General features: G+C 46.1%; 59 protein-coding genes and 1 pseudogene (2 of these 60 only partly in view). 49 read left to right on the top strand and 11 right to left on the bottom strand.

Annotation, left to right across the window (positions count from 1 at the left end; genetic code table 11):
* The 3 genes from AC6RGY_RS09070 to AC6RGY_RS09060 form a co-directional block, all read left to right on the top strand.
* On the top strand, positions 1-851 hold the 3' portion of the coding sequence (locus AC6RGY_RS09070; protein ID WP_499862096.1) for a lipoate--protein ligase family protein. It extends 28 nt beyond the left edge of the window; 851 of the gene's 879 nt are visible here — the last part of the coding sequence; the start codon falls outside the window, past its left edge; its stop codon occupies positions 849-851.
* A gap of 363 nt (positions 852-1,214) precedes the next feature.
* The gene (locus AC6RGY_RS09065; RefSeq protein ID WP_499862091.1) at positions 1,215-2,972 is read left to right on the top strand and encodes an ABC transporter ATP-binding protein; all 1,758 of its coding nucleotides are present in this window, start codon (positions 1,215-1,217) and stop codon (positions 2,970-2,972) included.
* A 5-nt stretch (positions 2,973-2,977) separates the two neighbouring features.
* Positions 2,978-4,804: an ABC transporter ATP-binding protein gene (locus tag AC6RGY_RS09060; protein WP_499862087.1), complete on the top strand. Its 1,827-nt coding sequence runs from the start codon at positions 2,978-2,980 to the stop codon at positions 4,802-4,804.
* Between the two features lie 198 nt (positions 4,805-5,002).
* Here the strand turns inward: AC6RGY_RS09060 and ung are convergent, their stop codons facing one another.
* Together ung and AC6RGY_RS09050 are read right to left on the bottom strand one after the other, a co-directional pair.
* Entirely contained in the window at positions 5,003-5,662 is a 660-nt protein-coding gene (gene ung, locus AC6RGY_RS09055) for a uracil-DNA glycosylase (RefSeq protein WP_499862083.1), read from the bottom strand.
* A 266-nt stretch (positions 5,663-5,928) separates the two neighbouring features.
* Positions 5,929-6,327 (bottom strand): acyl-CoA thioesterase, encoded by a 399-nt coding sequence (locus AC6RGY_RS09050; protein ID WP_499862079.1) that lies wholly within the window; start codon positions 6,325-6,327, stop codon positions 5,929-5,931.
* A 259-nt stretch (positions 6,328-6,586) separates the two neighbouring features.
* On the opposite strand from AC6RGY_RS09050, the gene rpoE reads away from it, so the two are divergent.
* The 15 genes from rpoE (at position 6,587) to AC6RGY_RS08975 (ending at position 19,364) form a co-directional block, all read left to right on the top strand.
* The gene (gene rpoE, locus AC6RGY_RS09045; protein WP_499862074.1) at positions 6,587-7,051 is read left to right on the top strand and encodes a DNA-directed RNA polymerase subunit delta; all 465 of its coding nucleotides are present in this window, start codon (positions 6,587-6,589) and stop codon (positions 7,049-7,051) included.
* A gap of 149 nt (positions 7,052-7,200) precedes the next feature.
* On the top strand, positions 7,201-8,802 hold the full coding sequence (gene pyrG / locus AC6RGY_RS09040) for a CTP synthase (RefSeq protein ID WP_499862070.1): 1,602 nt from the start codon (positions 7,201-7,203) through the stop codon (positions 8,800-8,802).
* Positions 8,803-9,236: 434 nt separating this feature from the next.
* Positions 9,237-9,602, top strand: a complete 366-nt coding sequence (locus tag AC6RGY_RS09035; RefSeq protein WP_499862461.1) for a response regulator — start codon at positions 9,237-9,239, stop codon at positions 9,600-9,602.
* Between the two features lie 72 nt (positions 9,603-9,674).
* Positions 9,675-10,067 (top strand): 3-aminobutyryl-CoA ammonia lyase, encoded by a 393-nt coding sequence (kal, locus tag AC6RGY_RS09030; RefSeq protein ID WP_499862065.1) that lies wholly within the window; start codon positions 9,675-9,677, stop codon positions 10,065-10,067.
* A complete protein-coding gene (gene kce, locus AC6RGY_RS09025; protein WP_499862059.1) occupies positions 10,067-10,882 on the top strand; it encodes a 3-keto-5-aminohexanoate cleavage enzyme in 816 nt (271 codons plus the stop codon). Before kal ends, kce begins: the two co-directional genes overlap by 1 nt.
* Positions 10,883-10,951: 69 nt before the next feature.
* Complete coding sequence (locus AC6RGY_RS09020; RefSeq protein WP_499862055.1) at positions 10,952-11,458, top strand: hypothetical protein; 507 nt, start codon at positions 10,952-10,954, stop codon at positions 11,456-11,458.
* A gap of 76 nt (positions 11,459-11,534) precedes the next feature.
* Entirely contained in the window at positions 11,535-12,389 is an 855-nt protein-coding gene (fba, locus tag AC6RGY_RS09015; protein WP_499862052.1) for a class II fructose-1,6-bisphosphate aldolase, read from the top strand.
* Between the two features lie 27 nt (positions 12,390-12,416).
* Positions 12,417-13,061, top strand: coding sequence for a fructose-6-phosphate aldolase (gene fsa, locus AC6RGY_RS09010; RefSeq protein WP_499862050.1), 645 nt, complete (start codon positions 12,417-12,419; stop codon positions 13,059-13,061).
* Between the two features lie 99 nt (positions 13,062-13,160).
* Positions 13,161-14,408: a UDP-N-acetylglucosamine 1-carboxyvinyltransferase gene (gene murA, locus AC6RGY_RS09005; protein WP_499862048.1), complete on the top strand. Its 1,248-nt coding sequence runs from the start codon at positions 13,161-13,163 to the stop codon at positions 14,406-14,408.
* Positions 14,409-14,498: 90 nt separating this feature from the next.
* The gene (glpX, locus tag AC6RGY_RS09000) at positions 14,499-15,464 is read left to right on the top strand and encodes a class II fructose-bisphosphatase (protein WP_499862044.1); all 966 of its coding nucleotides are present in this window, start codon (positions 14,499-14,501) and stop codon (positions 15,462-15,464) included.
* 69 nt (positions 15,465-15,533) lie between these two features.
* Entirely contained in the window at positions 15,534-16,805 is a 1,272-nt protein-coding gene (rho, locus tag AC6RGY_RS08995) for a transcription termination factor Rho (RefSeq protein WP_499862041.1), read from the top strand.
* A gap of 65 nt (positions 16,806-16,870) precedes the next feature.
* The gene (locus tag AC6RGY_RS08990) at positions 16,871-17,857 is read left to right on the top strand and encodes a peptidoglycan DD-metalloendopeptidase family protein (RefSeq protein WP_499862036.1); all 987 of its coding nucleotides are present in this window, start codon (positions 16,871-16,873) and stop codon (positions 17,855-17,857) included.
* Positions 17,858-17,960: 103 nt separating this feature from the next.
* On the top strand, positions 17,961-18,161 hold the full coding sequence (gene rpmE / locus AC6RGY_RS08985) for a 50S ribosomal protein L31 (RefSeq protein WP_499862032.1): 201 nt from the start codon (positions 17,961-17,963) through the stop codon (positions 18,159-18,161).
* 116 nt (positions 18,162-18,277) lie between these two features.
* Positions 18,278-18,862, top strand: coding sequence for a thymidine kinase (locus AC6RGY_RS08980; protein WP_499862459.1), 585 nt, complete (start codon positions 18,278-18,280; stop codon positions 18,860-18,862).
* Between the two features lie 70 nt (positions 18,863-18,932).
* Positions 18,933-19,364 (top strand): hypothetical protein, encoded by a 432-nt coding sequence (locus AC6RGY_RS08975; protein WP_499862030.1) that lies wholly within the window; start codon positions 18,933-18,935, stop codon positions 19,362-19,364.
* 85 nt (positions 19,365-19,449) lie between these two features.
* On the opposite strand, the gene AC6RGY_RS08970 is transcribed toward AC6RGY_RS08975, so the two are convergent.
* A complete protein-coding gene (locus tag AC6RGY_RS08970; protein WP_499862027.1) occupies positions 19,450-20,478 on the bottom strand; it encodes a CPBP family intramembrane glutamic endopeptidase in 1,029 nt (342 codons plus the stop codon).
* A 160-nt stretch (positions 20,479-20,638) separates the two neighbouring features.
* Between AC6RGY_RS08970 and prfA the strand changes: the two genes are divergently transcribed.
* The 11 genes from prfA to glyA all read left to right on the top strand — a co-directional run bounded on the left by prfA (position 20,639) and on the right by glyA (position 29,785).
* A complete protein-coding gene (gene prfA, locus AC6RGY_RS08965) occupies positions 20,639-21,709 on the top strand; it encodes a peptide chain release factor 1 (RefSeq protein WP_499862023.1) in 1,071 nt (356 codons plus the stop codon).
* A gap of 13 nt (positions 21,710-21,722) precedes the next feature.
* On the top strand, positions 21,723-22,598 hold the full coding sequence (gene prmC / locus AC6RGY_RS08960) for a peptide chain release factor N(5)-glutamine methyltransferase (RefSeq protein ID WP_499862020.1): 876 nt from the start codon (positions 21,723-21,725) through the stop codon (positions 22,596-22,598).
* 124 nt (positions 22,599-22,722) lie between these two features.
* The gene (gene spoIIR, locus AC6RGY_RS08955) at positions 22,723-23,409 is read left to right on the top strand and encodes a stage II sporulation protein R (RefSeq protein WP_499862016.1); all 687 of its coding nucleotides are present in this window, start codon (positions 22,723-22,725) and stop codon (positions 23,407-23,409) included.
* A 237-nt stretch (positions 23,410-23,646) separates the two neighbouring features.
* Positions 23,647-24,099 carry a GNAT family N-acetyltransferase gene (locus AC6RGY_RS08950; protein ID WP_499862013.1) on the top strand — a complete coding sequence of 151 codons (453 nt, stop codon included), beginning with the start codon at positions 23,647-23,649 and terminating at the stop codon, positions 24,097-24,099.
* Positions 24,100-24,222: 123 nt separating this feature from the next.
* Positions 24,223-25,305 carry an L-threonylcarbamoyladenylate synthase gene (locus AC6RGY_RS08945; RefSeq protein WP_499862011.1) on the top strand — a complete coding sequence of 361 codons (1,083 nt, stop codon included), beginning with the start codon at positions 24,223-24,225 and terminating at the stop codon, positions 25,303-25,305.
* Positions 25,306-25,369: 64 nt separating this feature from the next.
* Positions 25,370-25,933 (top strand): manganese efflux pump MntP, encoded by a 564-nt coding sequence (locus AC6RGY_RS08940; protein WP_499862009.1) that lies wholly within the window; start codon positions 25,370-25,372, stop codon positions 25,931-25,933.
* 13 nt (positions 25,934-25,946) lie between these two features.
* Positions 25,947-26,675 carry a ZIP family metal transporter gene (locus tag AC6RGY_RS08935; RefSeq protein ID WP_499862006.1) on the top strand — a complete coding sequence of 243 codons (729 nt, stop codon included), beginning with the start codon at positions 25,947-25,949 and terminating at the stop codon, positions 26,673-26,675.
* Positions 26,676-26,714: 39 nt separating this feature from the next.
* Entirely contained in the window at positions 26,715-27,356 is a 642-nt protein-coding gene (locus AC6RGY_RS08930; protein ID WP_499862003.1) for a low molecular weight protein arginine phosphatase, read from the top strand.
* Positions 27,357-27,393: 37 nt separating this feature from the next.
* A complete protein-coding gene (gene rpiB, locus AC6RGY_RS08925; RefSeq protein WP_499862001.1) occupies positions 27,394-27,831 on the top strand; it encodes a ribose 5-phosphate isomerase B in 438 nt (145 codons plus the stop codon).
* 4 nt (positions 27,832-27,835) lie between these two features.
* A complete protein-coding gene (locus AC6RGY_RS08920) occupies positions 27,836-28,396 on the top strand; it encodes a TIGR01440 family protein (RefSeq protein WP_499861998.1) in 561 nt (186 codons plus the stop codon).
* A gap of 144 nt (positions 28,397-28,540) precedes the next feature.
* A complete protein-coding gene (gene glyA, locus AC6RGY_RS08915) occupies positions 28,541-29,785 on the top strand; it encodes a serine hydroxymethyltransferase (RefSeq protein WP_499861996.1) in 1,245 nt (414 codons plus the stop codon).
* Between the two features lie 69 nt (positions 29,786-29,854).
* Here glyA and AC6RGY_RS08910 read toward each other — a convergent pair whose 3' ends face one another.
* The 7 genes from AC6RGY_RS08910 to AC6RGY_RS08880 form a co-directional block, all read right to left on the bottom strand.
* Positions 29,855-31,009 carry an AAA family ATPase gene (locus AC6RGY_RS08910; protein WP_499861994.1) on the bottom strand — a complete coding sequence of 385 codons (1,155 nt, stop codon included), beginning with the start codon at positions 31,007-31,009 and terminating at the stop codon, positions 29,855-29,857.
* Entirely contained in the window at positions 31,006-31,791 is a 786-nt protein-coding gene (locus AC6RGY_RS08905; RefSeq protein WP_499861992.1) for an RNA ligase family protein, read from the bottom strand. Before AC6RGY_RS08905 ends, AC6RGY_RS08910 begins: the two co-directional genes overlap by 4 nt.
* A 168-nt stretch (positions 31,792-31,959) precedes the next feature.
* Positions 31,960-32,985, bottom strand: a complete 1,026-nt coding sequence (gene galE, locus AC6RGY_RS08900) for a UDP-glucose 4-epimerase GalE (protein ID WP_499861990.1) — start codon at positions 32,983-32,985, stop codon at positions 31,960-31,962.
* 76 nt (positions 32,986-33,061) lie between these two features.
* Entirely contained in the window at positions 33,062-33,943 is an 882-nt protein-coding gene (gene galU, locus AC6RGY_RS08895; protein WP_499861987.1) for a UTP--glucose-1-phosphate uridylyltransferase GalU, read from the bottom strand.
* A complete protein-coding gene (locus AC6RGY_RS08890) occupies positions 33,940-34,377 on the bottom strand; it encodes a GtrA family protein (RefSeq protein WP_499861985.1) in 438 nt (145 codons plus the stop codon). The genes galU and AC6RGY_RS08890 overlap by 4 nt, the downstream gene beginning before the upstream one ends.
* Positions 34,331-35,335 (bottom strand): glycosyltransferase family 2 protein, encoded by a 1,005-nt coding sequence (locus AC6RGY_RS08885; protein ID WP_499861982.1) that lies wholly within the window; start codon positions 35,333-35,335, stop codon positions 34,331-34,333. Before AC6RGY_RS08885 ends, AC6RGY_RS08890 begins: the two co-directional genes overlap by 47 nt.
* Positions 35,336-35,517: 182 nt before the next feature.
* Positions 35,518-37,743, bottom strand: coding sequence for a glycosyltransferase family 39 protein (locus AC6RGY_RS08880; RefSeq protein WP_499861980.1), 2,226 nt, complete (start codon positions 37,741-37,743; stop codon positions 35,518-35,520).
* 127 nt (positions 37,744-37,870) lie between these two features.
* On the opposite strand from AC6RGY_RS08880, the pseudogene AC6RGY_RS08875 reads away from it, so the two are divergent.
* A pseudogene (locus AC6RGY_RS08875) lies at positions 37,871-38,359 on the top strand (superoxide dismutase); the annotation flags it as partial.
* Positions 38,360-38,513: 154 nt separating this feature from the next.
* Here AC6RGY_RS08875 and AC6RGY_RS08870 read toward each other — a convergent pair.
* Positions 38,514-39,794: a hypothetical protein gene (locus AC6RGY_RS08870; RefSeq protein WP_499861977.1), complete on the bottom strand. Its 1,281-nt coding sequence runs from the start codon at positions 39,792-39,794 to the stop codon at positions 38,514-38,516.
* Positions 39,795-39,967: 173 nt separating this feature from the next.
* On the opposite strand from AC6RGY_RS08870, the gene AC6RGY_RS08865 reads away from it, so the two are divergent.
* The 19 genes from AC6RGY_RS08865 to ndhC form a co-directional block, all read left to right on the top strand.
* Positions 39,968-41,395 carry an RtcB family protein gene (locus AC6RGY_RS08865; RefSeq protein ID WP_499861975.1) on the top strand — a complete coding sequence of 476 codons (1,428 nt, stop codon included), beginning with the start codon at positions 39,968-39,970 and terminating at the stop codon, positions 41,393-41,395.
* A gap of 60 nt (positions 41,396-41,455) precedes the next feature.
* The gene (gene upp / locus AC6RGY_RS08860; RefSeq protein WP_499861972.1) at positions 41,456-42,082 is read left to right on the top strand and encodes a uracil phosphoribosyltransferase; all 627 of its coding nucleotides are present in this window, start codon (positions 41,456-41,458) and stop codon (positions 42,080-42,082) included.
* 8 nt (positions 42,083-42,090) lie between these two features.
* Complete coding sequence (locus tag AC6RGY_RS08855; protein ID WP_499861968.1) at positions 42,091-42,708, top strand: hypothetical protein; 618 nt, start codon at positions 42,091-42,093, stop codon at positions 42,706-42,708.
* A 534-nt stretch (positions 42,709-43,242) separates the two neighbouring features.
* Complete coding sequence (locus AC6RGY_RS08850) at positions 43,243-44,085, top strand: arylamine N-acetyltransferase (protein ID WP_499861965.1); 843 nt, start codon at positions 43,243-43,245, stop codon at positions 44,083-44,085.
* A 247-nt stretch (positions 44,086-44,332) separates the two neighbouring features.
* The gene (gene ybiA, locus AC6RGY_RS08845; RefSeq protein WP_499861962.1) at positions 44,333-44,785 is read left to right on the top strand and encodes a riboflavin biosynthesis intermediates N-glycosidase; all 453 of its coding nucleotides are present in this window, start codon (positions 44,333-44,335) and stop codon (positions 44,783-44,785) included.
* Positions 44,786-45,052: 267 nt separating this feature from the next.
* The gene (locus tag AC6RGY_RS08840; RefSeq protein ID WP_499861959.1) at positions 45,053-45,460 is read left to right on the top strand and encodes a GNAT family N-acetyltransferase; all 408 of its coding nucleotides are present in this window, start codon (positions 45,053-45,055) and stop codon (positions 45,458-45,460) included.
* A 402-nt stretch (positions 45,461-45,862) separates the two neighbouring features.
* Positions 45,863-46,081 carry an AtpZ/AtpI family protein gene (locus tag AC6RGY_RS08835; RefSeq protein ID WP_499861957.1) on the top strand — a complete coding sequence of 73 codons (219 nt, stop codon included), beginning with the start codon at positions 45,863-45,865 and terminating at the stop codon, positions 46,079-46,081.
* Positions 46,082-46,086: 5 nt separating this feature from the next.
* Positions 46,087-46,527 carry an ATP synthase subunit I gene (locus AC6RGY_RS08830; RefSeq protein ID WP_499861955.1) on the top strand — a complete coding sequence of 147 codons (441 nt, stop codon included), beginning with the start codon at positions 46,087-46,089 and terminating at the stop codon, positions 46,525-46,527.
* Positions 46,484-47,227 (top strand): F0F1 ATP synthase subunit A, encoded by a 744-nt coding sequence (gene atpB, locus AC6RGY_RS08825; protein ID WP_499861953.1) that lies wholly within the window; start codon positions 46,484-46,486, stop codon positions 47,225-47,227. The genes AC6RGY_RS08830 and atpB overlap by 44 nt, the downstream gene beginning before the upstream one ends.
* Positions 47,228-47,263: 36 nt before the next feature.
* Positions 47,264-47,482: a F0F1 ATP synthase subunit C gene (gene atpE, locus AC6RGY_RS08820; protein WP_499861951.1), complete on the top strand. Its 219-nt coding sequence runs from the start codon at positions 47,264-47,266 to the stop codon at positions 47,480-47,482.
* A gap of 91 nt (positions 47,483-47,573) precedes the next feature.
* On the top strand, positions 47,574-48,059 hold the full coding sequence (gene atpF / locus AC6RGY_RS08815; RefSeq protein WP_499861948.1) for a F0F1 ATP synthase subunit B: 486 nt from the start codon (positions 47,574-47,576) through the stop codon (positions 48,057-48,059).
* Positions 48,056-48,601 (top strand): F0F1 ATP synthase subunit delta, encoded by a 546-nt coding sequence (locus AC6RGY_RS08810; RefSeq protein WP_499861946.1) that lies wholly within the window; start codon positions 48,056-48,058, stop codon positions 48,599-48,601. Before atpF ends, AC6RGY_RS08810 begins: the two co-directional genes overlap by 4 nt.
* A 27-nt stretch (positions 48,602-48,628) precedes the next feature.
* Positions 48,629-50,143, top strand: coding sequence for a F0F1 ATP synthase subunit alpha (atpA, locus tag AC6RGY_RS08805; RefSeq protein ID WP_499861944.1), 1,515 nt, complete (start codon positions 48,629-48,631; stop codon positions 50,141-50,143).
* Between the two features lie 104 nt (positions 50,144-50,247).
* A complete protein-coding gene (gene atpG / locus AC6RGY_RS08800) occupies positions 50,248-51,120 on the top strand; it encodes an ATP synthase F1 subunit gamma (RefSeq protein WP_499861942.1) in 873 nt (290 codons plus the stop codon).
* 40 nt (positions 51,121-51,160) lie between these two features.
* A complete protein-coding gene (gene atpD / locus AC6RGY_RS08795) occupies positions 51,161-52,570 on the top strand; it encodes a F0F1 ATP synthase subunit beta (protein WP_499861939.1) in 1,410 nt (469 codons plus the stop codon).
* 25 nt (positions 52,571-52,595) lie between these two features.
* Positions 52,596-52,994, top strand: a complete 399-nt coding sequence (locus AC6RGY_RS08790) for a F0F1 ATP synthase subunit epsilon (RefSeq protein ID WP_499861937.1) — start codon at positions 52,596-52,598, stop codon at positions 52,992-52,994.
* Between the two features lie 762 nt (positions 52,995-53,756).
* A complete protein-coding gene (locus AC6RGY_RS08785) occupies positions 53,757-54,986 on the top strand; it encodes an MFS transporter (RefSeq protein WP_499861933.1) in 1,230 nt (409 codons plus the stop codon).
* A 475-nt stretch (positions 54,987-55,461) separates the two neighbouring features.
* On the top strand, positions 55,462-57,237 hold the full coding sequence (locus tag AC6RGY_RS08780; protein ID WP_499861929.1) for an ABC transporter ATP-binding protein: 1,776 nt from the start codon (positions 55,462-55,464) through the stop codon (positions 57,235-57,237).
* 241 nt (positions 57,238-57,478) lie between these two features.
* Positions 57,479-57,671, top strand: the 5' portion of a protein-coding gene (gene ndhC / locus AC6RGY_RS08775; RefSeq protein WP_499862457.1) for an NADH-quinone oxidoreductase subunit A. 158 nt of this gene lie beyond the right edge of the window; 193 of the gene's 351 nt are visible here — the first part of the coding sequence; the start codon lies at positions 57,479-57,481; its stop codon lies beyond the right edge, outside the window.

Below are 57,671 nucleotides of genomic sequence, written 5' to 3'. Positions count from 1 at the left end.
AGAAAATATATGAAGAAATTGAGCGCTGGCGATTAGTGGCACAGCCCATCCCATCAGGTTCTCCTACAATACACTATGCTCTTGAAGAAGCGATTGGAGAGCAGGTAGCACACGGCAAAGCTCCAGCAACGATTCGCGTGTGGAGAGCGGAGCAAGCGGTGGTTGTTTCTAAGAAAGATATACGAAACGAGCGTGCACAGGAGGCAGCTCAGATGCTCAAACAAGTGGGTTGGCCGGTGTATGTGCGTCAGAGCGGGGGAACTGCCGTACCGCATGGACCGGGTACCATCAATCTCTCGCTATTTTTGCCACGTTCTCCGCAACTTCGGTTTAGTATTGATCAGGTATACCGGGCACTTGGATGGCCGTTTATTCAGCTTTTCCAATCACAATTTGACTTGGAAACTACTTTTGGAGCTGTCCCTGGTTCTTTTTGTGACGGAGATCATAACTTGGTGATCGCGGGACAGAAGGTAGCAGGAACTGCCCAGGTGTGGAAAGGCGGACCCGCGGGGATCTCAACCTCCCATCCAGGATATATATTGGCCCACGTGACGCTTTTGACGCATATCGATCGTGAAGTGGCGATGTCCACGCTTAATGCCTTTTATGAGATGGCCACAGGAGAAAAGCCAGTGAAAATAGAGACCGTGGCTCGGATGGAAGACTTTATTGATATGCCGAAAGAGGCTTTAGATGAAAGTATCTGGGGAGGGTTACTCAACACTTTGACCAATATACTGAAGGTACAAGAAGTGACGGAGCCACGTAAAGAAGAGTGGGAGAGAGCAAAAGAATTGGCGGAAAGAAGTGAACCGGCGTATTATCGGAAGGAAATGGTGAGGGAGTAGGAGGGACTTCGATGTCCCTTAGTACAATATTTTATTTCGACTTCCTAACTATTTCGATGTATAATGATAAGACTTCATTCTAGTTGGAGTATCTTACATTAATGTTAAATATGTAAGTTGAAAATGGTTTTTCAATGGGAATATGAGTGATGTGATCTGGTACTTTCGTTGGATGGAATCTCCTACGAAAAGTGGAGAAGTAGATTGGAACCAGTCGCCGATGGCGGTACATTCTCGATCAGTTAAACTTAAATGGAAAGCGGAAGTAATACCCAATTGGAATCAAGAGAGAACGAGGCAACGAAAAGGGTCATTTGACCTATTCGTGCTGATTTAAATGAGAGGTTACTGGAGGTGGAGGAATTGGACACATTTAAGCGACTGAAATCTTTTTATTGGCCTTATACGCGCTATTTTATCTGGTCCATCGTGGCTCTGGTCGGGGTGACAGCGATCACCATGATGTACCCTTTGCTTCTCAAAGTAACCATTGACGAAGTAATCGGTCAGGGGAAGATGGAATGGGTTCCTTATTTGGCGATTGGGTTTGTGGTGGTAATGACGTTGAAGGGAGCACTATCCTTTGTGCAACAGTACTTTGGTGATCTCTTCGGCATTCGAGCCGTGTATGAATTGCGCAATGCGCTCTATGAAAAGTTGACGGTATTACCCTTTCGTTTTTACGACAATGCGAAAACAGGAGATTTGATGTCGCGTTTGACAGCAGATGTAGAGGCGTTCCGTTTCTTCCTTTCCTTTGGTTTTGCGCAGTTTATCAACTTTTTGCTATTACTGTTGTTTGGTTTAGGCGTTATGGTCTATCTTAATGCTTCATTGGCTATCGTTACTTTGCTAGCGATGCCCTTCTTGGCTGTGGCGGTCTATCGTTTTGATAAAAGGGTTCACCCTGCGTTTAAAAAAATCCGTTCTTCTTTTGCCCAATTAACCACACGGGTGCAAGAGAACGTAAGTGGGATGAACACGGTGAAAGCCTTATCGCGAGAAGATTTTGAGATGAACCGATTTGATGAGAAGAATGAAGGGTACAAAGAGACCAACATCGAGACAGCCAACATCTGGGCGACGTACTTTCCCTTGATGGAGCTGATCGGCAATATTAGTGTTGTTGCTCTTCTTGCTTATGGAGGCTGGCTCGTTATAGCAGGCGAACTCTTGCTCGGAGAATTGGTGGCTTTCTTTAGTTTGATCTGGTATATCATTGGACCTTTAATGTTTCTTGGTTTTATTTTAAATACGTATTCGCAATCAAAGGCAGCAGGCGAACGCCTCTTGGAAATTTTGGATGAAGATGAAGAGATCAAAAGTGAAAGCGATGCGATTGAAAGGGAACGCCTATCGGGTCATGTTACGTTTGACAAGGTTTGGCATCGGTATACGCCTGAAGACGATTGGGCGTTGAAAGACTTCTCATTGGATGCTCCTCCTGGGAAAGTGATTGGCTTCATTGGTGCCACGGGTTCGGGAAAGACGACGATTACACAACTGATCTCTCGTTTTTATCAAGTGGAGCACGGCCAAATCCAGATTGATGGCATTCCGGTCGAAAGCTATGATGTGCGCAGTTTACGTCGCAATATGGGTGTGGTATTCCAAGAATCCTTCCTCTTCTCTTCGACCATTCGGGACAATATTGCTTATGGCAATCCCCGTGTGTCGATGGAGGAAATCGTGGCAGCGGCCAAACGGGCTCAGGCGCATGACTTTATTCAATCTTTGCCGGAACAATATGAGACGATGTTGGGTGAAAGAGGTTTGGGCTTATCAGGTGGACAAAAGCAACGTCTTGCCATTGCCCGTGCCTTGGTAATGGACCCGAGTATCCTCATCTTAGATGATGCGACCAGTGCGGTGGATATGGAGACGGAGCGCAAGATTCAAGAAGCTTTTCGTCAATTGATGGCGGGGCGCACTACATTTATTATTGCTCACCGGATATCTTCTGTGAAAGATGCAGATGAAATTATTGTATTAGAGCAAGGGAGCATTCTAGAGCGCGGAACCCATGAAGAATTACTCCAAATGAATGGTGCCTATCGCCGGATTTACGATATTCAGTTCCAAGATCAAGAGACGGTTGTACCCGCAACCCCACGGAGGTGAAGAAGATGGCAGGTGAAAAAAAGGAAAAACAAGGGGAGAAGAGGCGAGAGCGATTTACGTATTCACAGGATCAAGTGATCGATCAACCCTTTAACTGGTCTCTGATGGCAAGGCTTCTCTCGTACGTAAAGCCCTATGCCAAATCGCTACTGCTTTTTACCTTTTTGGCCCTGATGGTGACTACAGGAGTACGGCTGTTTGCTCCGTATGTGATTAAGTTAGCGATTGATCAAGCATTGGTTAATCAGGATGGAGCGCTGTTGCTCATCTTTGTGCTATCGCTTATCGGTATGTATTTGATCAATTGGCTCGCAAACAACTTGCGTATTCGGTCGATGCAACGATTGGGCCAGTCCGTGATTTATGATGTGCGGAAACAATTGTTTGATCATATTCAGCGCTTATCTCACGGCTTCTTCGATCAGCGATCAGCAGGCTCTATTCTTGTACGGATTACCAATGATATTAATTCTCTACAAGAATTATTGACGAGCGGAATTGTGAATGTGATCATGGATGCGATTCTGCTTATCGGGATTGTCATCATGATGGCGATTATCAGCCCCAGCTTGACGCTAGCGATTCTGATTGTGGTGCCTGTAATGTTTTTTCTTTCGGTGGGACTGCGTCGCCTTATTCGTCGTTCGTGGCAAAATGTACGCTTAAAGCAGTCGATTATTAACTCTCACCTGAATGAAAGTATTCAAGGAATGCGAGTGACACAGTCATTTACACAAGAAGAGGAAAATCGACACTATTTTACACGCTTAAACCAGCAAAATTATCGTGCTTGGCAAGATGCTTCGAAGAAAAGTGCTTCCTTTCGACCTTTGGTCGAGCTTACTGGAGCGATTGGAACGGCGATTCTCATCGTGTATGGATCTTATCTGTTTCAACAAGGAGCGCTTACGATTGGTGAATTTGTCTTGTTTGCTATTTACCTCGGTAATTTCTGGGAGCCTATTTCCCGTATGGGTCAGGTGTACAATCAATTGCTCATGGCGATGGCGTCTACAGAGCGGATCTTTGAGTTTCTCGATGAAGAGCCCAATGTTTCAGAACGGAAAGATGCCACAGCTATGGGTGAGATCGAAGGTCATATTCATTTTGATCGTGTCTCTTTTTCCTACGATGGGAAGCGTCCTGCTTTACAAGGAATCGATTTAGATATTCAGCCAGGAGAGACAGTGGCTTTGGTTGGTCATACGGGCTCGGGGAAAACGTCAATCGTTAATCTGATCTGCCGCTTTTACGATACGACGGAAGGTACGGTTACCATAGACGGTCACGACCTGCGCGATGTTGCTTTGGCTGATTTGCGCAGCCAAGTAAGCATCGTTTTACAAGATACATTTATTTTCTCCGGTACGATTATGGAGAACATCCGCTTCGGACGTCCAGATGCGACGGAGGAAGAAGCGAAGAAGGCGGCAGAAGCGGTAGGAGCCCATATCTTTATCGAGCGACTTCCCAAAGGTTATGAGACGGAAGTGGAAGAGCGGGGCAATATTTTATCCATGGGTGAACGGCAATTGCTCTCCTTTGCCCGTACTTTGCTGGCAAATCCACGCATTATCATCTTGGATGAGGCAACGGCCAGTATTGATACGGAAACAGAACTTAAGATCCAACAAGCATTAAAAACCTTATTAGCTGGACGAACCTCTATCCTGGTTGCTCATCGCCTCTCTACCATCCGTGATGCAGATAAGATTTTCGTGCTTGAGAACGGGAAGATTATTGAAGAAGGAGATCACGATCAGTTGATGAAACAGCAAGGGGAATATTATGACCTGGTGAGTGCTCAGTTTCAAGTGGTTGAAGCGGGATAAGGTTTCTATGAATCTCTATGTGATTGATGCAACTCATTTCTACTGATGCGAAATCGGCTGTTGAAGATAGGGGTGAAAGCTCCTCCTTAAGATAATGGAGAGAACTTAAAACTCCCGCGCAGTCTGATTTGATTCCTCTTAAAGAACCGGATAGGAGTACCCTATCCGGTTCTTTATTGCTTTTTTCAGCAAAGGATTTCATAACTGCCAATCCATCTCCTGCTGTCCACTGTTACGCAATGCTTCATTAATTTTTGAAAAGGGCCGACTGCCAAAAAAGCCTCGTCTGGCTGAGAGAGGAGAGGGATGAGGCGCTTCAATGATGGTATGCCGTTCATCATGAATAAGTGCTCGTTTTTTTTGTGCATGATTGCCCCATAGTACAAAGACGACAGGTGTCTCTTTCTCAGCGACCCGCTGAATGATCGTATCGGTAAACTTCTCCCAACCTTGATTCTTATGAGAATGGGCTTCATGGGCACGTACGGTTAGGACGGTATTAAGTAATAAGACCCCTTGCTGTGCCCAAGGAATGAGAGAGCCCGTTACGGGTGCTTCCACCTCTAAATCGGTTGCCAATTCTTTGAAGATATTGCGTAACGAGGGAGGGAGTTTTACTCCTTCGGGAACAGAAAAAGCCAACCCATGAGCTTGTCCATGATTGTGATAGGGATCTTGCCCAACGATCAGCACTTTGACCTTCTCATAAGGAGTGAGCTGGAGCGCGGTAAATGTCTTTTCCTCTGGAGGAAAAACGGTCGATTCTTGGCGCTCTCTTTCGACAAAGGAATGCAAATTTTTATAGTAAGGCTGATCTTGCTCGTCACGCAAAAGATCCCATCCAACAGGAAGTTGCATGATAAGATCCCTCCTTTTATCGTATTGATAAAGGTGAAAGCTCACCCGCAGAATGGTTGGAAGAGGGGTGAGCGGTTTCTCCTTGAGAACTCTGAGTCGTGGCTCAGGCAACGACAGGCGCTGCCCATTACCCACGCTCCGAGAGAACATACTTCTCTCAAGCTGATTGCTTTCATCTGAGAGAGCGTAGAATAAATCATGGGGTTTCCTATAAAAACCTTCATCTGCTGAGAGAGCAAATGGGTCAGCGGTTGTTTTTCGCCAATCTATTCAACCAAAAGCGACTCTAAGGTACTACGCATCTCCGATGTGAGTGGCGCACTTTTCTGCTCTTGGTAATCAAAATGAATGAGCACTGCTGTTCCTTGAGCAATCAGCTGTCCAGAATCACGATCCGTGATGCGGTGAATCACGGTAAAGCTACTGCTTCCAATCCGCTCTACCTCGGTGGAGATGGTTAGCCACTGGGCAAAGTGTGCCTGCGCTTTGTATTCACAGCTAGTAGAAGCAAGGATGAGCTTCCATTGGTTCACGTCTAGTTCGGGGTCTAACTTTTGAAAGAGCTCCATACGAGCAGTTTCCATATAAGTGTAATAAACAGCATTATTTACGTGACCCAATCCATCACATTCATTAAAACGAACTTGTAGATCTGCTGTTAGCATCCATACTACCTCCTGAGTACTCTATTAGCCTAAATGTCATCAAAACCTGAAGTCTAGAAACCAGTCCTCCAAAATTCTAACACAAATGCTCTTTCTTCCGCTCCAAATGACTTTTACTTCTCTCCAACTTTGTTCATAATGGGGATAGCACAATCTGGTGTTGACTTCCTTGTTCAATGGGATACAATAGACGGAGCAAATGAACACAAATAACGGAGTTAATTGTTTTATTTACCATATAAAGGGTGAGGCTTTGATGATGGCGGAGAACAAGACTTTTGATTTAACGAAGGAACAAATTTATGAAGCGGCCATGGTGGAACTGGCTTATCTTCTCCTAAAGGAAAAGGGAGAACCCATGCTCTACCGCGATATCTTAAATGAAGTGGCGCAGATTAAAGAGATGAGTCAAGCAGAGAAAGATCATTTTATCTCACAGCTATATACAGAAATCACCATTGATGGTCGGTTTATCTGTGTGGGACGTAGCTTGTGGGGTTTAAAGCATTGGTATTCACTTGACCAAGCTACGGACTCCGCAGTCGCGGCCAATGTGAAAGAAGATGATTTCGCCAATGAGGAGTTGGAAGAACTTGAAGAAGATTCTCTGGATGGGGATGATGACATTCAGGAATCCGAAGAAGAGGATTTCTCTGACTATGAAGACGGTGAAGATTACGACACCGACATGGATAGTGAAGATGACTTAGAGGAATCTTCTTGACAACGGTAGGCTCCAGGGATAAAATGATGCTTGGGCTACAGTAGAACGGTTAACATAAGAAGAAGACAGAGCGTCCCCCATTTCATGGGTGGGCGCTCTTTTCTATTTTGTAGAATTGGGACAAACTAGGCTGAGGAGGCATATAATCGATGACTAAATTTATCTTTGTGACAGGCGGAGTGGTCTCTTCTTTGGGAAAAGGAATCACGGCAGCTTCGCTGGGTCGCTTATTAAAAAACAGAGGACTATCCGTAACGATTCAAAAATTTGACCCCTATATCAATGTGGATCCGGGTACGATGAGTCCTTATCAGCACGGTGAGGTCTTTGTTACGGATGATGGTGCAGAAACCGACTTGGATCTGGGGCACTATGAGCGTTTTATCGACATTAATTTAAGTAAGTATAGCAATGTAACCACCGGAAAGATTTATTCCTCTGTTATCAACAAAGAACGGAGAGGCGATTATTTAGGAGGAACCGTTCAGGTTATTCCTCATATCACCAACGAGATCAAAGACCGTGTTTATCGTGCCGCCCGTGAAACCCATCCCGATGTGGTGATTACGGAGATTGGCGGGACGGTGGGCGATATTGAGAGCCTTCCCTTCTTGGAAGCGATCCGTCAGATGAAGGGTGAAGTTGGCCGGAACAATGTGATGTATATTCACTGTACGCTCATTCCCATGATGAGAGCGGCTGGAGAGTTAAAAACAAAGCCCACCCAACACAGCGTCAAAGAATTGCGTAGTATTGGTATCCAACCTCATTTGATCGTCTGTCGCACCGAGCATGCTCTATCGGAAGACCTCAGAAGCAAGATTGCCCTTTTTTGTGATATCGATCAGGATGCTGTCATTGAGGCGCGGGATGCGGAAACATTGTATGAGGTTCCCTTGATGCTTCAAGCGCAAAAGATGGATCAGATTGTGATCAATCACTTAGGATTAAGTTGTGATGAGCCAGAGATGGCCGAATGGACTTCACTTGTACAGAAAGTAAAAAGCCTGCAGAGGAGAACGACAATTGCGATTGTCGGGAAGTATGTGGCTCTACCTGATGCCTACCTGTCCGTAGTCGAGGCGTTAAAACATGCAGGTATTGCAAATGACAGCGACATTGATATTCGTTGGGTGGACTCAGAAAACTTAACCCGTGAAGAAGCAAAAAAAGTATTGGACGGTGTGGCTGGGATCTTGGTACCAGGTGGATTTGGAGATCGTGGGATTGAAGGGAAAATCTACGCTATCCAATATGCTCGTGAACAAAAAGTTCCTTTCCTCGGGATATGCTTAGGCATGCAGATGGCCTGTATTGAAGGGGCTCGCCACCTCTTGGGATTAAAGAATGCCAATAGCTCGGAGTTTGACCTAGAAACATCGCATCCCATTATCGACCTTTTACCAGAGCAAAAAGAAATTGAAGATATGGGAGGTACGATGCGCTTAGGATTGGAACCGTGTAAGCTGAAACCGGGTACACTCGCTCAAAAGGCATATGGTAATGGCTTGGTCTATGAGCGCCATCGTCATCGTTATGAATTTAACAATGAGTACCGCGAGTCATTGGAACAGGTGGGCTATGTCTTCTCGGGTACATCGCCTAATGGCCGTCTGGTGGAGATCGTCGAATTAAAGGACCATCCATGGTTTGTTGGCAGTCAGTTCCATCCGGAGTTCACCTCACGACCCAACCGACCGCAACCGTTGTTTGAACAGTTTATTGCAGCGGCAGTGCCAGGGAATCAATAGCTCTGATCAAAAACGTACATTTAAGGCTCGTTAATGGAAAGTGTACGTAATCATATGCTTATATAGGGATAAAAGAAAAGGAGGGAAGAGCAAGTTATGAGCTCGGACCTCCTTTCTTTCTCCATGGATTTTAATGTAGTGAAACGGTAAAATAGGAGACCTATTCATCGGCCGTCTGTCTGCGAAGCTAGATGTATACAATCAGAAATAAAGGGGTATTTTTGTTGATTTTCCTTTCATTAAATGAATGGATAACCAATTATCGCTATTAAGACACATTATTTGCTGATATTTATGTGAAAGATCGTTTTTTTTTAGGTCAAACAAGAAGGATATTATTGTCGTTACACGAACTATAAAAAATAAGGAAATCGTTGCCTTGTCTCGCTTTTCTGGATAATCTTTTCTTGATGGGAGGGAGAAATAACATGTCCATGAGAAATAAGAAAGTATTAATTGTGGATGATCAATATGGAATACGAATACTATTAAAGGAAGTATTATCTAAGGAGGAATTCGCCATTTTTCAAGCGGATAATGGAAATGCCGCTTTAGAGATTATTGCAGAGCAGGATCCTGATTTGATTTTATTGGATATGAAGATGCCGGGTATGGACGGAATTGAGATGCTTCGGAGATTAAGAAAGAAGCGTCCGCATACGAAAGTGATTATGATGACGGCTTATGGAGAACTGGATCTGATGGAAGAAGCAACGAAATTGGGGGCACTTGCTCATTTTACTAAGCCATTTGATATTGATGAGTTACGTCTGGAAGTCGTGAAGCAGTTAGTTTCTTAAGAGGGAAGAGGAGAATCACATAGGGAAATCGGACAACAAACAAAAAGTTAAAGCGAAAAGGGGGATGAAGACGTGCAGGCCAACTTACGTATGCGTATGAGCCAAGCAGATGCGCATTATGGTGGAGATTTGGTGGATGGGGCACGGATGTTGGGGCTTTTTGGTGATGTTGCGACCGAGTTGCTGATTCGAAACGATGGAGATGAAGGGCTTTTTGTTGCGTATGATTTAGTTGAATTTACAGCACCCGTCTATGCTGGCGACTTTATTGAAGCGACAGGGCGAATAGAGAAGATAGGGAATACCTCACGCAAAATGAGCTTTGTCGCCTATAAGGTGATCGCGGGTAGCCGGGATGACAAAGCTCCCTCTAAAGCGAAAGTATTAGTGGAACCACAGGTGGTAGCACGCGCTTCAGGTACATGTGTTGTCCCGTTAGCAAAGCAACAGAAGGAGGATACTTGATGGAGAAGTTGATTATCACGGCAGCGCTTGTGGGTGCGGAAAGTGGTCCACAAGATACACCTCACCTTCCCATCACGCCCACCGAAATTGGAGAAGCAGCAGAATCAGCTTGGCGCGCAGGGGCTGCGATCGCCCATATTCATGTGCGTGATCAAGAGGGAAATCCCAGCCAAGATGTTCGTCTTTATCGAGAAACCATGGCCGAGATAAAAAAAAGATGCGATATGATTGTACAAGTATCAACGGGTGGTGCGGTTGGGATGAGTTTGGAAGAGCGTGCACAACCTTTGACACTTTCTCCTGAAATGGCAACGCTTACAACAGGATCAGTCAATTTCGGTGAAGGGGTATTCCTCAATTCTCCACAGATGATTCGCGAGTTAGCAGATAAGATTCGTCAATACAATGTTTATCCAGAGTTTGAAATATTTGATGTCGGAATGATCAGAAATTCGATCCGCTTAGTGAGAGAGGGACGGATTACTGGAAGACATCACTACGATCTTGTAATGGGGGTCCCTGGTGGAATTCCAGCTACTTATGAGCATCTGGTTCATTTAGTGCGAGAGTTGCCACAAGGGGCAACGTGGACTGTGGCGGGAGTGGGGAAAGCTCAACTCCCTATGGCTTTGATGGCTTTGGCGATGGGAGGGCATGTACGCGTAGGATTAGAAGATAATTTGTATTATCGCAAAGGAGAACTGGCGAGCAATGAACAGTTGGTCGCTCGTGTGGCACGCATTGCGAAGGAAGTGGATCGTGTTCCTGCAACACCGGATGAGGCACGAACCATTCTGGGAGTAAGAGAGGGATAGGGCACCTATAAACTACGTTTTGTGATAAAATGGAGGAAATATAGAGAAGATAAGGGTGATCGAACAGGGATGTCGCATGAAGTACATGACATGGATTGGGAAGCAGCTCTGGACGAAGTTGACTTGTCGCAGGTACTTGTAGAAGTAGATGGAGCATTGCAGGATCATTTAGCGGAGTCTCTCCGCTTCCCTTCATATGAAGGTTTACTGAGAGCCTCCATTGAAATCGCAGAAGATACGTTTCTCGTGCATTGTTCGGATGAAACGTGGATTGTGTGGAGCGCAGCTCGTTATAAAGAGGAGGACCCTTTATTTTTTCATAGTGCAACTGAGTTGTTGGAATTTCTACATACTCATTATGAAATGGTTGATAACCAAGTCTCTTTTGCGATGCTGTTAGAAGAGGCACCTTCGTTAAAAGCTTGTGATCGCTGTCGGTTAGAGTTTGATCCACTCGATCCATTGCGGCTAGAGTTGGGCTTGGAGCGATTCATGTTGCAAGTGGCCGATATAATCCGAGAATATTGTAGTCCTCAATGTGCCATGGAAGCATGTTACGAAGAGATCTTGGATTGAGAAGCTGACTAGTTAAGGGCCTAAATGATATAATGACAACTTGAAAAACTCGTACACCATTAAGGAGGACATGAATATGCCACTAGTACCAATGACTGCTTTCTTACCACGCGCGAAACAAGAAGGGTTCGCAGTGGGTCAATTTAATATGAACAACCTTGAGTTCACACAAGGGATCGTGGAAGCGGCGAAGGAAGAGCAATCTCCCTTTATCTTTGGAGCGAGCGAGGGAGCCATCCGTTACATGGGACTAGAGAACGTTGTTGCATTAGCGAAGGTGGCAGCGCAGCAGGTAGATGTCCCGATTGCCCTTCATCTGGATCATGGTAGTAGCTTTGAAGTTGTGATGAAATGTATTCGAGCAGGTTTCTCGTCCGTTATGTTTGATGGATCTCACTATCCTTTGGAAGAGAATATCCGTTTGACAAAAGAAGTGGTGAAGGCGGCTCATGCGGTAGGAGTATCAGTCGAAGGTGAGTTAGGTACGATTGGTGGAGTGGAAGATGACCTCGAGGTGGACGAAGAAGATGCGGCCTTAGCCAACCCGCAGGAAGCCATTCGCTTTTGGCAAGAGACCCGAGTCGATGCGATGGCCGTAGCGGTAGGGACTGCACATGGGATGTACAAAGGGGAACCCAAGATTCACTTTGACATTATTGAGGAAGTAAGTAAGAATATCGAGGCGCCTGTTGTGCTTCATGGTGGTTCTGGTGTTCCGGATGAAGCCATTGTTCGCTCTATCGAACTAGGCGTAGGTAAAATCAATGTGAACACGGAAAACCAAGTGGAATGTACCCGCCTCATTAGAGAAAAATTAGCGCAAGATCCGGAGATGATCGATCCTCGTAAATACTTGGGTCCCGGACGCGAAGCGATTAAAGAGACTGTGAAACAAAAGATGCGCCTGTTCAAAAGTTCAGGAAAAGCCTAAGAGGCATGTATCACTGAGGAGGATATTATGAAATTTTTCGTCGATACCGCGATAATAAATGAAATCAAAGAAGTGCAAGAGTGGGGGATATTATCAGGTGTGACGACCAACCCCAGCCTCATCGCAAAATCGGGGCGTGTATTTGAAGAAGTATTGCAAGAGATTGTTACAATCACAGACGGTCCGGTAAGTGCAGAGGTGATGAGCCCTGAAGCCGAGGGAATGATTGAGGAAGGGATGCGGTTAGCCAAAATCTCTGACCAGATCAACATTAAAGTCCCGATGACCTTGGAAGGTTTAAAAGCGGTTCACCATTTTTCACAAGAAGGAATCAAAACGAATGTCACGTTGATCTTCTCTGCTAATCAAGCACTGATGGCCGCGCGTGCTGGAGCTTCGTTTGTTAGCCCTTTCATCGGACGGTTAGATGATATCAGTTATGATGGTATTGCTCTTGTGGATGAAGTGGCCCAATTATTCCATGTTCATAACCTGGATACACAAATTATTGCTGCCAGTGTGCGCCACCCTGTGCATGTGACACAAGCGGCAATGAGTGGGGCGCATATTGCCACCATACCGTATAAAACGCTTGCACAATTGGTACGCCATCCTCTGACGGATCAAGGGATTGAGAAGTTTCAACAGGACTGGGAAAAAGCTGTGAAATAGAAAAATACAGATACCGGCGGAGGTGTAGAAACCCCCGCCGGTAACTATTTTTTGGTGGGAAGGAAGTTCGATTAAAAATGGGTGAAATGAAGAGGAGGGGTGCCGATGCTAAGGATGAAAGGAGGGCGTCCACTGAAAGGATATGTTCCGATCAGTGGTGCCAAAAATAGTGCCGTCGCCTTGATCCCAGCTACGCTGTTGGCCAATGCCCCGGTCGTCATTGAGAATGCCCCCTCCATACAGGATGTATGGTCCTATTGTAAGATCTTAAGCAAGATGGGGGCCGAAGTGAAGCGAGAACAAGGGAGATTGATCATCGATCCCCGCACGGTGGTTAACATTCCACTGGCTGATGAGGAAATCAAAAGCATGCGTGCTTCTTACTACTTAATGGGCGCATTGTTGGGAAGATTTAAAGAAGTGACGATTGGCTTACCAGGGGGTTGCAACCTGGGACCTCGTCCTATTGACCAACATATAAAAGGGTTTGAAGCACTGGGGGCACGTGTCGAACGCGAGGATGGCGAAATTCACATAGAAGCGGAAGAGCTACGAGGCGCTCGCATCTTTTTAGATGTTGTCAGTGTGGGAGCGACGATCAATATTATGTTGGCTGCCGTCTATGCCACAGGTCAAACGGTGATTGAGAATGCAGCCAAAGAGCCGGAGATTATTGATGTTGCTACTTTGCTGAGCTCGATGGGAGCGAAGATTAAAGGGGCCGGTACGGATGTGATTCGTATTCAGGGATCAAGCACGTTATCTGGCTGTACCCATTCGATCATTCCTGATCGAATTGAAGCGGGCACTTACATGATAGCCGCCGCTGCCACAGGTGGCGAAGTGGTTGTGGAAAATGTGATTCCGAAGCATGTCGAACCCGTAACGGCCAAACTACGTGAAGCAGGTGTGACTGTAGAAGAATCATTGGAGAAGATCTATGTGTGCAACAAAGGGCCACTACAAGCAGTCGATATCAAAACCCTCCCCTATCCTGGCTTTGCTACAGACTTGCAACAACCTTTTACCGTATTGTTGACCCAAGCGGAAGGAACCAGTGTGGTAACCGATAATATTTATTCCGCTCGCTTCAAGTATGTCGATGAGCTGGTTCGTATGGGGGCTAAAATACGCAACGAAGGAAGGGTAGCAATCGTTCAAGGGAAGTCCCATTTGATGGGCACCCGTGTGCGTGCAACAGATTTACGTGCAGGCGCTGCATTGGTCATTGCGGGTTTAGTAGCCGAAGGAATCACCACCATAGAGGGTGAAGAACACATCGCACGTGGTTACGAACAAATCTTTCATAAGTTTTCCCAATTGGGGGCAGAGATTTGGGAGGAGTAATCCCTTTTCAGTGAAAAATCGAGTGTAACATATAGGTGGATTGTGTTACTCTATTAAATAGATAAGACATCTGTATGGAGGGGATTTAGCATGGAAAGAAGCTTAACGATGGAATTGGTACGGGTTACGGAAGCAGCGGCCATAGGTTCCGGTCGTTGGATGGGCTTTGGCAAAAAAGAGGAAGCGGATGAGGCTGCGACGAGTGCCATGCGCAAAGTTTTTGACACCATTCCGATGCGTGGCACAGTGGTTATTGGTGAAGGCGAGATGGATGAGGCCCCCATGCTCTATATCGGAGAGAAATTAGGCCTTGGCTATTTGCCTGAAGTGGATGTGGCAGTCGATCCATTAGAAGGAACCAATATTGTAGCCAAAGGCTTGTGGAATGCTCTAGCCGTGGTGGCCATCGCAGAACGAGGTCACCTGCTCCATGCTCCTGACATGTATATGGATAAAATTGCGGTGGGACCCGATGCGGTTGGAGTGGTCGATATTGATGCCCCTGTGAAGGATAATCTACAGGCGGTGGCGAAAGCTACAGGGAAAGACGTTGAGGATCTAGTAGCCACGATGCTGGATCGTCCTCGTCATGCCAAGCTGATTGAGGAAGTGCGTGCAGCGGGAGCACGGATTAAGCTCATTCCCGATGGAGATGTTGCTGCAGCGATCAACACCGCGTTCCCAGACACAGGTGTAGATATCTTGTTTGGAAGTGGTGGCGCACCAGAAGGAGTATTAGCAGCCGTCGCGTTGAAGTGCTTAGGTGGAGAATTACAGGGTCGCTTGCTCCCAGAAAATGAAGAGCAAGTTGCTCGGTGCAAGAAGATGGGAATTGTTGACGTGAAGCAGATCTTAACGATGGATGATCTGGTCAAAGGGGACGATGCCATTTTTGCGGCTACAGGTGTGACCGATGGCGAATTGCTACAAGGGGTTCGTTATAGTGGAACGGCTGCCACAACCCATTCCGTTGTGATGCGCGCAAAAACGGGAACGGTTCGTTTTGTGGAAGGCAAACATCGTCTCGAGAAGAAACCGAATCTCGTGTTAGGCTAGGAATAGCCTATTCGGGTTTCGGATAGAATGGATTGAGAATTCAAATAATAGTGTGGTGACGTGGTACGTATGGAAGTAACTTTGAAAGCACTAGAATCGAGTCGTATGGCGGACCTATTTCAACTGGCAAGGGATTATCAGATCTCCTATTACAGTCAAATGAAAAAGAAAGAACTGGTCTTTTCTATTTTAAAGGCGCATGCAGAAGCGGAAGGACTTCTCTTTCTTTCTGGAACACTGGATATGATGTCGGAAGGGTATGGGTTTCTGCGGAAATCCCATTATCTTCCTTCCAAAGAGGACATTTATATTTCTGCGTCACAAATTCGCCGGTTCAACTTGCGATCAGGGGATTTGGTAGCGGGAAAGGTACGTCCTCCAAAAGAAAATGAACGGTATTATGGTCTGTTGCATGTAGAAGCAGTTAATGGAGAAGACCCGCATCAGATCAAAGATCGTCCTCAATTTTCAACACTTACCCCTCTTTATCCACAGAAGAAGTTTCAATTAGAAACCCAGCCGGACAAATTGTCCACGCGTATTATGGATATGGTAACCCCAGTAGGTTTTGGGCAACGGGGTTTGATTGTCGCGCAACCGAAGGCGGGGAAAACCATGCTTTTGCAGGAGATCGCTAACAGCGTGACGACCAATCACCCGGAAGTGGAATTATTTGTCCTGCTGATTGACGAACGTCCGGAAGAAGTGACCGACATGCAACGCTCCGTTAAGGGAGAAGTGATTAGCTCTACCTTTGATGAGGTCCCAGAAAATCATATTAAAGTGGCGGAGTTGGTTTTGGATCGTGCGCAACGTTTAGTGGAGCAAAAGAAAGATGTGGTTATTCTTCTCGACAGCATTACCCGCTTGGCACGCGCTTATAATTTGGTTATACCACCGAGTGGCCGTACGCTCTCCGGCGGGATTGATCCAGCAGCCTTCCATCGCCCCAAGCGTTTCTTTGGCGCAGCACGCAATATCGAAGAAGGTGGGAGTCTGACCATTCTTGCCACCGCCCTTGTGGATACCGGATCGCGCATGGATGATGTCATCTATGAGGAATTCAAGGGGACAGGAAATATGGAGCTTCATCTTGAACGGAAACTAGCAGAAAGAAGGATATTTCCTGCTATTGATCTTCGTCGTTCGGGTACACGCCGTGAAGAACTGTTGTTAGAGAAGGAAGAAATAGAGAAGCTTTGGGCATTGCGCAAAACAATGTCGGATTCTCCAGATTATGTTGACGGGTTTCTACGCAAGTTGCGATATTATAAATCCAATGAAGAGTTTTTTTCCTCCCTTAAATCGAACAACCCTCGCTCTTCCACTCATGTTTCCTAAATCTCTTTTTCCGGTTATAACGAATCACCTCCCAGCATAAAGTTTGGAGAGAGGAAATTCCTCTCATGATGACTTTGGTGCGAGGTGGTGTGATGACCAGCAAAAAAGTAATTTTAGCTTCTTCGCTCTCTTTGTGTACAGCTACGTGGGTAACGGCAATGGATGGCGCGACAGCCTTAGCAATGGATGAGAAGCAATCACCAAAAAGCCCAGAGACAGATGAAGAAAAGGTGGCGCAGGAAGTACTCGTTCAATACTTAAACCCGATTCTGTCAGTGGATGAGGATCATTTAGCGACGACTGCGGTCGAAGAACTTATTCATATTTTTAAACCAGGAGAGACCCTTTACTCTGTTGGCCAGAAGTATGAACTTCCCTATGAAGATATAGCTACCTTTAACGGTATAACCGATGTACGAACCATTCGTGTGGGTCAGGAAATCATCATCCCTCATCAAATCAAGCGTATACGTGTACAAGGCGATGGCAAGACCATTGAAGATATTGCGAAGGAATACCAAGTGAGCACTCGCTTGCTGGAATTATTGAACAAAGAAGAGGACCTGTCCCTTCTATTTGTGGGACAGGTTCTGCGCGTACCGACAAAAGAGAAAGTGAACAAAAAGAATGAGGTCAAACTCGCATCCAATGAAGAAGCAAAGGAAGCGATAGCGTCATCCTCCGGTTTTACCTGGCCCGTTACCGGTCGCATCTCAAGCCGATATGGATGGCGGAATGGTAGAATGCATAATGGAATGGACATCACAAATGAGAAGCGGGAAGCTAGTGTGATCAAGAGTGCTAGAAAAGGTGTGGTTGTGCGGGCGGGCTATTCGAACGGATATGGAAATCTGGTCGTAGTGGATCATGGGAACGGGTTAGAAACCTATTATGCCCATTTGAGTCGTATGCTGGTCAGTAAAGGGCAATCCGTTTCACAGGGAGCAGAGCTTGGTTATATGGGAACTACCGGCAATTCAACGGGGGTTCATCTTCATTTTGAAGTAAGAAAAGATGGGAAACCCCAAGATCCCTTGACGGTCTTACCATAATAGGGACTATTCCCTCTCTATTGCGAAATCAAGAGGGGCATGCTATAATGAGCCTTGAGTTTTAATGCGAACAGCGGATGGGCATAAGAAAGAGGTGAAGGCAATGAAAGCAGCAATTCATCCAGAATATAAAAAGACGACTGTTACCTGCGCATGCGGAAATACGTTTGAAACGGGTTCAACCAAAGATACCTTAAAAGTGGATATCTGTTCCGAATGCCATCCTTTCTACACAGGCAAACAGAAATTGGTGAACGCAGGTGGACGCGTCGATCGTTTCAAGAAAAAATACAATCTAAAATAATAAAGCCAGACAATGGCCTTTTCAATAAGGTCGATCGCAGAACAGGTGAGCCTCGCCGCTTGCCTGTTTTTCTTTTGCAAAAGGTGGCGATAGAAGGGAGAGCGGATGCTATCTATATGCAGGAAGGGATTTTTCCTCCACATGAGGGATGGATAGAGATTATTTGTGGAGGGATGTTCTCGGGGAAAAGTGAGGAACTGATTCGTCGTATTCGTAGAGCGCGTATTGCTGGATTGCGGGTTGCTGTGTATAAGCCTGTTATTGATGATCGTTATCATGCACAAGCAATCAGCTCTCACAATGGCGTGCATGTAGAGGCGGTCACCCTTAAGCATGCGCGCGATATTTGGGGTGAAATCCCATCCGAGGTGCAAGTGGTAGCCTTTGATGAGGTGCAGTTCTTTGATGAAGAAATAGTGAAGATTTGCACTCATCTGGCCGATAATGGGAAGCGTGTCATCTGTGCGGGCTTGGATCAGGACTTTCGTGGCCTTCCCTTTGGACCGACACCTCAATTGTTGGCAGTTGCAGAATACGTAACCAAACTACAAGCTATCTGTGTTCGCTGCGGGGCACCGGCTAGTCGTAGTCAGCGATTGCTGAATAAAAAGCCGGCGAAAAAAGGGGATCCTGTCGTTCAAGTAGGGGCGGCAGAACAATATGAAGCACGTTGTCGTCACTGCCATCAACTGGAACTGTAGACATGGCACGAAAAGGAGAAGTGAAGGGGCACCTTCTTTGTACATACTAAAGTGCAAAGGAGGTGCCCTCGTGCTTTTACGAATAGGAAAGCTCTTGTTGACGTTTCTGCTTTTCTTAGGGATGCTCACCGCTTGTAATGAGAAGCAGGGGGCCAATCAACGCTACAAGCGAGATGATGGCCTTCATGGGATTACCAATGCGAATCCCAATCTGCGGATTGGTGATTGGTCTTCACCGACAGTGGGGAGTGATGAGAATAAGGCAGAGGAGACCGCATTAATGGTGGCAGGTGTGAAAGACGTATCTGCTACGATTACAGGTCCGAATGCAGAAGTGGAAGTGATTCCTTATCCGGAGTTGAGCGCCAATGAACGAAAACAGCTTCAATCCGCGGTGAAGGAGAAATTAGCCTCCGCTATGCCAAGATACGACATCACAGTCAAAGTGAAAGAGAAGCGTTCTTCTGCATGGGAACGATTGTTTAAGGGGACAGCCCAGTAAACGTCTATTCTAGCTCGCGACCATTTGACTGCAAATAAGAAAAGAGGAGAGAGAGGCTTGATACACCCCTTCTCTCCTTTTAATGTTAATAAATCTGGTACAAAGCCATAAGTCCCAGCGAAATATTGTAGGTGGCATGTGTAATCATCGCTGTCGTTGTATTCGTCCGCATACGAATGATCCCCAAGATGATTCCCAGAATAAAGACGATCAGAGTAGAAGAACTGATGCCATAGTTACTGTGCAACAGGGCAAAGAGAAGGGAGGAGAGAACGAGACCGAAGCGGGGCAGTAAGGCTCCGCGGAAAATCGTTTCTTCACCCAAAGCGGCTGCCAATCCCAGTGTGAGTACACCAGGTATCGAAGTTGTAAGAGGGCCGATCAGGTTTTCAGTCGCCTCTTCCACCTCTTTGCTCGTCATAGAAATCCCCAGTTTGGTGAGTAGCAATTCCAAACCAACAACCAATGCAAACATGAGAAAACCCATAAGTAGTCCGATGCCTGCATGAGGGAGAGTAGGACGCACAATTCCTAGACGCTGGAGGGACTCTCCCCATTTTCTCCGAATTAGCCAGCCTACACCGATTAATCCTAACAGGAAGAGAACAATATCTTGTGCCCAAATGGTTGCGATGGGCATACTACCTTGTTCAGCTTCGGCAAGAGCCTCTAAACCCATTCCCAGGGTCGTCAGCATCTGTACAATGATGAGGGAAGAGAAAGCCAGTGCAACCGTATGAACATATCGCTTAGGATCAATAGGGACGAAGCGGGTAAGTAATCGTCGGACGAAAGGAATGAGGAATACGAAGCCGATTATCGTGGCAATCAGCATTCCGATCATATAGGGACCTTTCTCTGCCATGATGGTTTGTGACTGCTCAGGAGTAATCATGAACTGGGCAGACGTATCAGTCGGAATGAACATGCTTCCGATTCCCAGAGCCAAGGAAAGGAGGAGGAGACCAGCAGTGAAGATAATCGTTACAATTCCCATGCCGAGTCCACCCTGACCATCTGAAGAAGCGGCTTGCAAGCGGTCAGCTATATTGGCAAATAAGAGGATGACGAAGAACGGTATAAACTGTACGATGGTTAAGAGTATCTCGAGCAATCCTATCGCCTCGCGTTCTTTTTTGGTATCCCCTTCATCCTATCAGATTATGAGAAATCAGAGAAGCTAAAAAACACAGCCCTGCATCCTGGCTTTGACGCCTGTTGTCCCGGTCCACTATAATAATAAGGAGTGGCTTATTAGAAGTGGAGTGAAAAAAGTGCTACAACGATTAGAATCGATCCATGAGCGCTATGAAGAATTAAATCGACTTCTTTCCGATCCGGAAGTTTTGAACGATCCCAAACGTTTGCGGGAGTATTCAAAAGAACAATCGGATTTAGAAGACAAACACCAAGCATATATGGAGTATAAGCAAGTTCTGGACGAATTAGAAGGCGCACGTTCCATGCAACAAGAAAAGTTGGATGAGGATATGCGTGAGATGGTGAAAGCGGAGATTGATGAGCTTACCCAGCGCAAAGAAGCATTAGAGGAACAAATCAAGATCTTATTGTTACCCAAGGACCCAAATGATGATAAGAACGTGATCGTGGAAATCCGTGGTGCAGCGGGTGGTGAGGAAGCTGCCCTCTTTGCCTCTAATTTATATCGTATGTATACCCGTTATGCAGAACGACAAGGATGGAAATCAGAGGTCTTGGAGGCCAATTCTACTGGTTTAGGTGGATTTAAAGAAGTGGTCTTTTCTATTCAGGGAGCGGGAGCCTATAGCCGCTTGAAATTTGAGAGTGGAGCGCATCGTGTTCAGCGTGTTCCGACGACGGAATCAGGTGGACGCATTCATACTTCTACTTCCACAGTAGCTGTTTTGCCAGAGGCCGCGGAAGTGGATATTGAAGTACATGATAAAGATTTGCGTATTGATACCTTCTGTTCGAGTGGCCCGGGAGGACAAAGTGTCAATACGACCAAATCAGCGGTTCGTATCACTCACATGCCAACCGGATTGGTGGTTTCCTGCCAGGATGAGAAGTCACAAATCAAAAACAAAGATAAGGCCATGCGCGTCTTACGTGCTCGCTTGTTGGATCAAAAACAACAAGAAGAAGCAGCGAAGATGGCAGATGCACGTAAATCGCAAGTGGGTTCAGGTGACCGGAGTGAGCGCATCCGTACCTATAACTTTCCGCAGAGCCGCGTAACCGATCATCGCATCGGATTAACCCTTCACAAGTTGGAACTCATCTTAGATGGTGATTTGGATGAAGTGATTGATACGTTGGTTCTCGAAGAGCAATCGGAGCTCCTTAAAGAGTCATCGGAATAGGAGAAGACAGGTCATGAAAGAATACAATACCATTCGTGAAGCCTTGCAATGGGCTTCTTCTTTTTTAAGTGAACAGACTACCACTGATCATTCTGTGCAGGAAGTAGAGTGGATGTTGCGTCATTTGCTCCAACTAGAGCGGACTGCTTTCTTTCAGCGGCTAGATGAACCGCTACCGTCATCCATCGGGAGCCTTCTTACTGAATGGGTTCAAAGTAGAGCAGAAGGAACGCCTCTGCAATATTTGCTAGGGGAACACGAATTTTATGGTCGCTCTTTTTTGGTGAATCCATCTGTTCTCATCCCTCGTCCCGAGACAGAACTTCTCATTGAAGCTATCTTGGAGAAAGCGGCCTCGCTGTGGCTAGAAGTGCCCCTTCAAGTAGCAGATGTTGGAACGGGCAGTGGTGCCATCGCATCCACCCTGGCATGCGAGCGTCCAGCATGGACACTGACAGCGATTGATGTATCCGCATCTGCTCTGCAAACGGCCCAGCAAAATGCCACCCGCTTAGGCGTTTCTAAGCAAGTGAAATGGCAACAGGCAGAGTGGCTCTCCGCTGCGATGAAATCAGGACAGCAGTTTGATATTCTCGTCTCCAATCCGCCCTATATTCCAACGGAAGAAATTGAACACTTACAGGTAGAAGTTCGCGAGCATGAACCGCATCTTGCTTTAGATGGAGGTCAGGATGGACTAGATCCCTACCGCATTCTCAACCAACAGGCCCAAAAGTGTTTAAGGCAACCTTCCTTGGTTGCCTTTGAAGTAGGGATGGGGCAGAGCCAAGCCGTTTCAGGCATGTTAGCACAGTGGATGGATCGAGTGGAAGTACGGAAGGACTTGGCCGGCATTGACCGTGTCGTACTGGGATGGTTTAATTCGTAGCCTGTCCAGGGTGTTTGTTTGGTTATACACTGGCGGTTTTTCATGAAATCCCCTCCAGAGTGATTAAAGTGAGTGGAGCCTGTCCATAATGTAGGATATCAGCTTATATGGGGAGGCTCCATTCATGCGCAAGCGCACTTATCCTATTTTATTTATTGTCGCTGCACTACTTTCTGGTTTTTTGTACCTGACGGGAGAAGAAGAGACGGTCATATTAGCAAGTAACTCAGCTGAAGAGGCAGAGATCCCAGAGGAATCGATTCGATTGAGAATCTTAGCTCATAGCGATTCAGTAGCAGACCAAGCACTAAAACAAAAGGTAAGAGACACGGTTTTAGAAGAAATGGGTAGCTGGGCGCAGGAACCAACCAATCTAGAGGAAGCGCGTAAACTTGTACGTGAGCAGGTACCTGCCTTTCAACAATTAGCAGAGAAAACGATAAGGGAGAATGGCTTCTCCTATCCCGTTGAAGTGGATTTTGGAATGGTTCCGTTCCCAACTAAAATGTACGGAGACAAGATTTACCCAGCCGGTGACTACGAAGCGTTGCGGATTACCATCGGAGAGGGTAAAGGGGATAATTGGTGGTGTGTTCTCTTTCCTCCCCTCTGTTTTGTGGATATGAGTAATGGGGATGCCGTAGAGGAGCGATCGGCTCAAACAACGGCGATGGTAACGCAGGGAGAAGCATTGGCTCAGCCACTAACGAGCCCTCATTCTTCTCAACCGGAACCCATAGCCAAGCCGGTAGAAGTACGCTTCTTGTTCGTCGACTCGTTAAAAGAATTTTTCTCTGGATTGTTTGAATGAGAGGGAGAAACGAAGAAGAAAAGGAATCGATCAATGGAAGGCCCCAGCTTCTGATGAGGAAGAAAGGGTCTTTTTTATGCCCAGCCCATTTGATTTTCCAACGTTCTATGAGGCAGATTTCGCACTTCCCGACGTTTTGCATGCAAAAGAGTAAGCCTTCTGATATATGTCCAGTGATATCCCCTCACTCTAGTGCGTATAGATGAAGTAGTTACGAGATTAGAGGGGGATGATCGCATGTTTCTTATTCGTCGAGCGATAGAGGAGGATGTTGCTGCTATTCTGAGCCTTTTACATCAAGCAGAACTTCCAGATGGTGGGGTGGACAAGTATATTCATCAGTTTTTGGTCATTGAAAGAGAGGATACGAAACAAATTCTGGGGGCGATTGGAATTGAAATTCACGGAGACTGTGGGCTGTTGCGCTCGTTTGTCATGGAGAAAGAGATAGGGAATGGAGAGGTAGGCTTGGAGTTGTTCGGAGCTGCACTATCTTTCGCTCAATATTTAAAACTTTCAGAACTATACTTGTTGGCTGGAATAACCAGACGGTTCTTTGAGGAAGCCGGATTTCAACCGGTAGCGTGGGATAACCTTCCTGATTCTATCCGTACATCTGAGCATTTTCAGCGAGCGCGTGAAAGAGGGGGAAGTCCCTTGGTGACCCATTTGTATCAAGCACAGACTTGAGGTGGCTATTTGCTCGAAGCAATCTCTACATCGTGCGTCTTCGTCGGGGGCGGAGGCGTTTTGTTTTGCCTGCGTTGAGATGGTATGATGAGAGAGAAATTTGGTGGAGTAGGTGAATAGGGCTTGGAGAGAGAGACGAAGAGATGGGTTGTTAGTGGCAGTGGAGAATGGAATGAAGACGAAAAAAAAGCCATCGAAACCGCTGCTACGTTGTTACGAAATGAGAAGTTGGTCGCTTTTCCAACAGAGACAGTTTATGGACTGGGAGCAGATGCTACATCGGATACAGCGACAAAGGGAATCTTTCAGGCAAAAGGACGACCAGCAGATAATCCGTTGATCGTGCATATTGGGGCATCGTCGCAGTTGGAATCGTTGGTCTCTTCCGTTCCAACGATGGCAGAGAAGTTGATAGAACAGTTCTGGCCGGGCCCACTCACCCTGATTTTCCCACATCGTGGGACTGTCTCCTCCTATGTAACGGCAGGGTTGGCTACAGTGGGAGTGCGATTACCCGATCATCCTGTCGCAATGGCACTGCTACAAGCGATGGATCTTCCTATCGCCGCTCCTAGTGCCAATCGATCGGGGCGCCCCAGTCCTACTGAGGCTCGCCATGTTTGGACAGATCTACAGCATCGCATCGATGGCTTACTTGACGGTGGTAAGACAGGAATAGGCTTGGAATCGACCGTGGTAGACGTTAGCGGAGAAGCACCCATCTTGCTTCGTCCTGGTGGAGTCTCCCGTGAACGGTTGCTAGATGTTGTTCCCCACCTGGAAATGGACCCTGCTCTTATAGGGAAGACAAGCCGTCCCCGTTCACCAGGCATGAAGTATCGGCATTATGCCCCGCAAGGCGAATTGTGGTTGGCTGATGGGGAGTATGAGCAAAGAGTCTCCTTGATGAACAAGTGGGCAGACGAAGCAAAGGCGATCGGGCATACAGTGGTCATTCTGACGACCGCAGAACATCGAGACGCCTTTGGTAAGCATGAGGTTGTGATCTGTGGCCGGCGCTCACAACCGGATACGGTCGCTCACAGCTTATTTGGTGCGCTCCGTCAATGTGATGAGCTGGGAGCCAACTTGATCTTGGCAGAATCTTTCCCACTGGTAGGGATTTATGAATCGGTGATGAATCGCTTAAGTAAGGCAGCCAAAGGCGTTTTATCTCCATATCAAACACCAGACTTCTTATGCTAGTTCTGTTTGTGTGAGTGATTGCATATCCATCCAAAGAGACAAGCACAGTCGAGGAGGAGAACGGATGGAGCTGACAATGCCGCACTGGGGACAGCTCATGACCGTATCGATGATTGCTGTGGCTCTCGGAATGGATGCTTTCTCTCTAGGAATTAGCATAGGAACGAGAGGAATTGGTTTGCGCCAGGCGATCGCGATCTGTTTTTTAATCGGTCTATTTCATATTTTTATGCCCGTTATCAGTTATGGGATTGGGGGATATTTCAGCCAGCTATTTGAACAAGTGGCGACCTTGGTTGGAGGAGGATTGCTTTTTCTATTAGGGAGCAATATGTTAGTAAGTAGCATAAAAAAAGGGGCAGCAGTTAGCCACATTCATCCCGCCAGTTGGATAGGCATCTTTCTTTTCTCCTTCAGTGTTAGTTTGGACTCTTTATCGGTGGGTTTTTCCATTGGTCTTTTTCAAGCCAATTTATTGTTATCCGTGTTCCTGTTCGGTATGACGAGTGCACTGATGGGAGCGCTTGGGCTCTATATCGGACGCACCTCGGGAGCCTGGCTGGGTGACTATGGAGAAATGGTCGGTGGCACGATATTGATCTTACTAGGGTGTAAATTCCTATGGTGAGGAGCGATCAATGATGAGCGATGCCATTCTTTTCAGTCTCCTGTCGGGAAGTGCCACTTTGGTGGGAGCGTTGATTGTATTAATCAAGCGCTCACTATCCTCGCGATTGATCTCCTTCTCCTTAGGAATGTCCGCTAGTGTGATGATCATGGTGTCCTGGTTGGATTTGTTACCAGCTGCCATAGAATACGGAAGAATTTCTCATCTCGTCATGGGCGTTGTGGGAGGACTTACTTTGATGGTGGTATTGCAACAACTTCATCCTAAACACCGCGTAGATGAGATTCGTGGTGGAAACCAAACGGAGCTGGAGCGTTTGGGAGTATTTCTGATGGTTGCGGTTGCTGCTCATAATGCACCAGAGGGAGCTGCGATCGGTATCGGCTTTGGGATGGAACAGGCAATGGGGCTTCATCTCGCCTTGGCGATTGCTATTCATAATATACCAGAAGGAATTGGTCTAGCGGCCCCATTGTTGGCTGCAGGTCGAACGCCTTTCTCCATTTTTATGTTGACATTACTCACCTGTGGAGCGCTCCCTTTGGGCGCGTGGCTGGGGTATCAATATTTGGTTCCCTATCCGGCCGTTGTGGCTGTTGGACTGATGATGGCCGCCACGACCATGATTTGGGTGGTGAGTGAGGTGGGTCCACGCGCATTGCGGATAGATGCATTCGGAGGATGGATGGGATTGGTGTTCGGAGGGGTGCTCATGTACATCCTTCATCATGTACACGGATAAAGAAAGTGGCTTTGCACTTGTTTGTTGGAGGGTGAAAGGATGAAGAATATATTATTTATCTGCACAGGGAATACGTGTCGCAGTCCGATGGCTGAGGTGCTATTGAGAGAAAAAGCAAAGGATCGAGGGGTTCCTCTGGAAGTTCAATCCGCTGGTGTAGCGGGAATGAACGGGATGACGATTTCTGAGCATGCTCATATTGTTTTACAGGAAAAAGGGATGGATGGTCGCCATCATCGCTCGCAATCGGTCTCTGCATCATTGATGGAGCAAGCAGATCTTGTGCTGACCATGACGATGACACACAAAGAAATGTTGGTACGCTTATATCCAACATTTATCGATAAGATTTTTACGTTACGAGAGTATGTTCAGCGTGATCAACAGATTGGTCACTTGTTGATGCAGTTGGATCGCCTGCATGTCGAAATGGAAACAAAACAAGCGTTGTATAAGCGCGCGCTGGAAAAAGGTGAAGGGTCTGTCGAAGCAGCTCGGCAGAAAGAAGATTTAGAAGAGCTTTTGCAGGAACAAGCATACCTACTAAATGAGCTGAATGAACGTGGGTTCCGTCAGGATATTCAAGATCCATTTGGTGGGAGTGTAGAGGTTTATCGATCCAGTCGCAATGAATTGGAGCGGTTGTTGGATCAACTACTTAATCAGCTGGCAGCGGAATAGAGGAAGGAACGTTGCTTGATAAAGGAGATGGGACAAGATGAAGTTGATAGTGGGATCAGATCATGGTGGTTTTCAGCTGAAACAATCGATCATGAAGTTACTTGAAGAAATGGATCTCTCCTATGAAGATGTTGGTTGTCATGACACAGAATCGGTCGACTATCCGGATTATGCTGGGAAAGTAGCACATAAAGTGGCGAAAGGAGAGGGCGATCTCGGCATCCTGGTTTGTGGAACGGGTATTGGCATGTCGATTGCCGCCAATAAAGTGAAGGGCATTCGTTGTGCGGTTGTAAGCGATACATTCTCCGCTCGCATGGCACGGGAGCATAACAATGCCAATGTCTTGGCCATTGGTGAACGAGTCGTGGGGACGGGTTTAGCGACTGACATTGTGCGTGCATGGTTGGAAAGCAGTTATGCTGGGGGACGCCATCAGCGACGTGTGGAAAAGATCCATCACTTTGAGGGGTGAATCCATGGAACCACAAACCCTAACGGAGCTTCGTGAGCAGATGAATCGTGTCTTATCTGATCTGGATCGTTACGGTTCATTGGAGGAAGAACATTTGCTGGTCGTAGGCGTGAGTACGAGCGAAGTGATTGGTCACCATATTGGGACAGCCGGTAGCAATGAGGTGGCTTCTGTGCTACTCGCATCACTTATCGAATGGAAAGAGAAAAAAGGTTTTCAATTAGCAATTCAATGTTGTGAACACTTGAATCGCGCGCTGGTCGTGGAAAAAGAGGTGATGAGGAACAGGGGACTGACGGAAGTAACGGCGGTACCTGTTCCGGGAGCTGGTGGTGCGATGGCGGCTCACGCTTTTCGAGAGTGGAAAGAAGCCGTGTTGGTGGAAAAGGTTGTAGCTGATGTGGGCTTAGATATAGGCGATACTTTGATTGGCATGCACATCAAACATGTAGCTGTACCCATTCGTGCCAGTATTCGTCAGATTGGACAAGCTCATATTACCATGGCTCAGTCGCGTCCCAAGTTGATCGGTGGAGCACGCGCTGTTTATGTTAGAGAAAATTAGAAGCTCATCCTTGATTGAACAATCACCTTGAATCGTTTTTTCGTCTGCTCTTGCTTCTTGTCTCCAGCTTCTTCTCCCCCTTTTTTGATACAATGAGAAGGAACCATGATTATATTAGACAGATCCATTCGAGGAGGGGCAAAAGTGAAACATCTGCGGAATCAAGATCCAGAAATTGCAAAGATGATCGCATGTGAAATGGCTCGTCAACAAGGGAAAATTGAATTAATTGCCTCAGAGAATTTTGTTAGCCTAGCTGTTTTAGAATCACTTGGAAGTGTCCTAACCAATAAATATGCGGAAGGATATCCCGGTCGCCGTTATTACGGTGGATGCGAATTTGTCGATGAAGTGGAAGATTTGGCACGTGAACGGGCGAAAAAGCTGTTTGGTGCAGACCATGCCAATGTCCAGCCTCACTCGGGTGCACAAGCGAATATGGCTGTCTATTTTAGCGTACTAAATCCAGGGGATACGGTTCTAGGAATGGATTTGGCCCACGGTGGTCATCTTACGCATGGTAGTCCTGTCAATTTCTCAGGTAAGATGTATCAGTTCGTATCCTACGGAGTAGACGCTTCTACGCATCGCATTGACTACGAAGAAGTACGGCGTTTAGCGGTGGAGCATCAGCCGAAATTGTTGGTGGCTGGAGCCAGTGCCTATCCTCGTCAAATTGATTTTGAGCGTATGCGGAAAATTGCAGATGAAGTCGGTTGTTACCTCATGGTGGACATGGCTCATATCGCCGGTCTCGTAGCCACTGGACATCATCCCAACCCGGTTCCTCATGCGGACTTTGTCACAACCACAACGCACAAAACGTTACGCGGACCTCGTGGTGGCATGATTTTGTGTAAAGAAGAGCATGCGAAGAAAGTGGATAAGTCGATCTTCCCGGGCATTCAAGGTGGACCCTTGATGCATGTCATTGCAGCGAAGGCTGTTGCTTTTGGCGAAGCACTCTCCGATTCCTTTAAGGATTACTCGCAGGAAATTATTCATAATGCGATTGAGTTGGGTGAAGCTCTATCGAAAAAGGGATTTGAATTGATTTCTGGAGGCACAGATAATCATCTACTGTTAATAGATGTCCGTTCATTCGGATTAACGGGTAAGAAAGCAGAGCATTTATTAGATGAGGTTGGGATCACCACCAATAAGAATGCGATTCCCTTTGATCCCGAGAGCCCCTTTATTACGAGTGGACTACGTATAGGAACAGCGGCTGTGACCACTCGTGGAATGGACAGTAATGCCATGAAAGAGATTGCAGAAGTGATGGCCATGACCCTTTCCAACCCGGAAGATGAACATATCCAACAAGAAGCGCGCTCTCGTGTGGCGACATTAAATCAAACATTCCCCCTTTATATGGAGCTAGATTAAGATAAGGAATTTAGATAGAGATGACAAATGGCAAGGATGAGTCGGAACTCATCCTTGCCATTTTTTTCGTTACAGTAAGAGCGAATGGGATTGTTGCTCAATTACCCATTCTACGGCGTGGGCTTCTGTCAGATTGGGAATGTCCAACTTTCGCGCTAATTTTTGCAGGACCGCCTCAGGTACAGAATCTTGCCGATTTTGATTTTGTTTTAGCAAGGTGCGAGGATCGGTTTCCAGATAGATGATACGGGTTTGGGCATGGTACTGGGCAAATAGATGAATCAGTGATTGACGTAGGGTCTGGGTCGTGTTGGTTGCATTCCATACAAAAGGTTGTTGATCGCGCAGATAGAGAAGTGCTTTTTCTTTCGCTACTTGAATGACTTTTCCCTGTGGCTTTGTCGGTGGGATCTGTAACTTTTGACGGATTTGATCGAGCGATATCACGGGAAGATGATTGAGATGATAAGAGAGATACGTATCTTTCCCTACGCCGGGCAGTCCCGATAAGAGAATGACTTGAAAAGATGTCGTATCATAAGCGGGATAGTCTGTCCGCTCATGGCTCCCTTGAAAATAGGAGAAGCGTGTGTGTGCATCTGGGAAAGATTTCGGTTGTTGGAGGCAGTTTAACTCCCGCGAGACATCTCGAAAGTAATCAATGCGTGCAAGTAACTCCTCTTGATCGGCACAGATCCTTCCGCGTACATCGGCTTCTGCGAGAAGGGCGAGCCAATCCAACCGGACCTGATAGCTAGCTGAGATGATGGCTTTTTCTGGGTTCGGTTTCTCCATAAACCAGAGTGGGAGACCATGTAGACGGACGAGTGCCCGAATTGCTTCCCGTATGGAAAAAGGGGTCTGGAGTTGTGCTAAAAGCAAGCGTGCTTCATAGGAACCCATGAGTGCGTGTTTCGGTGAGGAGATTTTCTTCTCTTCTATTCGTGTACATTGTGGCTTCGCAATGTCATGTAGCAGGCTGGCTGCAAATAACACATGCCTAATGGGAGGGGATAGCGACTGCCATTCCCTTAAACCAATCAATTCCGTTGCTACCATAAGGGTGTGCCTATAAACATCTCCTTCTCGATGAAAGATGGGATCCTGGGGAACCTCTTTTAGTGTATCCAACCACGGATAGGTGTTGGTAAGCAACAGAGGATCTATTTTTTCGCCTACTTCTGGACAGCCAGCAAATTTCCAACTGGGGAATGAGGAGGTCAAAACAACACCACTCCCTCTTTCAGTTGGTTGGGTAGAATGGATCGATTCATCCAGTGGCTATTGGAATCAACTAAGGTTTGTACAAAATCGGGACGTACATATTTATAGCGATTCCGCACGATGCCTTGTTCTTCGTGTTTCAAATACAAGCCTTCCATAAGGGAGCTGGTATCCGTTTCGTTTAAGGCGAGTTGCACCGGATACCCTTTTTGTTGGGCGACTTCCACTAACTGCTCACGGTGGTTGGGGGCTATAGAGCCTGATGTTTGCACCAGTCCACACAACTGGGAAAAGGTAGGCGCTTTTCCTTCGTGTAAAACGCGAACGGACGAGATAAAAGGGTATTCTTTTAATCTTTCTTGCCGGTTCGCTGTGGAGAGAAAGACCTGTTCTTTTTTATCGAATAGATCAAATTCCAAGAAATAATGAGGGAGGTCGGTGTAAAAGATCGTATGCTTGGCATACATCCATTCCCCATATAAGATATAGCGATCCTGTAACAACTTCCATAAATCTTCTTGGAAACGATGAGCCCAGCTCTTGAAGAGATGAAATTGTCGTTCGCGAGGGCCACCGGTCAAGAAATGTCCGCGGCTTTGTAACCATAAAGTCCCTCTAGAATCAAAGGAGATCCCACTATTTGCTCCATCCATTTTTTCTTCAATCACCAAATAGTGACCTTGAAGAGAGCGATAAGGGATAGAGTTTGCGTCTAGATCTCCTTTCTGGAGTCCAGATCCTGTAATGTGATGCGTGCGTGGATATTTCATCATTTGTATCATGTGATACACTCCTTACTTGGTCTACAAAATGAAAATAAAGTTGGAGTGGAGAAAAACTACATGATACTCAGTCCTTTTTCTATAGATAGATCCATTAAAATATTAATTGTAGAAGCTGTCAATGGGGACAGTTGACCCATTAGATACTTTAGTAGCATGGGAAGAGAATTACTCTCCTCCCACGCCTGCTTTCTGCACTTCCTTTCCCTCAGCATAGCCGTGGGGATGGTGCTTATGCCACTGCCATGCACTGTTAATCATATTGTACAACCCTGAGTAAATGGGAAACCACTGCAGTTCTCGTTGAGCACTCTCTGCGGAAGCGATCAATATGGCGGGATCGCCTACGCGTCTGGTGGTGACTTGTGCAGGAATAGGGTGTCCGGTTACTTTACGTGCGGTAGCTATCACTTCTTTGACAGAGAATCCACTGCCATTTCCTAAGTTGTAGGTAGCGCTTTCCTCTGTCCTTCGAAGTTTGGTTAGCGCCATGTGGTGGGCACGCACCAAATCACTTACATGGATATAGTCGCGAATACAGGTACCATCAGGGGTAGGGTGATCATCTCCGTATATTTTAATCTCACTGCGTTGTCCATTGGCGACTTGCAAGATAAGGGGAATGAGATGGGATTCGGGGTGGTGATCCTCCCCGATGCGCCCACTTTCATGAGCCCCGGCTACATTAAAGTAACGTAAGACGATCGATTTGATGCCGTAAGCTTCATCGCACCATTTGAGTAAGCGCTCGGTCATCCATTTGGTCTCGCCATAGGGGTTGATGGGCTGGGCTTGCGTTGTTTCCTTGATTGGAATCTCATTCACTTCCCCGTAAACCGCTGCCGTCGAAGAGAAGACGATTTTCTTTACATTGTGTTTGTGCATGGCTTTGACGAGTGTGAGCGTACCAACAACGTTATTCTCATAGTAATGGAGAGGCTCTTCTAAACTTTCACCCACAAGAGAGGAAGCGGCAAAATGAATGACGGCTTCAATGTTATTCTCTGAAAACACGCGATCTAATAACAGTTCGTCACGGATATCTCCCTTGTATACGTTCGCTCCGAGGATATTGGACGCTCCGTGACCTTGACTGAAATTATCGACGATGACAACCTCTTCTCCTGCTTCTAGAAACGCGTGGACGGCATGGCTTCCGATGTAGCCTAAGCCACCACAGATTAAGATGGACATGAGTATTCCTCCATTTCATTTTTAATAGATGGATGAAAACAGACAGCATGGGAGAGTGACCTTCTCGAAGACTTTACTAAATCACCTGTTTTCTGTTGGCTTGCAGTAGTTTCTGCATATATTCCATCAGTTGATCACGTAATTCGGGCTGTTGCAAAGCCATCTCCAAATTGGTTGTGAGAAAACCAAGTTTCTCTCCCACATCGTAGCGAATCCCTTCAAATTCATACGCATAGACGGCATGTTGCTTGTTGAGTAGACGAATGGCATCGGTCAGTTGAATTTCGTTCCCGCTTCCTTCAGGGGTGTTAGCAAGATAATGAAAAAGTTCGGGTGTGAAGATATAGCGACCCATGATGGCAAAGTTAGAAGGGGGATTCTCTTTTGGTTTTTCTACGCAATCGTGTATCTCGATCAAGCGCCCCACCTCTTGTATCGGGTCAATGATGCCATAGCGATGGGTTTGGGCTGCGGGTACGCGCTTTACACCGACGATAGAAGATGGATGCTGTTCGAATACTTCCATCATCTGACGCAGACAGGGTTTTTCTGCTTGCACAATGTCGTCACCCAGCAGGACAGCAAACGGTTCATCATCAATAAAGTGCTGTGCACACAAGATAGCGTGGCCTAACCCCTTGGGCTCTTTTTGGCGAACATAAGAGATATTAGCCAGCTGGGAGGTGTGTTGCACTTTCTCCAGCAAAGCATGCTTGGATTTGGCTCTTAGACGGGTTTCCAGTTCAAAGGCAGAGTCAAAATGATCTTCAATGGCTCGTTTTCCCTTCCCTGTTACGATGATGATGTTTTCAATCCCAGATTGAACGGCCTCTTCGACGATATATTGAATCGTTGGCTTATCCACAATGGGTAGCATCTCTTTTGGCATGGCTTTGGTAGCAGGTAAAAAACGTGTTCCAAGACCGGCGGCTGGGATAATCGCTGTTTTTACATTCATGATTTCGTTCCCCTTTCAAGATTGGAAGATGATTTTCTGAACACTAACCACTTGCTCCCGATAAAATTGAAGATGAGTCCAGTACAGGTGGCAAGTCCTTTGGCGACGACGAGGTTTGCATCGGCCAATAATAACGCTTGCAAGACGAAGGTAGTCACGGTAAGAGAGAGTATATTAACAAGGATGAATGTCCCTAATTGCTTGTAAGTCTGATAGCGTGAGCGAAAAGTAAAATGTTTATTGAAGAAGTAGCTATTCATCACACCGACTGCATAGGCGATGCATTGTGCGAATACCGTACTGCTCGTCATCCATTGCATGAGCGTAAAGAATATGAACAGATCAACAACGGTATTGCTCACACCGACGAGGGAGAACCGAATAAACTCAGGAGCCGATTTTCTCAGAATGGAGACGGGTGCTTCTTTGTTCATTGCCATTCTCCCCCAACTGCTCTTGGTTTTCGACAATATAGAGTGGTCGGTCACGCACTTCATCAAAGATGCGGCCAATGTATTGCCCCATAATACCGAGGATGATGAGTATGACCCCGAAGAAGATGACATTGATCGACATGATGGAAGCCCAACCTGCTATGGCATTGTCGGTAAAGAGACGGACGTACAGGATATAAAAGAGATAGAGAAAGCCAACACCCGACAAGAGAAAGCCCATATACATTGCAAGGATAAGCGGTTTATAGGAGAAGGAAGTGATGGCATCCACCGAAAGCCGAAGCATCTTTTTCAAAGGATACTTTGTTTCTCCTGCATAACGTGCTTCCCGCTGGTACTCTACCGCTGTTTGCTTAAAGCCGACCCAGCTAACAAGGCCACGAACAAAGCGATTTTTTTCTTTGACTTCTGCTAAGGTATTGCGCACTTTGCGATCAATCAGACGGAAATCGCCGGTGTCCAAGGGGATTTCAATGTCGGTTAAGTTGCGCAGTGTCCGGTAGAAGAGGGAAGCGGTTGCCTTTTTGAAGAAGGTTTCCCCTTGGCGTTCTCTCCGCTTGGCATAGACGACCTCGTACCCTTCTTTCCACTTGTCGATCATCTCCAGAATGAGCTCTGGAGGGTCTTGTAGATCGGCATCGATGACGACGATCGCCTCGCCACGTGCATGATCCATGCCTGCTGTAATGGCGATCTGGTGTCCAAAGTTGCGAGCAAAATTAATGCATTTCACATGGCGATCCACTTGAGCTATCTCTTGCAAGATGTTCAGCGTTTGATCTTGGCTCCCATCATTAATGAAAATCAGTTCATAGGAAGCGTCTGTCCTTCTCATGACAGCGGAGAGGCGTTCGTAACAGACTTGAATGACAGCTTCTTCGTTGTACATGGGTACAATAACAGAATAGGTGACAGAACGTTCTGTATTTCTTTCCACGGTTCATGCTCCTTTCATATCATGGGATCTTGTAAAAGAATGAGGTGCTTTTCCTCTCCATCATGGAAAGGAAAAGCCTCATAAACGATTTTGTCGACATGTTACAGCTGTCCCTAATCGCTTGATAACAGCATTTCTATTAACGAGAGCTTACTTATTCTGCGAGCTTTTTTGCCTACGTTTTATTCGCTATCAAGTACAATACGATAGAGAGAACTTCCGCGATTACCACCAGAACCATCTTGCCTGTTTTGACGGTTATCATCTTCATCTAGAGCATCTGCTTGCTCGTTGTTGGTATTCGTGTTGCTTGTATCCTCCAGAACAACGGGTTCACTGTGTTCTTCTAACCACTCAGAAACCTCGGAGTTTCCTCCACCAGGACCACGTTGTCCACCGCTTTCACTTAATAAGGCGTATTCTAGTTTTCCTTCACGGACGAGTTCTTCAATCTCTTCGACTGTTAACGCAGCGTCACCACCATTAAATCCACCGTAAGCGACTGCGGGAAGTCCGGTTTCGATGATATAGCTAGAGACATCATGCGAACTGGCGCCGAGAACGAAAATTTCCCCTTCGTCATACTCCGAAATAAGAAAGTCCAGGATAGCGTCATCGCTGTTACTTGATGATCCTTGCCCTCCGCTTTGATCCGATGCTAGTTCAGGACCAGCATAGGGAAGGTTTCCTCCACCGTAGAGGATAGGAGTGAGAGACCAGTAAAACGGTGCGACGAGTATGGTGAGCGTTGTGATAAGCAGGACGACTTGCTTCTTCCACTTGCGTTTTTCCTTATTCATGAAGAGAAGGAGTAAACTCAAGCCTGTAGCGACCACGATGATCGGAATGAGCCAGCTTCGTAATCCTTCATAATTGGCTACGACAATGATGTGGAAGAGAGAGGTGGTGACCAGTGCGAGTGGTAGGAGCCACTTTCTCCATGTTGTTCCTTCTTTAAATTGCTTCCACATCTTTATTAGCGAAGTCCCAGCCAAAGCTGCAATCGCTGGTGCTAACATGACCAAGTAATAGCGATGGAAGAAAGAAGCGAAGCTAAAGAAAATCATGATGGGTACAAGCCAGGTTAGCCAGAAGAGACTCATCTGGTGTTGCTTGGATAGATGGAAGATCTTCTTCAGACGGAAGTTCTGCGCTAAGGCGAATATCCCGATCAAGAGGAAGGGAATGAGCCAGCTGGCTTGCCCGACCAATTGGGAGTTGAAAAGTCGGAACAGCCCCGTATCACCGGTTTCATTACCCATTCCGCCCCCACCTCCACCTTGGGGTCCACCTTGACCACTTTGTCCATTAGGCATCGAGCTATTTTGACCGTTGGGTTCTCCATCACCCGTTGGTTGTCCATTATTGGGTCCCTGCCTATTTGGAGGTTGGTTTCCTGATGTGCCACCTTGCCCATCTGTTGTTTGTCCTCCATTTTGTCCGGAAGGAGGTCCTTGTCGGTTGGGCATTTGCTCTGATTGATCTTGCCCATTTGGTAGGGATCCCTGATCGTCAGGCGCCTGCTTCTCTCCTGTATCTCCTGGTTGTTGTCCATCAGTAGGGGATTGGCCAGCGTCATTCAACCCGTCACCAGGGGTGTTCCCTCCAGCGCCCCCACCCCCTACCCAACGGGAGGCACCATTGTGTCCGAAGATCAACTCCATCACAGTATTGTCTTCTGAACTACCAATATAGGGACGTTCCGACGGTGAGACAGAGTCGACCGCCCATGCCCAAGAGAAAGAGACGGAGAGCACGAGAACACCAGCGATAGCAATGTTGATCAATTTTTTCTTCCAAGACTGTTTGGCGGCTAACACATAAACGAGAATAAATGCAGGTAAGACCATATAGGCTTGCAACATTTTGATGTTAAAGCCAATACCAATGAGAATGGCAGCCAGAAACAGCCACTTGGATTGATTAAAATCAACCGCACGGAAAAGCGCCCATGTTGCTAGTAATAAGATGAAAACGAGCAAGCTATCGATCGTGTTGTTACGAGCTGTCGCAACAACAATCGGTGTGACCGCCATCATCAGCGAGGCGATAAGCGCAGCTCCCTTTCCAAATCGCTTGACTACAATGAGATAGAGTAAGCCGACCGAGCCTGCTGTTGCTAAAGCCTGTGGCAAGAGTAGCACCCATCCTTCGTAACCGAGGATCTTGGCGAAAATCGCTTGGATCCAAAATCCAAAAGGCGGTTTGTCTACTGTAACGACTCCAGCGGGATCAAAAGATAAAAAGAAAAAGTTATGCCAACTCTCCAGCATGCTACGGATCGCAGCGGAGTAGTACGTGTTTGCCCAACCTTCTTGTGAGATGTTCCAGAAGTTGAGAAGAAATGAGAAAAGCATGATGGCAAATATTGCGGGTATATGCGCCTTCTGTTTGAGAAATTGTGTCAATGGGTGTCCCTCCTTGTGTGATGATGAATTCATCTTGACCTCACTATACAGATGGAGTGAGTCAGATAAATGTCAGCAATGTATACAAGAAGATTGAGTTAAAAAACAAAAATGAAGCAGTCCAGGATATGAAGAACTACAAGAGAAGTCGTTGACCGATTTACTGATTACAATGGATAAACTCCCAGCGGAAATACAAACAGCAGTGCGTAATAATGGAGGAGGACACTCTTGTCATCGCTTGTTTTGGGAGTGTATGAGTGCAAAAGGGGGTGGGGAGCAGGCGGGGGATATCGCCAAAGCGATTGATTTCTCTTTCAACACCTTTAATAATTTGCAACATGAGCTTTCCACGGCCATTACCCATTTTGGGAGTGGATATGGGTGGCTCGTTATGGAGAAGGACAAGCTGTCCATCATAAGCACAGCCAATCAGGACACACCTTTAGCAGAAGGGAGAATTCCACTGCTGGTGATTGATGTGTGGGAGCATGCATACTATCTTAAATATCAAAACCGCCGTCCCGAATCTGTGACCAACTGGTGGAAAATCGTCAATTGGGACAAGGTGAACGAAAGGTACTTACAAGCGCTAAAGGCAATTCACTCTCTCTGAAAAGGCTTAAAAGCCCACTTCTATAAGTGGGCTTTTTCAGTCGAATGGAGTCAAATCAAGCTGGTTCTTCGAGTAAGCCTAGCATTAGCATGGATTAAAATTCTATCTAGATCGGTAGGCATCATGAAAGTGCTCCTCGTGTGCTTGATTAGAGTTAGTAGTCATAATTTACATCAAGGTGCATGTCAGGATTTACATAACAATAAGGATCTTGACCACCAAGATAACCATCGTGGAACTTAAACGTTGCTGCACTCTCGATATCGATAGAGGCAAAGGTTCCAGTTGATGCCCATGTGGAAGCTGATTCGAATGTATTTCCATCCATGTTATCATCCGTTACTCTCCAATGACCGTAACCATCTGATAAACTGCCCTTACTGTTCACGGTAGGAGACGCTGGCATCGTGAAGTCGAGTGAGAATGGGGATGGAGGTGCGATGTCTACCGAGAACTGTGTTCCCTCTCCATTGGAAGGACTCCAGTCAAGCATCAGATCCATGGAGTAGGGTAGATGATGATCCACATTTAGAGAAATTGGCCAACCACCATTATAACCATCTAACCGAGTTTGATCTTGAACCATGAAATAGTCAAATTGGCTATCCGTCTCATTCGTTGCTTGATACAATAACCACTTTTTTGCTATTCGTCCGCGTAACTTTCTAGGGGAACTGTTGCAAGAACCATATCCGTAGGCATAATACGTAACAGAATGACTAATTTGAAGTAGTGTTTCGTTGAGATAATTTCCTCCTATCTTCTTACCGTGCTTCACTTCTTCTACTAGTTCGTGCGAAAGGGTCTGGAGAATTTGTTGTCCTGTTGTTTGGGTGTGACCCGTATTCGTAATATCGATCACGATGACTTCATACTCTGTTCCCTTTGGAGTCAAAGAAACTCCAATGATATCGCCTTCCTGTGTATTATTTAAGTCCGTCTCATTGATAGAAGGAAGTGTGGGATGCATTTCTGTTGTTTGACGGGAGTAGAGCTGAACTTGTTTTTCAGTTAACTTCTTATACTCTTGTGCATTCCTTTCGCCATACAAAAAGATTCTTACCCCTTCTGCTAATGCTCTCAGCAAAAATTCACTCGCTTTTGGGTTTGAATGTACCATGTCTGCATCGAAAGCCATGTCGGTTATTCCTCCTATAGAAGAATCGACACCTTCCTTCTGTAAATTCTTCACTCCAACCGTGAGGAGTTTAGAGGAGATCGCTTCATTAATGCTTTCTAATTCATGATCCTGATGTGTACTCTTTAGCTTACCTTCAACTAAATAATTGGCAGGGTCGTCATATGTATAGAAAGTCAAACTCTTCGCTGGGATACTGTCGGCCTTAACAACATGCAGATTGTTCTCAAGGGAAGAGAAGGGCAAAGTGAAAATCAGAAAGGCAACAAACAGAACATGCGAGGCGCTCTTTTTCATTGAAATAACTCCCATAAAGAATGTTTTGTAGTAATAACTTCTATGAAGCTTGAAGTTATCTTCTTATTTTACAGAAAATTTATGAATCGCTAACTTTTAAATATTATGCTGTTCCTCTCTAGTGGAGTCCATTATACTGTGTAAAATAGGGAAAAAGAGAGGAGAAAGAGGAGATGATCAAACACCTCGGAAATAACCATCGCGAAGTAACCTTATCCAAAGGAAAGTTACATGTTTTCGCGAACGATGAAGTTTATGAGAGCTTGGGTGACAAGGTGTATACGATGGCAGATCATAACTTGACCATCCCGCGCAATGTACATATGAGCTATACCCCCGATGCCCATATTGGTATTGGTACGTGTATTGGAACGACAGCTGTGTGGAAGCAGAAGGATGGCTTTGTTTCCCCCTCGATCGTTGGCTCTGACATTGGCTGTGGGATGCGTGTTCATATGACTTCCCTCCATCACGATGATGTACGTGACCAACGGATACGACGTGCCATCATCGATGCGATCGAGGCCGTTGTCCCCGTCAATGAGAAGTCTCACACTAGCTACAGTGATATCTGGTTAGAGGATGTGGTGAAGGAAGGTATTCGCGGGCTCCCTCGTCACTATGTCCCTGATTCGTATGAAGCCAAGCAGACACGCTCGCTCACCCACGTAGAGAACGCCACCTTTTCGTTTGATCATGATGCACTGGAACATATTCCGGAGAAGATGTGGAAGCGTGCCTGGGGACAGTTGGGCACCTTAGGCGGAGGCAATCACTTTATTGAATTGCAACGGGTGGAAATTGCCGAAGATAAGCGTGAGGTGGCGAAGGCATGGGGGCTGTTCGATGGACAGATTATCGTTATGATCCATTCCGGTTCACGTGCATGGGGAGGGATGATGGGCCCGAAATACACCAAGGAATTTAAGGAAGCGATGTTTAAGTGGGGTGTTGGAGCGCCTGACCCCAACCTCGTTTTTGCCCCGATCCAATCCGATGAGGGTCAAAGATATATCAACCTCATGTACTCTGCGTTAAATTTTGCTGTCACCAACCGCCACATGATTGCCTATGGCGTAGAGCAAGGATTGAAAGAAGTGTTTGGCTCCGACTTTCGCATGCCGGTTCTTTACGACTTGATGCACAACTATGCTTTGAAAGAGCCCCATCATAACCAAGCGATGATGGTACATCGTAAGGGGACGACGCGTGCACTTCCCAAAGGACATTTCCTGAATCCAGCTGCGTACAAGAAGACGGGTCATCCTGCTCTCATTCCAGGTTCCATGGGCACGGCTTCGTACATTATGGTAGGGGAGAAGGAAGGGGAGAAAAACTATTACTCTATCTGCCATGGTGCAGGCCGGGTACGTTCGCGCCGCGCAACCAAGGAGCAAGTTTCGGTAGATGCTTTCTCGCACGCTATGCAAGTGGGAACGGATGAGGAAATTGTAGTAAATCATCGTACCTTGGAAAGTATATTGGATGAGTGTCCACAGGCTTACAAAGATGTGGATCAGGTGATTGACTCCGTAGTAGGAGCCAACTTGGCCTCGGTCGTTGCCACATGCAAACCGATTGCCGTCCTCAAAGGAAGATGATGGACAGATGGAGAAGGAAACAGTACAATAGTCGGCGGAATGAGAAAGGGGTGTGTGGCGATGGGAGTCTATGTTTTTGACCATCCATTGATTCAGCACAAACTGACGTATATCAGGCGTAAAAAGACTGGAACCAAAGCTTTTCGTGAGTTGGTAGAGGAAGTATCCGCACTTATGGCTTACGAAATTACACGTGAGATGCCGTTAGAAGAAGTAACCATTGAAACACCCGTAGCAACGATGCAAAGTCGAATCTTAGCGGGTAAGAAATTAGGGCTCGTGCCGATCCTACGCGCCGGTCTTGGTATGGTGGATGGTATTTTACGCCTTATTCCTGCAGCGAAAGTGGGACATATTGGACTTTATCGTGATCCAGAAACATTGGAACCCGTACAGTATTATGCGAAAATGCCTTCCGACATTGAAGAGCGTGAGTTGATTGTTATCGATCCGATGCTCGCTACGGGAGGATCGGCCGCCGAAGCATTGGTTCGACTCAAAGAAATGGGAGCACGCAACCTCAAATTAATGTGTCTCGTCGCAGCCCCAGAAGGCGTAGAGCGTGTCCAGCAAGATCATCCCGATGTGGATATCTTTGTGGCCGCGATTGATGAGAAGTTAAACGAACATGGCTATATCACACCAGGTTTGGGTGATGCCGGCGATCGGTTATTTGGAACAAGATAAACGCAGAGATGCGAGTAATGAGAAGCCCTTGTTCTCCTAAAATAGGAGAACAAGGGCTCAGGCTGTCGAGAAATTCTCGGCAGCTTGTTTTTATACTCAGTGACTTCAAACTCTTCCATTTGTGTGTTCGTATAAGCAAAGAAGAATATATTGAATATATTAATATAAGATTTCGATTCTATTTTAGAAAGGTAGTGATTAAAGTACCAAACACGTATGGAACAAAGGTTATTTTTAATGGAACCTCACGCTATTTTCCAGGAAACGGTGATTTTGAACCTCTTGTGCAAATATCTTTTGAAGCTCTACTCTCTGAAATATTAGCTCAAGAATCAGTAGGTTTATCACAAAATCGAAGATTTTGGGCTCTATATAATACGCTGTCCAGGCCCTGGCAGGGAGTTGTACTGGCGCAAAGAGGAGTGACTGTACCCGATACTGGACAACCTATTTTTCGTGTGAATTATGCGCCTACCCTTCAAAATATCTCACGGGTCTTATTCCAAGTATATAGCCCGCTTATTCGAACCGCTTTTTTAAATCAAGCTACATTGTTCCGAGTAACCGCTTTTTCTAATATTAATAACTCTCAATTCTTCGATGCTAATATTGTTAATGCAGGTTAAATAACCTTTATGCTTGCGAGATGGAGACATCAGTCCAAAAGATTGACCCAGGAAATGAACAATGTTTCCTAATAAGACGGAAGCAGAGAAAGTTTCTATCTGAATATATTTTTTGAAAAAAATCTTTCTTCATATTTGGAGAAGGCTTTTGCAGGCTGTTGAGACTTTCTCGACAGCCTGTTTTTTACTAATTTCTGATTCTGTTTAGTGGATGAATATAGATTAACGGATCCCGTTCCCGATCACGCCACCATCAGGTGGAATGGACAGGCTCGCTTTAAAGGAACTTGAGCTTTCAGGAGATCTTCGATGAGATCGTTCTTCAGGAAATGGAACATCGCATGGTTGGTGTTCAGTCACACGATCTAAGACCAAAGATGTAGCCACAAATTCATCTTTTTGAGGAAGAAAGAGGGGCACCTTCTCTTTAAAATAACGATAGAAGCATATGTAGACTGGAAGGTTGAACTGAATCCCACGCGAATCCGAATATGAATGATGAAGGCACGATCAGAGAGAGGAGAAGATGGCAGAATGAAAACGTCCCCTGACTGGATCAATCGTTACTTACAGTTCCTGAATATACCTGTGGAAGAGCCATCTAGCGAATACTTAACGCACATACTTACCTCGCAACTTAGCAAAATCCCATTTGAGAACATCAGTAAACTGCTTCTTTACAAAAGAGGGGAGCATGAACTCGCAAACCCGGAGGAGTATATCCAGCAGATGATTCAGCACCAATTGGGAGGCACCTGTTTTGCGCTGAACGATCACCTCTATCAATTACTAAGACAATTGGGTTTTCATTGCAAATTAACGATGTTAGGGGATAGTCATGTGGCGATCTTGGTAAAGTTACCTGAGCGACCACATGAATGGGCATATGTAGACTGTGGCTCGGCGGCTCCATTCTTTGCTCCTGTATTTTTTGCATCAGAGAAAACGAACAAAAGCGCGTTTGGTGGCGATGAATGCTTTATCCAAAGTGAGGAAAGGAATGGGGTTTATCGCTATGTTCGCAAGGTAGATGGAAAAGTAGCAAAATCAGATTGGACATTTGATATCCATCGGGAGGTCGCTCGGCGTGATGTGAAAACAGCAGTGAGACGGTCCTTTCGGTTAGACGGACCCTTTATGAAAATATTGCGCTACCAATTATGGCAGTTGGATCGTGGACGGGGCCTCTCACTCGTGAACGCAACATTAACCATCCGCACCGCAAACGGACGAGTGGAAAAACGTACCTTAAGGGATGTGGCTGAGATGAAGGAGGCTTTTCGACAGGAATTTAAACGACCGCAGGTTCCGGTGGAAGAGGCGATTACCGTCTTGCATAGCATGGGTGTAGATCCCTTCCATGTGGATACAGAATAAAAGAGGGTAAATGGATGACATGGTATAGTGCGGTAACACCACGTAGGATAAAAACGATATACTAGTATCGAAAATGGTGTTGCAAATGCGAAGAAAACATCACGATGAACCTTTCCGAAAATGCATTTTGGGAAATGACTCTTACTTATTTCGTTGAGAACTCCAACACATAAGAGCAATGGAGCTTGATGAAAATCGATAAGTAAGGTCATTATCACGCTAATATTCTATTTGTAGGAGGTCGTTCATGCCCATTCTATTTTATAAAGTAAATGAGGATTATGGTTGTTTTTCTAATTTTTATTCCAGTCCGATAGAGATAGACGATAAACAATGGCCAACGGTGGAACACTATTTTCAAGCACAAAAGTTTGCTGGTACGAAGTATGAAGAGGAGATTCGCCTGGCTCCCAACCCAATGAAGGCTGCTAGTAAGGGAAGGGATCGCAAGAAACCTCTGCGCTCTGATTGGGAAGAAGTCAAAGATGACATCATGAGAAAAGCGGTCCTAGAAAAATTCCGAACACACCCGGAATTAAAAGAAACTCTTTTAGCGACAGGAACAAAAGAGATTATTGAAAATACAACGAATGATTATTATTGGGGAAAAGGAACAAATGGCACGGGTAAGAATATGCTTGGGATTATTCTAATGGAAGTTCGTGAAGGACTACGTTCTGGAGTTAGTATAGGAGTATAGAGCGAAACATTCCTATCTATTTAGCCGATATTTAGATTAAAGGGTTAAAAACAAGCTTGCTGATTAGCTATACTTCAGGATGTGAATTGGCGTTAAATCTTGATTACACGACATTTTTTCGTTGTTCATTTAACAGGTTGAGTCTCTAGCTCTCTTTCCACTCATTAGAGTGAAAGGGAGTTTATTTTATTATAATGAGGTTGAAGGTGGATACCGCAGAAAGTGGATGGCTACTTACTTGAAATGAGGAGAGGCAGGGGATAATTAATGGATATAGAAATTCGCTATCACGTACCAGAAGTAGTAGATTATTTACGACTAAGAAAAGTTAATCAAATGGGTGAGCGAACGCGCGAAGCTGCAGAGAAAGGTCTTCCTAATAGCCTTTTCGCCGTGACAGCGTTTGCAGAGGGAAATCTGGTCGGTATGGGCAGAATCGTTGGCGATGGTGGATGTAATTTCGAAATCGTGGATATGGTTGTAGATCCGAAGTGGCATCGGAAGGGAATTGGTCGTGGCATCATGGAGGAGCTCAATCGCTATCTCAATGAAAATGCACCTAAAGGAGCATACGTCTCCTTAATTGCGGATGTACCGGCTGATCAGCTTTATAAAGAATTTGGCTTTGCTTATACCGCTCCACATTCACTTGGTATGCATAAGGAAATGAAGTAACTCTGGAATCAGTGCGCAGTAGAAAAACGGTTACATTGTTGGGTTCTCAATATTGGAAAGCAGATTGGGGATGCTATTCGTGAATGGGGAGATTCATTAATCTGTTCTGTCAGGAAGAGTAGATGTTACATTCTTGCTGAAGAACTGAAGAACGTATTCCCTTCGTATGCTAGGGACAAGTTTGGTGGATTGAAAGTCCATGTAGACGGGGAAACCTGAAATGAAAATCTACTGATGAAAAATACATGGTTCATACTTCCAATAATGTGTCGGTTTGTTCAGAAGTCAATTGCTGAAATAACGGAAGAAAGCGTTGACATAGGTGCCCTCGCTTGGGTACGATAATACAGGATGAATAGGGTAGAAGAGAGTAGGTTTAAGGTGCCGTAAAGGGGTGGGGATGTGAATAAGAACACTGACAGCCCGTTTCGTATGATGGGTTTGATCGGAACCCTCGGCTCGGAAATCGTCATCATGATTCTAGTAGGGATCTGGCTGGGGAAATGGTTGGATCAAACCTTCTCCACAGAACCAATGTGGTTGGTCATCGGCATCTTGGGTGGTCTTATCACCGGGATTCTCGGTGCCGCATGGACACTAAAAGCTTTTATAAAGGAATGACATCGATGACAAACGAGTTGGATTGGATTCGTCGCCACATCTTGCTATATTCAGGCATCATTTTAGGCATCCTACTACTGTTATGGGTCCTTACTCCTTACAAACCCTTTTTCGCAGGGATCATTCTCGGCGGATTGGTCAGCTTGTACAATGTCCTTTACTTAGCGCGACGCGTACGAATGATCGGAGAGCGTGTAGTAGCCGGACAAAGTCCGGTAGGGATTGGATTGGTCAATCGCATCCTGATGATTGGATTCTCTGTAATTATGGCTATTCAGTATCCAGAGTGGTTTGATTACCGTTCGTTGGTACTGGGTTGGCCAATAAGTTATATACTCCTAGCTGTCGTAGGCTACTTATATGTACGCCATGACAGGATGGACAGAAAGGAGGAGGATGCTAATGGAAGCGACACCGAAGTTGGGATCGGGGATTTGGGCCATTGACCTGACAGTGGTTTTTGGTTCGATCTTGGTAGCTGCAATCGTCTTACTTCTTACGATCCTTGCCTCACGGCGGCTCAGCATGAAGCCGACTGGTTTGCAAAACTTTATTGAGATGGTGATTGAGTTCATCCAGGGAATTACACGGATGGGCTTGGACAATAAAAGGGCAGATCAATACCTTGGTATGGCCTTTACCTTGTTTTTGTTCATCTTTTTTGCGAACCAATTGGGCGTTATCTTCATGGTTTCCGCGGAGATTCATGATCCGATTCCATGGCTTGGCTTAACAGAGAGTGTGCTAAACGATGCTCATCATGAAGTTTCTCTGTTAAAGTCTCCAACAGCGGATCTGAGTGTGGCGTTTGCTCTAGCCTTTGCGATTACGATTTATGCACACATTGCTGGATTTACTCGAAGCCCCAAAAAGTATATCAAGCATTACTTTGAACCTTTTTGGCCGATGTTTATCCTTCATATCATCGATGAGTTGGCCAAGCCAACGACCCATGGTATGCGGTTGTGGGCAAACATCTTCGCAGGTGAAGTACTGATTATCATTATGCTTAAAGGGGGCTTAATGGCAGGGCTACCCTTGCTTGTATGGATTGGGTTCTCAATCTTTGTGGGAACGATCCAAGCCTTTATCTTTACCGTCCTTGCGATGGTTTACATTTCACAAAAAGTGGCAGATGACCACTAAAATCTTTCTCTACAAATTTGAAGGAGGAATTTAAAAATGAGTGTATTAGCAGGTGGAATTATGATCGCTTTCGCAGCGGTTGCAGCAGGTCTTGGAAACGCAATTTTGTTTAGCCGTTACATCGAAGGAATCGCTCGTCAACCAGAAGCGCGTGGAACCTTGTTCGGACAGTCGATGATTGCTTTGGGTCTTGTTGAGGCACTACCGATTATCTCGATCGCTTTCGGTATCTTGGTCATTCTGGGCGTACTGTAAGCCATGTTAGTTTAGGGTGGGGGACGTAGGTCTGCCCCCACTTTGTTTCTATGTACAAAAGGCCATTTGTGATTGAAAGGAGTGACCGAGCTTGTCATTACATCTGGGAACCATGTTGATGCAACTCTTGATCGTGATCGTCCTCATGCTATTAGTTTCCAAGTTTGCTCTAAAGCCGATGGTAGAAATGATGCGAAAGCGTCAAAGCCACATTGATGAGCAAATTAGTTCAGCGGAAAATAGCCAGAAACAAGCAGAACAGCTTGTAGCTGAGCAACAAGCTGCGTTGAAGGAAGCGCGCACGGAAGCACAAGAAATCTTGGAACGTGCTAAGAAGCAGAAAGAACAAGAGGCTGCCAAGATTATGGCAGATGCAAACGAGCGTGCGCAGCAATTGCTGAAAGACGCCAAAGCTGAAATTGTGAGCGAAAAAGAGAAAGCGGTTGCCCAATTGCGGGATGAAGTGGGGCAACTTTCCGTCATGCTTGCCTCGAAGTTGATGGAAAAAGAATTGGATGCAAGTGAGCAGTCCAAATTGGTGGACCGTTACATTCAAGAGGCAGGGGAACTGCAATGAGTACAGCAGTGGTAGCCAAGCGGTATGCGAAAGCGCTATTCGAGGCCGCTCAGGAAAAAGGCCAGTTGGAACAGGTTGAAAAGGACCTTGTTTTATTGGCTCAATCCCTTGCGCATACACCTGAGCTCAACAAATGGTTGGCTCACCCAACGGTAGCGGACAAAGAGAAGAAAGAGCTTTTGAGTAAGATGGGTGAATCGATGTCGGAGTTGACCCGCAATCTTTTGCACCTCTTAGTGGATCGTGGACGTGAAGCGATTATCCCTGAGATTGCGAAGAGCTATCAAGCGTTTGCCTTTGAAGCGCGTGGATTAGCAGAGGCGGTTGTTACGACAGCGGTTAAACTGAGTGAACAAGAGGAAGCAGAGCTATCGAAAGCGTTCACGCAGAAGATCGGTAAGAAGCTCAGCATTACCAATGTCGTTGATCCTGCGATCCTCGGCGGTGTCATTGTCCGGATTGGTGACCGTCTCTATGACGGTAGCTTAAAATCCAAGCTGACTCGTTTTGAGCAGCGTTTGCAACAATCACATGTTAGCTAGACTGGGAAGGATAGGGGTGAATACCGAATGAGCATTAAGCCAGAAGAAATTAGTGCGCTGATTAAACAGCAGATCGAGCAGTACGATTCCAAAATCGAGATGGTCGACGTAGGAACTGTCATTCAAGTAGGTGACGGAATTGCGCGCGTTCATGGGTTGGAAAAAGTAATGGCGGGTGAACTCTTAGAGTTTGCCAATGGTGTGATGGGCATGGCCCTCAACCTGGAAGAAAACCAAGTAGGGGTTGTTATTCTTGGACCCTACACCGACATTCGGGAAGGAGACCAAGTGAAGCGAACCGGTCGCATCATGGAAGTCCCTGTCGGTGAAGCTCTCCTTGGACGGGTGGTTAACCCGCTCGGACAGCCGCTAGACGGCAAAGGTCCGATCGAAGCATCCGCCTATCGTCCGGTTGAGTCACCAGCACCTGGTGTTTTCGATCGGAAATCGGTACACGAACCCATGCAGACCGGGATCAAAGCGATCGATGCCATGATTCCAATTGGTCGTGGACAGCGGGAATTGGTGATTGGTGACCGTCAAACGGGTAAAACCACCATCGCCATTGATACAATCATTAATCAAAAAGACCAAGATGTAATCTGCGTGTATGTTGCGATTGGTCAGAAGCAATCTACCGTCGTAAACGTGGTAGAAAAGCTGAAGAAAGCAGGCGCACTGGATTATACGATCGTCGTTAGTGCGAGTGCATCCGATCCTTCACCACTCTTGTTCTTGGCTCCGTATTCGGGCTGTGCCATGGGTGAACACTTTATGTATGATGGCAAGCATGTCCTCTGTGTGTACGATGACTTGAGTAAACAAGCGGCTGCTTACCGTGAGCTTTCCTTGTTGCTTCGTCGTCCACCAGGTCGTGAGGCGTTCCCAGGAGATGTCTTCTACTTGCATTCTCGTCTGCTAGAGCGGGCCGCTAAATTGAGTGATGCACGTGGAGGCGGTTCCTTGACGGCGCTTCCATTTATCGAGACACAAGCGGGTGACATTTCTGCTTACATCCCAACGAACGTGATCTCCATTACCGATGGTCAGATCTTCCTCGACACCGATCTCTTTAACTCCGGTGTGCGTCCTGCCGTCGATGTGGGTTCCTCTGTATCCCGGGTAGGTGGCGATGCGCAAATCAAAGCCATCAAGAAGGTATCCGGTACGCTTAAGTTGGACTTGGCACAGTATGAAGAGCTACAAGCCTTTGCCCAGTTCGGTTCCGACTTGGATAAAGCAACCCAAGCGAAACTTGCACGTGGGGAACGGACGGTAGAGATTCTGAAGCAAGGTGAAAATGCACCACTTCCTGTTGAGAAACAAATCGTTTCCATCTACATCGTGACCAAGGGCCATCTCGATGAAATTCCAGTTGAAGATATTCGTCGTTTTGAACAAGAATTCCTATCTTACCTGGATAGCGAGCACAAGGATATCTTGAAATCGATCTCAGAGAAGAAAGTGCTGGAAGAAGAGAAGGAAGAGCAGCTTAAAAAGGCGATTAATACCTTTAAAAAAGGCTTTGCTGTTTCGGAATAAGCTAGCGTTTAAATAGATGGTTTTGAATACCCACTGATACTCGATTCCTCAGCTAAAAGCAACCTTGCTGAGGAATCGCGGTGGTGAGAAGGCGGTGAAGTGGTATGCCGAATATGCGAGATATTAAGAGACGCATTGGCTCTGTGGAAAATACCAAGCAGATCACCAAAGCGATGGAGATGGTATCCGCTGCTAAGTTGCGTCGTGCGCAAGAGCGGGCAGAGGCGTCTCGTCCTTACGCAGATAAATTGCGTGAGGTTGTTGCCAGTATTGCAACGGGTACACAGGGAGTAAAGCATCCCATGTTGGTCTCCCGTCCTGTTAAAAAGACAGCTTACCTCATCATTACTTCGGATCGCGGGCTGGCAGGAGGTTTTAACGGAAACCTTCTACGCAAATTGGTATCAACGGTACAAGAACGCCATCAAAGTACCGATGATTATGCTATGCTCGTCATCGGTCGGAAAGGTCATGACTTTCTAAAGAAACGGGGTTATCCCGTTTTGGAAGCCGTAACCGGTCTTCCAGATGACCTGCAGTTTGCTGACATCAAATCAGTGGCAAAAAGTGCCGTTCGCTACTATGCTGAAGAGCGTTATGATGAGCTTTATCTCTTATACAACGAATTTATTAATCCTGTGACGCAGACCCCGGTAGAGAAGCAGTTGTTGCCACTCGAAAACGTAGCGCAAGGTGAGGAGCAGACAGAGGCTTCTGCGGCTCCTGCATATGAGTATGAACCCTCTGCAGAAGAGGTGTTGGAGAATCTACTCCCTCGTTATGCAGAAACCTTGATTTACAGCGCGGCCTTGGAATCGAAGGCAGGCGAACACGGTGCACGCATGTCCGCTATGGGAAGTGCAACCGACAATGCAAGCGAGATGATCAAAACGCTCAACTTGCATTACAACCGTGCACGCCAAGCGGCGATTACGCAAGAGTTGGCTGAAATTGTTGCCGGAGCGAATGCGAATTAATGGATAGAGTGAACAAGATGTGCCTTAAGGAGGGAAAATGATGAGCAAAGGACGCGTCATTCAGGTGATGGGTCCCGTTGTCGATATTGAATTTGAAAACGGGCATCTTCCTGAAATTAATAATGCGATTACCATTCATCAACCAGCATCCGCTAATGGCGGAAAAGAAATGAACCTAACGGTTGAGACTGCGCTCCACTTGGGAGACAGTACAGTTCGAACTGTTGCAATGTCCTCCACGGACGGACTTGTTCGTGGATCGGAAGCGACAGACTTGGGACGTCCGATTTCCGTCCCGACTGGTCGAGAAACCCTTGGACGTGTTTTCAACGTATTGGGTGAAACGATCGATGAACAAGGACCCATTAAAACAGATAAGTTGGACCCGATTCATCGTCCAGCACCTAGCTACGATGAGTTATCCACAGCAGAAGAAATGCTGGAGACCGGGATTAAGGTCGTTGACCTATTGGCACCGTATGCGAAGGGTGGTAAGATCGGACTCTTCGGTGGTGCGGGTGTAGGGAAAACCGTATTGATTCAGGAATTGATCAACAACATCGCGCAAGGACATGGTGGTTTATCCGTCTTTGCTGGTGTAGGTGAGCGGACACGTGAAGGGAACGACATCTATTTTGAGATGAAAGATGCTGGCGTTATTGATAAAACGACCATGGTCTTCGGTCAGATGAACGAACCCCCAGGTGCACGTATGCGTGTGGCTTTGACGGGACTTACGATGGCGGAGCACTTCCGTGACGAAGAAGGACAGGACGTACTCTTGTTTGTCGACAACATCTTCCGCTTCACCCAAGCCGGTTCCGAAGTATCGGCACTCTTGGGTCGGATGCCTTCTGCGGTGGGTTACCAGCCAACCTTGGCAACGGAAATGGGTCAGCTCCAGGAGCGAATTACCTCGACGAAAAAAGGTTCGGTTACCTCGATTCAGGCGATCTACGTGCCTGCGGATGACTACACCGATCCAGCTCCAGCAACAACCTTTGCTCACTTGGATGCAACCACCAACTTGAACCGTGCCTTGACACAGAAAGGAATTTTCCCTGCGGTGGATCCATTGGATTCCACATCGCGTATTCTTAGCCCAGCTGTCGTGGGACAAGAGCACTATGATGTGGCCCGTGGTGTGCAAGAAGTCTTGCAGCGCTATAAAGAGCTACAAGACATTATCGCCATCTTGGGTATGGATGAGCTCTCCGATGAAGATAAACAAATCGTTGCTCGTGCCCGTCGGATTGAGAAATTCCTTTCACAGCCGATGCACGTTGCGGAGCAGTTTACCAACATGCCCGGGAAGTTCGTATCGATTAAAGAAACGGTACGTGGCTTTAAAGAGATTCTCGAAGGTAAGCATGACAACCTACCTGAAGAAGCGTTCTACATGGTGGGCGGTATTGACGAAGCAATCGAGAAAGCGAAACAGCTGGCTTAAGGCTGCGTAAAAGGAGCGAATGCCCGTGAGTACCATGCAGCTGGATATTGTTACACCGGAACGGAAAGTTTATTCGGAACAAGTAGAGATGGTATCTACGCGTGCGGCCGAAGGGGATATAGGGATTCTGCCGAATCACATCCCCCTCGTCAGCCCGTTGGATATTACTGTTGTTCGCATTAAGAAAGAGGGCGAAGAGCAACAAGTTGCCATTAGTGGTGGATTTCTTGAAGTTCGTCCGGATAAGGTAACCATTTTAGCCGAAACGGCTGAACTACCGAGTGATATTGATGTGGACCGTGCCGAGCGCGCAAAAGAGCGTGCAGAAAAACGCATGTCCGATAAGCAAGACGATATCGATTTCCGCCGTGCGGAAATGGCGATGCAACGTGCCATGAATCGTTTGAACATCACTGGTCGGTAACCGTTTCACTAAGAAAAAGCAGTACTCCTGATGGGGTACTGCTTTTTTAATATGATTTTCCTTTTCATATGGGATATTGCTCTTAAGTGGTTTACAACGTCTGGGGTCGGTCCTAACGCAGGTGGAAGAAGAACGGAAGGGTTTTTTCAAAAGTTGATTATCTTTTACAGATGGAAATTGAGATGGAGCTTGTTCACTTATTTAATTTCCATTATAATGGGAGTATTCTTATCAGAAAGCGTGATGCGTTGTGCTAACCAAGGTGTTTCATTCTTAATCAAATGAAAAGACAGGGTGTAATCAATAGCGAACAAAAAATAATGCCCTAAGGGCTTATTTGTGTTGGCTATGGAGGCACTTTGAAATGAATGAACACCTCATCCGGTTTTGTAAGCAGGGGCAAAGAGAAGCACAACTTGCTTGCCGAAACACTGGATGCATCCGTTGGCTAAGGCAACTTTTCTATATAAGGACAGACTGTGTTCTCTAGTGCACAGTCTGTCTGGATAGATCAGCATGGATGAACCATTCATCCATGCTGTTTTCGTTTTTTACCTCCTGTGGGATTGGATCGATGGGGCCACTCTACAAAAGATGAATCGATCCTGCTATGCACTGGTTATCGGAGGCTTCTGATTGTTATCAAGGATGATGATCGGTTCTGTCTAAATAGTAGAAGGATTGTGGACAACTTTTACAAGCTACGGATGGGATGTGTTCATTTCTCTAGTTTATGGAAGAAAAACACAAAGGAGAAAATGAATGAACAACCATCTATCTGTTTATCGTACCTATCTATTGTATACGGGCTTGACAGCCCTCTTTTTCGCTTTTATCACAACCATGAGTCAAGTATATTTTATTGAAACGATTCAGTTGAATGCCTTTCAACTGGCTATGGTTGGGGTTTTCTTAGAAGTAACTTGCTTCATTTGCGAAATCCCGACGGGAGTAGTGGCTGATCGCAAGAGCCGCAAGCTCTCCATCATCATAGGATTAAGTCTGATGGGGATGGGATTTCTCTTGGAAGGGTTTGTCCCAGTATTTGCGGCCGTACTAGTAGCACAAGTTATCTGGGGATTAGGGATTACGTTTATTAGTGGAGCGGATGATGCGTGGTTAGCAGATGAGTGGGGAGAAGGAGGATTAGAAGCCGTCTATCTTCGCGGGGCGCAAACAGGTCAAATCGGGTCTCTTATCGGTATTGGGAGTGGTGTGTTGATGGCACAGTGGGGCTATTCCCTCCCAATTATCCTGGGGGGCTTTGGCTTCCTATTTTTAGCGGTGTTCATTTCTTGTTATATGCCAGAAAAACATTTTACTCCAGGACCGAAAGTAACAGAGGGAAAATGGAGAGCACTATGGGGAAGTTTCTTGCAGGGATTTGCCTTTATCAAGCAGAGGAAGGTTCTCTGGTTTGTAGTGGCGATTGCTGTTTTTCAAGGTATGTATTCAGAAGGGTTTGATCGACTGTGGACCCTTCATTTTCTTAAGGATCTCACCTTCCCAGAGTTAGGATCACTCGACCTTGTGGTTTGGTTTGGTATTCTTAATGGTATTGCCATGTTGCTTAATATTGTGGTGGTGGAATGGATTAGAAGAGAGTTTGACAAACGAGGAACGCTGGATTCTGTGTGGATACTAGCGATGATCAACTTTTTATTGGTCGGCTTTATCGCCATTTTTGCTTTGGTAGGTCACTTTGTACTTGCACTTATGACTTATTGGACGATCTTCATTTTAAGAGGGACGAATGGTCCGTTATTTCGGGCATGGGTGAATAAGCAAATCAAAGAATCGCAGGTTCGCGCAACCGTCCTGTCTACCGTGGGCCAAGTGGACGCTTTTGGACAAATCGGTGGAGGCCCCTTACTTGGTTGGATTGCTGTTAAGGTATCCGTTTCCATAGGGATCTTAGCTAGTAGTCTGTTCCTGTTCCCTGTGGTTCTGCTCTATCTGGCTCTTGCTGTGAAGAATAATGGAAGAGCATAATGACAGAACTTCCGTATAGAAAAAAGCGTTGAGACATATGAGAAGTAGAGAATTACAGATAATAGAAGCATAAGAGGTAAAACTCAATCTAATTAGATGAAAAACGACCTATGAAAATAAGGGTAAAAACTCACCCTAATGATGATTGGAAGATGGGCGAGCGGTTTCTCTCTGAGAGACTCTGAGCCGTGGATCAGGTAGCGAAGGGAGATGCCACTGTCCACCAACCACGATGAGAGAGAATCCGATTCTCCCATGACGCAGTCTGTTTATGCGGGCGTGTGGCACCTGCCCTAGAAAGTCTCCACGTGGTGAAAAGAAGGTGAAAGCTCAACCGAAAAGTGATTGGAAGTTGGGCGAGCGAGAACATGATACTCCCATGTTAACTGCTTTCATCCAGAGTGAGTGGCATCATCCCTGCGTGCAACCATGCGGGTTTTCTATGTGTATGAAGGAAAGGAGGAACTAGCAAGCGATGAACACACGAACTAAAGAGAAAAAAATGGATTTGAAACAACTGATCGCGCTGGTTGATCTTCGTTCTCTTCCTAAATTGCTCGTTATTTTGGCTATTTTCCTTAGTCTACTTTCGTCGGTAGCGGGCTTGATTGTGCCATGGTTCACCAAAAATATTGTCGATTTGTTAGCAAATCAAACCCTTTCCCTGGGTCCCATTCTCTTAATCATGGGTGCGTTTATCGTACAGACCGTGACTGGAGCATTTTCTACCTACCTGCTTTCTTTTTTGGGGGAGAGTGTGGTTGCCAATTTGCGTAATCGACTATGGAGTAAATTATTATATTTGCCCGTTTCGTTTTTTGATCGAACCCGTTCAGGAGAGATCGTGAGTCGCATCAACAATGATACAGCTGTATTAAAAGAGCTTATAGTGAAACAAGTGGTTTCGTTCTTTAGCGGGATATTATCGCTCGTGGGTGCATTGGCTATTCTCTTCTATCTGGATTGGTCGATGACACTGGTTATGCTTATTTCCGTTCCCATTATTTTTTTAACCTTACGTCCGATCATGCGGAAAATGTTTGATATCTCGAAACAGATTCAATTGGAATTGGCTCATTTTACAAACCTCATTACACAAGCGATCTCAGAGATTCGATTGGTGAAAGCGTATGGGGGAGAGAAGGTAGAACAAGAAAAAGGAGCAGTGGGTATTCGGCATGTTTTTGAGCGTAGTTTGAAAGAAGCGCGTCTCCTTTCCATCTTAGAGCCAATCATGTCGTTTGTTATCATGTTCACCATGGTGGTGATTATCGGATACGGAGGGTATCGCGTATCCACGGGCATGCTAACCTCAGGCGAGTTGGTAGCGTTTATCCTCTACATTTTCCAAATCATTATTCCGATAACCACCATGTCGCAGTTTTTTACCAGCATTCAAAAGGCGATGGGGGCAACGGAACGGATTCAGGAAATTATGGAGTTAGACAGTGAGAAGGTAGAGGCAAGCACCGATACGATTGATTTATCACAAGAGATTCATTTTCGCCAAGTGGATTTTTCTTATGATGGAAAGGAAGCGGTGCTAAAGCAATTGAGATTGACGATTCCCCCGGGAAAAGTGACGGCTTTCGTGGGCCCCAGTGGAAGTGGGAAGACCAGTATTCTCAATTTGTTAGAGCGTTTCTATGAACCCAGTGCAGGAGAGATTCGATTAGGCGAGGTTCCTATTCAGTCGTTTGACCTATCTGCTTGGCGGATGGGATTAACTTATGTATCACAAGAGTCGCCTCTTTTTGCCGGTACCATTCGTGAGAACATTGCTTATGCCATGAAGGAAGAACAACCGGAAGAGAAGATTCGGCATGCCGCCAAACTGGCTTATGCAGATGAGTTTATTCAACAATTTCCCCAAGGTTACGAGACTGAGATTGGAGAAAGAGGGATCAAATTATCTGGTGGTCAAAGGCAACGCATCGCAATTGCTCGTGCGATTCTTCATGATCCGCAAATCCTCTTACTGGATGAAGCAACTTCTGCGCTTGATTCGGATTCTGAACGGGAAATTCAACGAGCGCTGCATTACCTTATGTTAGGAAGGACCACTTTGGTTGTGGCACATCGTTTAGCCACAATCGTCGATGCCGATCAAATTGTTGTCATTGAGGGTGGAGAAATTACAGGTATTGGAGATCATCAGAAGCTCATGCAAAGCCATGCTTACTATAAGCGCATGGTCCAGCAACAATTTCGCTTGGAAATAGAAGAGCAAGATGTGGAGATTCATTCTTAAAAGAGAAGAGGGCATCCATCGGTGCCCTCTTTTTCGTTACTCCCAAAATGATAGCGCTTACATTCTTCTGAAAAGGGTGGAGGAAAAAACGACCATGATCCCGAAATATTTATGATAGAGACGTTTTTTTGTCACATTTGAAGCAGAACAATTTACAGATAAGAATCATAATAAAGAACCAGTTGCGTACGCTGAGATGTAGGAGGCGAGTACAAAGGTGAACATTGATTCAGACTTTCTGATGATTGCCTATTTTGTTCTCCTCGGGGTAGCATTGCCGATTGTTGCTTTTACTTTATCAAAATGGTTAAGGCCTCATCGGCCTTCTGTAGAAAAGCAGCTTTCCTATGAAAGTGGTGCCAAACCGATTGGAGATAGTTGGGTACAATTTCATGTTCGCTATTATTTATATGCGCTTCTGTTTGTCGTTTTTG

It is taken from the genome of Mechercharimyces mesophilus (genome assembly GCF_059818345.1).
Note: the sequence above shows the minus strand (reverse complement) of the source record. Positions and strands in the feature narration are given on the sequence as shown.

Bases quoted from the DNA above. Each gene is read 5' to 3' on its own strand.
- AC6RGY_RS09060 (WP_499862087.1), top strand. From the start codon at position 2,978: ATGGCAGGTGAAAAAAAGGAAAAACAAGGGGAGAAGAGGCGAGAGCGA.
- ung (WP_499862083.1), bottom strand. From the start codon at position 5,662: ATGCAACTTCCTGTTGGATGGGATCTTTTGCGTGACGAGCAAGATCAG.
- AC6RGY_RS09050 (WP_499862079.1), bottom strand. From the start codon at position 6,327: ATGCTAACAGCAGATCTACAAGTTCGTTTTAATGAATGTGATGGATTG.
- rpoE (WP_499862074.1), top strand. From the start codon at position 6,587: ATGGCGGAGAACAAGACTTTTGATTTAACGAAGGAACAAATTTATGAA.
- pyrG (WP_499862070.1), top strand. From the start codon at position 7,201: ATGACTAAATTTATCTTTGTGACAGGCGGAGTGGTCTCTTCTTTGGGA.
- AC6RGY_RS09035 (WP_499862461.1), top strand. From the start codon at position 9,237: ATGAGAAATAAGAAAGTATTAATTGTGGATGATCAATATGGAATACGA.
- kce (WP_499862059.1), top strand. From the start codon at position 10,067: ATGGAGAAGTTGATTATCACGGCAGCGCTTGTGGGTGCGGAAAGTGGT.
- AC6RGY_RS09020 (WP_499862055.1), top strand. From the start codon at position 10,952: ATGTCGCATGAAGTACATGACATGGATTGGGAAGCAGCTCTGGACGAA.
- fba (WP_499862052.1), top strand. From the start codon at position 11,535: ATGCCACTAGTACCAATGACTGCTTTCTTACCACGCGCGAAACAAGAA.
- fsa (WP_499862050.1), top strand. From the start codon at position 12,417: ATGAAATTTTTCGTCGATACCGCGATAATAAATGAAATCAAAGAAGTG.
- glpX (WP_499862044.1), top strand. From the start codon at position 14,499: ATGGAAAGAAGCTTAACGATGGAATTGGTACGGGTTACGGAAGCAGCG.
- rho (WP_499862041.1), top strand. From the start codon at position 15,534: ATGGAAGTAACTTTGAAAGCACTAGAATCGAGTCGTATGGCGGACCTA.
- AC6RGY_RS08990 (WP_499862036.1), top strand. From the start codon at position 16,871: ATGATGACTTTGGTGCGAGGTGGTGTGATGACCAGCAAAAAAGTAATT.
- rpmE (WP_499862032.1), top strand. From the start codon at position 17,961: ATGAAAGCAGCAATTCATCCAGAATATAAAAAGACGACTGTTACCTGC.
- AC6RGY_RS08980 (WP_499862459.1), top strand. From the start codon at position 18,278: ATGCAGGAAGGGATTTTTCCTCCACATGAGGGATGGATAGAGATTATT.
- prmC (WP_499862020.1), top strand. From the start codon at position 21,723: ATGAAAGAATACAATACCATTCGTGAAGCCTTGCAATGGGCTTCTTCT.
- spoIIR (WP_499862016.1), top strand. From the start codon at position 22,723: ATGCGCAAGCGCACTTATCCTATTTTATTTATTGTCGCTGCACTACTT.
- AC6RGY_RS08950 (WP_499862013.1), top strand. From the start codon at position 23,647: ATGTTTCTTATTCGTCGAGCGATAGAGGAGGATGTTGCTGCTATTCTG.
- AC6RGY_RS08940 (WP_499862009.1), top strand. From the start codon at position 25,370: ATGGAGCTGACAATGCCGCACTGGGGACAGCTCATGACCGTATCGATG.
- AC6RGY_RS08935 (WP_499862006.1), top strand. From the start codon at position 25,947: ATGAGCGATGCCATTCTTTTCAGTCTCCTGTCGGGAAGTGCCACTTTG.
- AC6RGY_RS08930 (WP_499862003.1), top strand. From the start codon at position 26,715: ATGAAGAATATATTATTTATCTGCACAGGGAATACGTGTCGCAGTCCG.
- rpiB (WP_499862001.1), top strand. From the start codon at position 27,394: ATGAAGTTGATAGTGGGATCAGATCATGGTGGTTTTCAGCTGAAACAA.
- AC6RGY_RS08920 (WP_499861998.1), top strand. From the start codon at position 27,836: ATGGAACCACAAACCCTAACGGAGCTTCGTGAGCAGATGAATCGTGTC.
- AC6RGY_RS08905 (WP_499861992.1), bottom strand. From the start codon at position 31,791: ATGATACAAATGATGAAATATCCACGCACGCATCACATTACAGGATCT.
- galE (WP_499861990.1), bottom strand. From the start codon at position 32,985: ATGTCCATCTTAATCTGTGGTGGCTTAGGCTACATCGGAAGCCATGCC.
- galU (WP_499861987.1), bottom strand. From the start codon at position 33,943: ATGAATGTAAAAACAGCGATTATCCCAGCCGCCGGTCTTGGAACACGT.
- AC6RGY_RS08890 (WP_499861985.1), bottom strand. From the start codon at position 34,377: ATGAACAAAGAAGCACCCGTCTCCATTCTGAGAAAATCGGCTCCTGAG.
- AC6RGY_RS08870 (WP_499861977.1), bottom strand. From the start codon at position 39,794: ATGAAAAAGAGCGCCTCGCATGTTCTGTTTGTTGCCTTTCTGATTTTC.
- AC6RGY_RS08865 (WP_499861975.1), top strand. From the start codon at position 39,968: ATGATCAAACACCTCGGAAATAACCATCGCGAAGTAACCTTATCCAAA.
- upp (WP_499861972.1), top strand. From the start codon at position 41,456: ATGGGAGTCTATGTTTTTGACCATCCATTGATTCAGCACAAACTGACG.
- AC6RGY_RS08855 (WP_499861968.1), top strand. From the start codon at position 42,091: ATGCGAGTAATGAGAAGCCCTTGTTCTCCTAAAATAGGAGAACAAGGG.
- AC6RGY_RS08850 (WP_499861965.1), top strand. From the start codon at position 43,243: ATGAAAACGTCCCCTGACTGGATCAATCGTTACTTACAGTTCCTGAAT.
- ybiA (WP_499861962.1), top strand. From the start codon at position 44,333: ATGCCCATTCTATTTTATAAAGTAAATGAGGATTATGGTTGTTTTTCT.
- AC6RGY_RS08840 (WP_499861959.1), top strand. From the start codon at position 45,053: ATGGATATAGAAATTCGCTATCACGTACCAGAAGTAGTAGATTATTTA.
- AC6RGY_RS08830 (WP_499861955.1), top strand. From the start codon at position 46,087: ATGACAAACGAGTTGGATTGGATTCGTCGCCACATCTTGCTATATTCA.
- atpB (WP_499861953.1), top strand. From the start codon at position 46,484: ATGGAAGCGACACCGAAGTTGGGATCGGGGATTTGGGCCATTGACCTG.
- atpE (WP_499861951.1), top strand. From the start codon at position 47,264: ATGAGTGTATTAGCAGGTGGAATTATGATCGCTTTCGCAGCGGTTGCA.
- AC6RGY_RS08810 (WP_499861946.1), top strand. From the start codon at position 48,056: ATGAGTACAGCAGTGGTAGCCAAGCGGTATGCGAAAGCGCTATTCGAG.
- atpA (WP_499861944.1), top strand. From the start codon at position 48,629: ATGAGCATTAAGCCAGAAGAAATTAGTGCGCTGATTAAACAGCAGATC.
- atpG (WP_499861942.1), top strand. From the start codon at position 50,248: ATGCCGAATATGCGAGATATTAAGAGACGCATTGGCTCTGTGGAAAAT.
- atpD (WP_499861939.1), top strand. From the start codon at position 51,161: ATGAGCAAAGGACGCGTCATTCAGGTGATGGGTCCCGTTGTCGATATT.
- AC6RGY_RS08785 (WP_499861933.1), top strand. From the start codon at position 53,757: ATGAACAACCATCTATCTGTTTATCGTACCTATCTATTGTATACGGGC.
- AC6RGY_RS08780 (WP_499861929.1), top strand. From the start codon at position 55,462: ATGAACACACGAACTAAAGAGAAAAAAATGGATTTGAAACAACTGATC.